Annotated in this window: 58 protein-coding genes (2 of these 58 cut by a window edge); 29 read left to right on the top strand and 29 right to left on the bottom strand. The window is 69.9% G+C overall.

Going from position 1 to position 54,584, the window contains the following annotated elements; genetic code table 11:
- Window positions 1–474: the 3' portion of a YybH family protein gene (locus MQC88_RS04770; protein ID WP_243319503.1), read on the top strand. The gene continues 108 nt to the left of window position 1, outside the view; only the last 474 of its 582 coding nucleotides appear in the window; its start codon lies beyond the left edge, outside the window; the stop codon is at window positions 472–474.
- Between the two features lie 62 nt (window positions 475–536).
- Here MQC88_RS04770 and MQC88_RS04765 read toward each other — a convergent pair whose 3' ends face one another.
- On the bottom strand, window positions 537–1,409 hold the full coding sequence (locus tag MQC88_RS04765) for a class I SAM-dependent methyltransferase (RefSeq protein WP_243319501.1): 873 nt from the start codon (window positions 1,407–1,409) through the stop codon (window positions 537–539).
- A 216-nt stretch (window positions 1,410–1,625) separates the two neighbouring features.
- Entirely contained in the window at window positions 1,626–2,657 is a 1,032-nt protein-coding gene (locus tag MQC88_RS04760; protein WP_243319499.1) for an aldo/keto reductase, read from the bottom strand.
- Between the two features lie 97 nt (window positions 2,658–2,754).
- On the opposite strand from MQC88_RS04760, the gene MQC88_RS04755 reads away from it, so the two are divergent.
- Window positions 2,755–3,663 carry a LysR family transcriptional regulator gene (locus tag MQC88_RS04755; protein ID WP_243319497.1) on the top strand — a complete coding sequence of 303 codons (909 nt, stop codon included), beginning with the start codon at window positions 2,755–2,757 and terminating at the stop codon, window positions 3,661–3,663.
- A 9-nt stretch (window positions 3,664–3,672) separates the two neighbouring features.
- On the opposite strand, the gene MQC88_RS04750 is transcribed toward MQC88_RS04755, so the two are convergent.
- Window positions 3,673–4,575, bottom strand: coding sequence for a LysR substrate-binding domain-containing protein (locus MQC88_RS04750; RefSeq protein WP_243319496.1), 903 nt, complete (start codon window positions 4,573–4,575; stop codon window positions 3,673–3,675).
- Between the two features lie 96 nt (window positions 4,576–4,671).
- Here MQC88_RS04750 and MQC88_RS04745 point away from each other — a divergent pair, with 96 nt between their 5' ends.
- The 6 genes from MQC88_RS04745 to MQC88_RS04720 all read left to right on the top strand — a co-directional run bounded on the left by MQC88_RS04745 (window position 4,672) and on the right by MQC88_RS04720 (window position 9,282).
- Entirely contained in the window at window positions 4,672–5,364 is a 693-nt protein-coding gene (locus tag MQC88_RS04745; RefSeq protein WP_243319494.1) for an FMN-dependent NADH-azoreductase, read from the top strand.
- A gap of 102 nt (window positions 5,365–5,466) precedes the next feature.
- Window positions 5,467–7,131 (top strand): urocanate hydratase, encoded by a 1,665-nt coding sequence (gene hutU / locus MQC88_RS04740; RefSeq protein ID WP_243319492.1) that lies wholly within the window; start codon window positions 5,467–5,469, stop codon window positions 7,129–7,131.
- A gap of 104 nt (window positions 7,132–7,235) precedes the next feature.
- Entirely contained in the window at window positions 7,236–7,745 is a 510-nt protein-coding gene (locus MQC88_RS04735; protein WP_243319490.1) for a hypothetical protein, read from the top strand.
- A 43-nt stretch (window positions 7,746–7,788) separates the two neighbouring features.
- Window positions 7,789–8,370, top strand: a complete 582-nt coding sequence (locus MQC88_RS04730; RefSeq protein ID WP_243319487.1) for a TMEM175 family protein — start codon at window positions 7,789–7,791, stop codon at window positions 8,368–8,370.
- A gap of 37 nt (window positions 8,371–8,407) precedes the next feature.
- Window positions 8,408–9,013 carry a DUF1294 domain-containing protein gene (locus MQC88_RS04725; protein ID WP_243319486.1) on the top strand — a complete coding sequence of 202 codons (606 nt, stop codon included), beginning with the start codon at window positions 8,408–8,410 and terminating at the stop codon, window positions 9,011–9,013.
- Between the two features lie 50 nt (window positions 9,014–9,063).
- On the top strand, window positions 9,064–9,282 hold the full coding sequence (locus MQC88_RS04720) for a polyprenyl synthetase (protein WP_243319484.1): 219 nt from the start codon (window positions 9,064–9,066) through the stop codon (window positions 9,280–9,282).
- 34 nt (window positions 9,283–9,316) lie between these two features.
- Here MQC88_RS04720 and MQC88_RS04715 read toward each other — a convergent pair whose 3' ends face one another.
- Together MQC88_RS04715 and MQC88_RS04710 are read right to left on the bottom strand one after the other, a co-directional pair.
- Window positions 9,317–9,682: a DUF1428 domain-containing protein gene (locus MQC88_RS04715; RefSeq protein ID WP_243319482.1), complete on the bottom strand. Its 366-nt coding sequence runs from the start codon at window positions 9,680–9,682 to the stop codon at window positions 9,317–9,319.
- Window positions 9,683–9,801: 119 nt separating this feature from the next.
- The gene (locus tag MQC88_RS04710; protein ID WP_243319480.1) at window positions 9,802–10,458 is read right to left on the bottom strand and encodes an NAD-dependent epimerase/dehydratase family protein; all 657 of its coding nucleotides are present in this window, start codon (window positions 10,456–10,458) and stop codon (window positions 9,802–9,804) included.
- Between the two features lie 166 nt (window positions 10,459–10,624).
- Between MQC88_RS04710 and MQC88_RS04705 the strand changes: the two genes are divergently transcribed.
- The 7 genes from MQC88_RS04705 to MQC88_RS04675 all read left to right on the top strand — a co-directional run bounded on the left by MQC88_RS04705 (window position 10,625) and on the right by MQC88_RS04675 (window position 17,373).
- Window positions 10,625–10,894, top strand: a complete 270-nt coding sequence (locus MQC88_RS04705; protein ID WP_243319478.1) for a hypothetical protein — start codon at window positions 10,625–10,627, stop codon at window positions 10,892–10,894.
- A 124-nt stretch (window positions 10,895–11,018) separates the two neighbouring features.
- Window positions 11,019–11,732, top strand: a complete 714-nt coding sequence (locus MQC88_RS04700) for a hypothetical protein (RefSeq protein ID WP_243319477.1) — start codon at window positions 11,019–11,021, stop codon at window positions 11,730–11,732.
- A gap of 122 nt (window positions 11,733–11,854) precedes the next feature.
- Entirely contained in the window at window positions 11,855–12,760 is a 906-nt protein-coding gene (locus tag MQC88_RS04695; protein WP_243319475.1) for an RNA polymerase sigma-70 factor, read from the top strand.
- Window positions 12,761–12,848: 88 nt separating this feature from the next.
- Complete coding sequence (locus tag MQC88_RS04690; protein WP_243319472.1) at window positions 12,849–13,298, top strand: carboxymuconolactone decarboxylase family protein; 450 nt, start codon at window positions 12,849–12,851, stop codon at window positions 13,296–13,298.
- A gap of 67 nt (window positions 13,299–13,365) precedes the next feature.
- Window positions 13,366–14,040, top strand: a complete 675-nt coding sequence (locus tag MQC88_RS04685) for a glutathione S-transferase family protein (protein ID WP_243319469.1) — start codon at window positions 13,366–13,368, stop codon at window positions 14,038–14,040.
- A gap of 134 nt (window positions 14,041–14,174) precedes the next feature.
- The gene (locus MQC88_RS04680; protein ID WP_243319467.1) at window positions 14,175–15,857 is read left to right on the top strand and encodes an ABC1 kinase family protein; all 1,683 of its coding nucleotides are present in this window, start codon (window positions 14,175–14,177) and stop codon (window positions 15,855–15,857) included.
- A gap of 520 nt (window positions 15,858–16,377) precedes the next feature.
- Window positions 16,378–17,373: a GGDEF domain-containing protein gene (locus tag MQC88_RS04675; RefSeq protein ID WP_243320285.1), complete on the top strand. Its 996-nt coding sequence runs from the start codon at window positions 16,378–16,380 to the stop codon at window positions 17,371–17,373.
- A gap of 99 nt (window positions 17,374–17,472) precedes the next feature.
- Here the strand turns inward: MQC88_RS04675 and MQC88_RS04670 are convergent, their stop codons facing one another.
- From MQC88_RS04670 to MQC88_RS04660, 3 genes are all read right to left on the bottom strand, one after another.
- Complete coding sequence (locus MQC88_RS04670; protein WP_243319466.1) at window positions 17,473–18,663, bottom strand: hypothetical protein; 1,191 nt, start codon at window positions 18,661–18,663, stop codon at window positions 17,473–17,475.
- 69 nt (window positions 18,664–18,732) lie between these two features.
- Entirely contained in the window at window positions 18,733–19,161 is a 429-nt protein-coding gene (locus tag MQC88_RS04665; protein WP_243319465.1) for a DUF3037 domain-containing protein, read from the bottom strand.
- Window positions 19,148–19,915, bottom strand: coding sequence for a HipA family kinase (locus tag MQC88_RS04660; protein WP_315857079.1), 768 nt, complete (start codon window positions 19,913–19,915; stop codon window positions 19,148–19,150). The genes MQC88_RS04665 and MQC88_RS04660 overlap by 14 nt, the downstream gene beginning before the upstream one ends.
- A gap of 190 nt (window positions 19,916–20,105) precedes the next feature.
- Here MQC88_RS04660 and MQC88_RS04655 point away from each other — a divergent pair, with 190 nt between their 5' ends.
- Complete coding sequence (locus MQC88_RS04655) at window positions 20,106–20,276, top strand: hypothetical protein (protein ID WP_243319460.1); 171 nt, start codon at window positions 20,106–20,108, stop codon at window positions 20,274–20,276.
- 16 nt (window positions 20,277–20,292) lie between these two features.
- Here MQC88_RS04655 and MQC88_RS04650 read toward each other — a convergent pair whose 3' ends face one another.
- Window positions 20,293–21,936 carry a hybrid sensor histidine kinase/response regulator gene (locus MQC88_RS04650; RefSeq protein ID WP_243319458.1) on the bottom strand — a complete coding sequence of 548 codons (1,644 nt, stop codon included), beginning with the start codon at window positions 21,934–21,936 and terminating at the stop codon, window positions 20,293–20,295.
- A 4-nt stretch (window positions 21,937–21,940) separates the two neighbouring features.
- Window positions 21,941–23,458: an ATPase domain-containing protein gene (locus tag MQC88_RS04645; protein WP_243319456.1), complete on the bottom strand. Its 1,518-nt coding sequence runs from the start codon at window positions 23,456–23,458 to the stop codon at window positions 21,941–21,943.
- A 399-nt stretch (window positions 23,459–23,857) separates the two neighbouring features.
- Between MQC88_RS04645 and MQC88_RS04640 the strand changes: the two genes are divergently transcribed.
- The 6 genes from MQC88_RS04640 (at window position 23,858) to MQC88_RS04615 (ending at window position 29,145) form a co-directional block, all read left to right on the top strand.
- Window positions 23,858–25,111 (top strand): sugar phosphate isomerase/epimerase family protein, encoded by a 1,254-nt coding sequence (locus tag MQC88_RS04640; protein WP_243319453.1) that lies wholly within the window; start codon window positions 23,858–23,860, stop codon window positions 25,109–25,111.
- Between the two features lie 31 nt (window positions 25,112–25,142).
- Window positions 25,143–25,625 carry an S-ribosylhomocysteine lyase gene (locus MQC88_RS04635; protein ID WP_243319451.1) on the top strand — a complete coding sequence of 161 codons (483 nt, stop codon included), beginning with the start codon at window positions 25,143–25,145 and terminating at the stop codon, window positions 25,623–25,625.
- Window positions 25,622–26,773, top strand: coding sequence for a sedoheptulose 7-phosphate cyclase (locus MQC88_RS04630; RefSeq protein ID WP_243319449.1), 1,152 nt, complete (start codon window positions 25,622–25,624; stop codon window positions 26,771–26,773). Before MQC88_RS04635 ends, MQC88_RS04630 begins: the two co-directional genes overlap by 4 nt.
- Entirely contained in the window at window positions 26,751–27,470 is a 720-nt protein-coding gene (gene ubiG / locus MQC88_RS04625) for a bifunctional 2-polyprenyl-6-hydroxyphenol methylase/3-demethylubiquinol 3-O-methyltransferase UbiG (RefSeq protein WP_243319447.1), read from the top strand. The genes MQC88_RS04630 and ubiG overlap by 23 nt, the downstream gene beginning before the upstream one ends.
- The gene (locus MQC88_RS04620) at window positions 27,467–28,363 is read left to right on the top strand and encodes a UbiA prenyltransferase family protein (protein WP_243319445.1); all 897 of its coding nucleotides are present in this window, start codon (window positions 27,467–27,469) and stop codon (window positions 28,361–28,363) included. The genes ubiG and MQC88_RS04620 overlap by 4 nt, the downstream gene beginning before the upstream one ends.
- Before the next feature lie 206 nt (window positions 28,364–28,569).
- Entirely contained in the window at window positions 28,570–29,145 is a 576-nt protein-coding gene (locus tag MQC88_RS04615) for a hypothetical protein (RefSeq protein WP_243319444.1), read from the top strand.
- A gap of 12 nt (window positions 29,146–29,157) precedes the next feature.
- Here MQC88_RS04615 and creC read toward each other — a convergent pair whose 3' ends face one another.
- The 3 genes from creC to bla all read right to left on the bottom strand — a co-directional run bounded on the left by creC (window position 29,158) and on the right by bla (window position 32,191).
- Window positions 29,158–30,588 carry a two-component system sensor histidine kinase CreC gene (creC, locus tag MQC88_RS04610; RefSeq protein ID WP_243319442.1) on the bottom strand — a complete coding sequence of 477 codons (1,431 nt, stop codon included), beginning with the start codon at window positions 30,586–30,588 and terminating at the stop codon, window positions 29,158–29,160.
- A 3-nt stretch (window positions 30,589–30,591) separates the two neighbouring features.
- Window positions 30,592–31,266 carry a two-component system response regulator CreB gene (gene creB / locus MQC88_RS04605; RefSeq protein ID WP_243319440.1) on the bottom strand — a complete coding sequence of 225 codons (675 nt, stop codon included), beginning with the start codon at window positions 31,264–31,266 and terminating at the stop codon, window positions 30,592–30,594.
- Window positions 31,267–31,333: 67 nt separating this feature from the next.
- Window positions 31,334–32,191 carry a subclass B3 metallo-beta-lactamase gene (gene bla / locus MQC88_RS04600; RefSeq protein WP_243319438.1) on the bottom strand — a complete coding sequence of 286 codons (858 nt, stop codon included), beginning with the start codon at window positions 32,189–32,191 and terminating at the stop codon, window positions 31,334–31,336.
- Between the two features lie 161 nt (window positions 32,192–32,352).
- On the opposite strand from bla, the gene MQC88_RS04595 reads away from it, so the two are divergent.
- Window positions 32,353–32,592 carry a hypothetical protein gene (locus MQC88_RS04595; RefSeq protein ID WP_243319436.1) on the top strand — a complete coding sequence of 80 codons (240 nt, stop codon included), beginning with the start codon at window positions 32,353–32,355 and terminating at the stop codon, window positions 32,590–32,592.
- Window positions 32,593–32,643: 51 nt separating this feature from the next.
- On the opposite strand, the gene MQC88_RS04590 is transcribed toward MQC88_RS04595, so the two are convergent.
- Complete coding sequence (locus MQC88_RS04590) at window positions 32,644–32,889, bottom strand: GIY-YIG nuclease family protein (RefSeq protein WP_243319434.1); 246 nt, start codon at window positions 32,887–32,889, stop codon at window positions 32,644–32,646.
- Between the two features lie 43 nt (window positions 32,890–32,932).
- On the opposite strand from MQC88_RS04590, the gene MQC88_RS04585 reads away from it, so the two are divergent.
- From MQC88_RS04585 to MQC88_RS04570, 5 genes are all read left to right on the top strand, one after another.
- A complete protein-coding gene (locus tag MQC88_RS04585) occupies window positions 32,933–33,631 on the top strand; it encodes a GNAT family N-acetyltransferase (protein WP_243319432.1) in 699 nt (232 codons plus the stop codon).
- A gap of 265 nt (window positions 33,632–33,896) precedes the next feature.
- Window positions 33,897–34,028, top strand: a complete 132-nt coding sequence (locus MQC88_RS12980) for a hypothetical protein (protein WP_256451734.1) — start codon at window positions 33,897–33,899, stop codon at window positions 34,026–34,028.
- A 132-nt stretch (window positions 34,029–34,160) separates the two neighbouring features.
- Window positions 34,161–35,378: an MFS transporter gene (locus MQC88_RS04580; protein ID WP_243319430.1), complete on the top strand. Its 1,218-nt coding sequence runs from the start codon at window positions 34,161–34,163 to the stop codon at window positions 35,376–35,378.
- Between the two features lie 147 nt (window positions 35,379–35,525).
- Window positions 35,526–36,548, top strand: coding sequence for a COG3904 family protein (locus tag MQC88_RS04575; RefSeq protein ID WP_243319428.1), 1,023 nt, complete (start codon window positions 35,526–35,528; stop codon window positions 36,546–36,548).
- Between the two features lie 183 nt (window positions 36,549–36,731).
- Entirely contained in the window at window positions 36,732–39,389 is a 2,658-nt protein-coding gene (locus MQC88_RS04570; RefSeq protein WP_243319426.1) for a M1 family metallopeptidase, read from the top strand.
- A 31-nt stretch (window positions 39,390–39,420) separates the two neighbouring features.
- On the opposite strand, the gene MQC88_RS04565 is transcribed toward MQC88_RS04570, so the two are convergent.
- The 11 genes from MQC88_RS04565 to MQC88_RS04515 form a co-directional block, all read right to left on the bottom strand.
- Entirely contained in the window at window positions 39,421–40,068 is a 648-nt protein-coding gene (locus MQC88_RS04565) for a hypothetical protein (RefSeq protein ID WP_243319424.1), read from the bottom strand.
- 23 nt (window positions 40,069–40,091) lie between these two features.
- Window positions 40,092–40,598 carry an RNA polymerase sigma factor gene (locus MQC88_RS04560; RefSeq protein ID WP_243319422.1) on the bottom strand — a complete coding sequence of 169 codons (507 nt, stop codon included), beginning with the start codon at window positions 40,596–40,598 and terminating at the stop codon, window positions 40,092–40,094.
- Between the two features lie 111 nt (window positions 40,599–40,709).
- A complete protein-coding gene (locus MQC88_RS04555; protein WP_243319420.1) occupies window positions 40,710–42,440 on the bottom strand; it encodes a DUF2207 domain-containing protein in 1,731 nt (576 codons plus the stop codon).
- Window positions 42,437–42,988, bottom strand: coding sequence for a LemA family protein (locus MQC88_RS04550; protein ID WP_243319419.1), 552 nt, complete (start codon window positions 42,986–42,988; stop codon window positions 42,437–42,439). Before MQC88_RS04550 ends, MQC88_RS04555 begins: the two co-directional genes overlap by 4 nt.
- A gap of 175 nt (window positions 42,989–43,163) precedes the next feature.
- The gene (locus MQC88_RS04545) at window positions 43,164–43,382 is read right to left on the bottom strand and encodes an RNA-binding S4 domain-containing protein (RefSeq protein WP_243319418.1); all 219 of its coding nucleotides are present in this window, start codon (window positions 43,380–43,382) and stop codon (window positions 43,164–43,166) included.
- Between the two features lie 51 nt (window positions 43,383–43,433).
- Entirely contained in the window at window positions 43,434–44,108 is a 675-nt protein-coding gene (gene msrA / locus MQC88_RS04540; RefSeq protein ID WP_243319417.1) for a peptide-methionine (S)-S-oxide reductase MsrA, read from the bottom strand.
- A gap of 24 nt (window positions 44,109–44,132) precedes the next feature.
- A complete protein-coding gene (gene msrB / locus MQC88_RS04535) occupies window positions 44,133–44,747 on the bottom strand; it encodes a peptide-methionine (R)-S-oxide reductase MsrB (protein ID WP_243319416.1) in 615 nt (204 codons plus the stop codon).
- A gap of 275 nt (window positions 44,748–45,022) precedes the next feature.
- Complete coding sequence (locus MQC88_RS04530; RefSeq protein ID WP_243319415.1) at window positions 45,023–45,418, bottom strand: DoxX family protein; 396 nt, start codon at window positions 45,416–45,418, stop codon at window positions 45,023–45,025.
- Between the two features lie 166 nt (window positions 45,419–45,584).
- A complete protein-coding gene (locus MQC88_RS04525) occupies window positions 45,585–46,295 on the bottom strand; it encodes a general secretion pathway protein GspB (RefSeq protein ID WP_243319414.1) in 711 nt (236 codons plus the stop codon).
- A gap of 3 nt (window positions 46,296–46,298) precedes the next feature.
- The gene (locus MQC88_RS04520) at window positions 46,299–47,933 is read right to left on the bottom strand and encodes an ExeA family protein (RefSeq protein WP_243319413.1); all 1,635 of its coding nucleotides are present in this window, start codon (window positions 47,931–47,933) and stop codon (window positions 46,299–46,301) included.
- Window positions 47,934–47,988: 55 nt separating this feature from the next.
- The gene (locus tag MQC88_RS04515; RefSeq protein WP_243319412.1) at window positions 47,989–48,936 is read right to left on the bottom strand and encodes a DMT family transporter; all 948 of its coding nucleotides are present in this window, start codon (window positions 48,934–48,936) and stop codon (window positions 47,989–47,991) included.
- Window positions 48,937–48,980: 44 nt separating this feature from the next.
- On the opposite strand from MQC88_RS04515, the gene MQC88_RS04510 reads away from it, so the two are divergent.
- Window positions 48,981–49,493, top strand: a complete 513-nt coding sequence (locus MQC88_RS04510) for a TfoX/Sxy family protein (protein WP_243319411.1) — start codon at window positions 48,981–48,983, stop codon at window positions 49,491–49,493.
- Here MQC88_RS04510 and MQC88_RS04505 read toward each other — a convergent pair.
- From MQC88_RS04505 to MQC88_RS04490, 4 genes are all read right to left on the bottom strand, one after another.
- Window positions 49,426–50,268, bottom strand: a complete 843-nt coding sequence (locus MQC88_RS04505; RefSeq protein WP_243319410.1) for a DUF72 domain-containing protein — start codon at window positions 50,266–50,268, stop codon at window positions 49,426–49,428. The two genes, MQC88_RS04510 and MQC88_RS04505, sit on opposite strands and share 68 nt — an antisense overlap.
- A gap of 19 nt (window positions 50,269–50,287) precedes the next feature.
- Entirely contained in the window at window positions 50,288–50,710 is a 423-nt protein-coding gene (locus MQC88_RS04500; protein ID WP_243319409.1) for a VOC family protein, read from the bottom strand.
- A 41-nt stretch (window positions 50,711–50,751) separates the two neighbouring features.
- On the bottom strand, window positions 50,752–53,757 hold the full coding sequence (locus tag MQC88_RS04495; protein ID WP_243319408.1) for an EAL domain-containing protein: 3,006 nt from the start codon (window positions 53,755–53,757) through the stop codon (window positions 50,752–50,754).
- 112 nt (window positions 53,758–53,869) lie between these two features.
- Window positions 53,870–54,584, bottom strand: partial view of a hypothetical protein gene (locus MQC88_RS04490; protein ID WP_243319407.1) — the 3' portion only. It continues 236 nt past the right edge of the window; 715 of the gene's 951 nt are visible here — the last part of the coding sequence; its start codon lies beyond the right edge, outside the window — the gene reads right to left on this strand; it ends in the stop codon at window positions 53,870–53,872.

Here is a 54,584-nt window from a genome sequence, read left to right as displayed (position 1 = left end):
ACCGTCTGGGCGCGCGAAAGCGGCTTCGCCCAGTCGGTCGCCGACCACGATCCCGCCGCCTTCGCCGGCTACCTGCATCCGGATGCGGTGTTCATCGGCGGCGACGGCACGCCTGCCCATGGCGCCGCCGCGATCGCCGCGGACTGGGCCGGCATCATCGCCGGCAAGGGCCTGGTGCTGCGCTGGTATCCCGACGCGGTCGATGTCGGCGCCGACGGCAAGCTGGCGTTGTCGCGCGGCCCGTACTGGATGGAGATCCCGGCCGCTGCCGGCGACAAGCCCGGGTCCGCGACCCGCTACCGCATCGGCCGCTTCGTCTCGACCTGGCTGCGCGGCGAGGATGGCCGGTGGCAGGTGGTGTTCGACGGCGGTGGCGGCAACGTCGCGGTCGCGGCGAGCGAGGCGGAAGTCGCCGCGCTCAAGGCGGCGGCCAAAGCCTGCACGCCGCTGCAGGGCGGGCCTTCGGCCAGATGAGGCAGTAACGGAAAAGCCCGGCATTCGCCGGGCTTTTCGTCAGTCCGCCCGCTGCGCCGGGGCTAGTCGTCCTTCGCCGGTGCGGCATCCTGCGCTTCGTCCGCGTCCTTCGCCTCTTCCATGCCGGCCATGTCGTGCATGTCGTGGGCGCCGTCCATGTCGTGTGCGTGGTCCATGTCGTCCATTGCGTGCGCATCCTGCGCGGCCATCGGCTTGCGGAACTTGTAGGCGAACTGGTCGGTGTGCCCGCGGATCGCGTCGTCGAACACCTTCAGCTTGTGGGTGTCGGCCGGATTGCGCAGCACCTCGCTTTCGCCGACGTATTCGAAGCCGGCCGCCTCCACCTGCTGCTTCACCAGCGCCGGATCGATGCGGTGCAGGGTGTCGGTGTCGCGCAGGCCGGAACCCGCCTCGGCGACGTGGTCGACGACGATGTAGGTGCCGCCGGGCTTGAGCGCGGCGAACACCGCCTTGTTGAGGATCGCCGGATCGGTCGGGCCCATGAACTTGTCGGGGTAGTCGTGGTAGTTCTGCACGGTGAACACCACGTCCACCGGCGCCGGGGCCGCCAGCGCGTCGGCGGGCTGCACCAGCACCTCGACGTTGGGGTAGCTGTCGGGCAGCGTGATCGTCTCGTCGGAGTACTTCTTCATCGGCTCGGGCACGGCGCCGTACACGCGGCCCTGCGGCCCCACGATCTTGGCGAACACGCGCGACCAGTAACCGCTGCCCGGCACCAGTTCGAGCACCTTGTCGCCGGGCTTCACCCCGGCGAAGGCCATGATCTCGCCGATGTGGCGGCGCTCGTCGGCCTTGGCGTCCTCGCCGCGCGCCGGGTCGGCGACGGCCTTGGCGACGTAGTCGGGGATGGCAGGGGTCTGCGCCGCGGCCGGCGCGAGCGCCAGTCCGAAGGCGAGGGCAAGAGTCCATTTCATGGCACCACCTCGCAGATGGAACGGGGGCGCCAATCTAGCGCGTCGCGGTGGCTTCGGACACTGCCCGGGCAGTCGGCCAGGGTGGTCTGATAGGGAGGACTGCCGGCCAGTGCGCCGTGTCGGGCATCGTGGGCGCCGCGAGGTCATCGCAAACGGAACATTCGGTCGAGGGCATGTGGGGTACCCGGAAGAGGGGCAGGCCAGGCGCAGGCAAGCTCACGCCAGCGGCGGCGTGCGCTCGCTGAACTGGCCGTTCCAGTACGGGTAGTAGGGATAGGGCGGGGTGGTCCGGCTCGCGTCGTCGAGCCGCTGCATCTGGTCTGCGTCGAGCGACCAGCCCACCGCGCCGAGGTTGTCGCGCAACTGGGTCTCGTTGCGCGCGCCGATCAGTACGGTTGCGACCGTCGGCCGCTGCAGCAGCCAGTTCAACGCGACCTGCGGAACGGACTTGCCGGTGTCGGCGGCGATCGCCTCCAGCGCGTCGACCACGCGATACAGGCGCTCCTCGTCCACCGGCGGCGCGAAGCCCGCGGTGTCGTGCAGGCGGCTGCCGGCCGGCAACGGCTGGTCGCGCCGGATCCTGCCAGTCAGCCGGCCCCAGCCGAGCGGACTCCACACCACGGCGCCGATGCCCTGGTCCGCGGCCAGCGGCATCAGCTCCCACTCGTAGTCGCGCCCGACCAGCGAGTAGTAGGCCTGGTGCGCGACGAAGCGCTCGCGCCCGTGGCGGTCGGCGACCGCCTGCGATTTCATCAGCTGCCAGCCGGAGAAGTTGGAGGCGCCGAGGTAGCGCACCTTGCCGGCGCGCACCAGTTCGTCGAGCGTCGACATCACCTGCTCGACCGGCGTGCGCGCATCGAAGTGGTGCAGCTGCAGCAGGTCGATGTAGTCCGTGCCCAACCTGGCGAGCGCGCGCTCCACGCCGCGCAGCAGGTGGTGCCGCGACGCGCCGACATCGTTGGCGCCATCGCCCGCGCGCAGCGTCAGCTTGGTGGAGAGGATGACCTGGTCGCGGCGGCCGCGGACGGCAGCGCCGAGGATGGTTTCCGACGCCCCGTCGGAGTAGACGTCGGCCGTGTCGAACAGGTTCACCCCGGCCTCGAGGCACAGGTCGACCATGCGCGTCGCCTCGGCGACGTCGCTGTTGCCCCAGGCCGAGAACAGCGGCCCCTTGCCGCCGAAGGTGCCGGCGCCGAAGCCGAGCGCCGGGACCTTGAAGCCGGATGCGCCGAGAAAGCGGGTTTCCATCTGCAGTCCTTGGATCAGGGAAGGCCCGCAGTCTCGTGCGTTGCATCCTCTGCGGAAACCGTGCAACTGTGGAAGGACTCTCAGCGGAACATTGAAAATGGACCGGATCGGCGACATCGCGCTGTTCCTGCGCGTGCTGGACCTGGGTTCGATCAGCGCCGCCGCGCGCGACCTGGACCTCTCGGTGGCCGTGGCCAGCCAGCGGCTCAAGCGGCTCGAACGCGAGCTCGGCGTCCGCCTCCTGCAGCGCACCACCCGCCAGTTGCACCCCACGCCCGAGGGCTTGCTGCTGGCCGAACAGGGGCGCGGTTTGGTGGAGGACCTGGAGGCGCTGGCCGACGGCCTGCGCCGCAGCGGCAGCGGCGTCGCCGGCACGCTGCGCGTCACCATGCCGTCCACGTTCGGCCGCCTCTACGTGTCGCCGTTGCTGCCGGAATTCCTCGACCTGCATCCGGCGGTGCGCGTCAGCGTGGACCTGAGCGACGTCCGGGTGGACCTGGTGCGCTCCGGCATCGACGTGGCCATCCGCATCGGGACGCTCGACGACTCCCGCCTGGTCGCGCGTCAGCTCGCCAGCAACCGCCACGTGCTCTGCGCCTCGCCCGCCTACCTGGCGCGACGCGGCACGCCGCGGTCGCCCGCCGACCTGGCCGCCCACGATTGCCTGCTGCTCGTCGGCGACCAGGGCCGGCAGGACACCTGGCGCTTCCATGGCGGCGGCGAGGAGACCGCCGTGCGCGTCACCGGGCGCATCGAGAGCAACCAGGGCGAACTGTTGCGCGATGCGGCGGTGGCGGGCCTCGGCATCGCCCGGCATTCGTATTGGCACGTCTGCGACGACCTTCGCGCAGGTCGCCTGCAGCGCGTGCTTCCGGGGCACCCGCTGCCGGAGAGCGGTATCCATGCGGTAATGCCGCAGCGCAGGCTGGTGCCGCCCCGGGTGCGGGCGTTCGTGGATTTCCTCACCGGCAAGCTGGGCGGGACGCCGCCCTGGGAGCGGGGCTGAGCGCGCGCGTCAGGACGCCGGCGGTGCGTTCTCCGCGGCCGCTTCCGCAAGCAGCCACGCGCGCACCACGGCGATGTCGGGATCGGCATCGCGCGCCTGCGCCCACGCCAGCTGGAACCCGTGTCCAGGCAACTCGGGCCCGAAGGGCTGGCACAGCTGGCCGGCGTCGAGCGCATCGGCCACCAGTGCCAGGTTGACCATGGCCACGCCCTGGCCGGCGATCGCCGCCTGGATGGCGTGCACTTCGTCGGCGAACTGCAACTGGCGCGGCAGCGGTGCGCAGCCGGCACGCGCGAACCACAGCGGCCAATCCGGCGTCGCCGCCTCGCGGCGGAACCAGTCGAAGCCGATCAGCGGTACCCGTGCCAGGTCCCGCGGGCCGTGCACGCCCAGCCCGGGCGCGCACACGGGGGCGAAGCGCGAAGGCAGCAGCGGTGCGCACAGCAGCCCGGCATGGTGGCCCGCTCCGTAGCGGATGGCCAGTTGCGCGACGTCGCCCTGCAGGTCCACCGGTGCGTCGCTGGTGTGCAAATGCAGCGCGATGTGCGGATGCGCCGCGGCGAAGCGCGCCAGCCGCGGCAGCAGCCAGCGGGAAGCGAAGGCCATCGTCGTGCTCAGCACGATCGCGCGCTGGCGCGATCCGGGACGCACGCGCTGCACGGCTCGCGCCATGGCGTCGAAGCCGTCGCGCAGCGCGGGGAACAGCTCGTGTCCCGCCGGGGTGAGATCCACCCGGCGGGTGCCGCGCACGAACAACCGCACGCCCAGGGCGTCCTCCAGTTGCCGGACCTGGTGGCTGATCGCGGTCGGCGTCAGCGACAGCTCGCCCGCTGCGTGCTTGAAGCTCAGGTGGCGCGCGGCCGCTTCGAAGGCGCGCAGGGCGGTGAGGGGCGGCAGTCGTCGCGTGTCCATGGATGAATCCAATGCATCCGTCGGATGCGGAATGATCGCTTTACACCCGCACTTCAGGCCGGGAACCTGTCGCTCCCGTCCGCCCACAGGTGAGCCATGATCAGGTTACTGCAGATCGATTCCAGCGCCCGCCCGGGCCGCTCAGGCGAGCAGCCGCACGGCGCGCACACGCGCCGCCTCTCGGCCCGCTTCGTGCGCCGCTGGCAGTCGTTGCGACCCCGGGATGCCGTCACCTGCCGGGATGTCGCCGCCACTCCGCCGACTCCCGTCACCGGCGCGTGGGTGCATGCCGCGTTCACTCCACCCGGGCAGCGCGAACCATGGATGCGCGACACGCTCGCGGAAAGCGACGCCCTCGTCGACGAACTGATCGCAGCCGACCTCATCGTCATCGGCGTGCCCATGTACAACTTCGGCATGCCGTCCACGCTGAAGGCATGGATCGACAACGTCGTCCGCGTCGGGCGCACGTTCGGGTTCGACCGCAGCCGCGCCGGCGAGCCGTACTGGCCGCTGCTCGCGGGGCAGGGCAAGCGCCTGGTGCTGCTGAGCGCGCGCGGCGACCACGGCTACGAGCCGGGGCAGCGGCTGGCCGCCGACAACCACGTCGAGGCGGGCGTGGCCACGCCACTGCGCTACATCGGCATCGACGCGGTCGAGCGCGTCGCAATCGAGTACGACGAATTCGCCGACGAACGCCTGCAGGCCTCCATTGCCGCCGCCGAGGCCGAGGTCGACGCACTGGTGCACCGCCTGGCCAACCTGGCCGCGGCGCGACGTGCCGCCTGAGCCTTCCCTTCTTCCCGCACGCGGGCAGAAGGTGGGTCGACCGGCCGGACGAGGGGCCGCCCCGGCATAATCAGGGCCTCACCACGCACCACGGCCCGCGAAATGCCCACCCGCAAAGATTCCACCCGCACGATCCGCGCCCCCCGCGGCCCCGAGCTCAGCTGCAAGTCCTGGCTCACCGAGGCTCCGTTCCGAATGCTCCAGAACAACTTGGACCCGGACGTTGCCGAGAACCCCGCGGAGCTGGTGGTCTACGGCGGCATTGGTCGCGCCGCGCGCAACTGGGAGTGCTACGACGCGATCATCGAATCGCTGAAGACCCTGGGCGACGACGAAACCCTGCTGGTGCAGTCCGGCAAGCCGGTCGGCATCTTCCCCACCCACGCCGACGCCCCGCGCGTGCTGATCGCCAACTCCAACCTGGTGCCGCACTGGGCCACCTGGGAGCACTTCAACGAGCTCGATGCCAAGGGCCTGATGATGTACGGGCAGATGACCGCCGGCAGCTGGATCTACATCGGCAGCCAGGGCATCGTGCAGGGCACCTACGAAACCTTCGTCGAGATGGGCCGCCAGCATCACGGCGGCAACCTCGCCGGCAAGTGGATCCTCACCGCCGGGCTCGGCGGCATGGGCGGCGCGCAGCCGCTGGCCGCCTCGCTGGCCGGCGCCTGCAGCCTCAACATCGAATGCCAGCAGTCGCGCATCGACATGCGCCTGCGCACCCGCTACGTCGACGAGCAGGCCTCCGACCTCGACGACGCGCTCGCCCGGATCGACAAGTACACGAAAGCCGGCGCGGCGAAGTCGATCGCGCTGCTCGGCAACGCCGCCGAAATCCTGCCCGAACTCGTCAGGCGCGGCGTGCGCCCCGACGCCGTCACCGACCAGACCAGCGCGCACGATCCCGTGCACGGCTACCTGCCGATCGGCTGGACGGTGGAACAATGGCTGGCCGTGCAGCAGGCCAACCCGCAGCGCGTGCGCGACGCGGCGAAGAAGTCGATGCGCGTACACGTCGAGGCCATGCTCGCGTTCCAGCAGCAGGGCATCCCGACCTTCGACTACGGCAACAACATCCGCCAGATGGCCTTCGACGAGGGCTGCACGAACGCGTTCGACTTCCCCGGCTTCGTCCCCGCCTACGTACGCCCGCTGTTCTGCAAGGGCATCGGCCCGTTCCGCTGGGTGGCGCTGTCCGGCGACCCCGAGGACATCTACAAGACCGACGCCAAGGTCAAGGAACTGATCCCCGACGACAAGCACCTGCACCACTGGCTGGACATGGCGCGCGAGCGCATCAGCTTCCAGGGCCTGCCCGCGCGCATCTGCTGGGTCGGCCTGGGTCTGCGCGACAAGCTTGGCCTGGCCTTCAACGAGATGGTGCGCAACGGCGAACTCAAGGCTCCGATCGTGATCGGCCGCGACCACCTCGACAGCGGCAGCGTTGCCAGCCCCAACCGCGAAACCGAAGCGATGCAGGACGGCAGCGACGCCATCAGCGACTGGCCGCTGCTCAATGCGATGCTCAACGTGGCCGGTGGCGCGACCTGGGTGTCGTTACACCATGGTGGGGGCGTGGGGATGGGGTATTCGCAGCACAGCGGCATCGTGATCGTGTGTGACGGCAGCGAGGCAGCCGACAAGCGCATTGCGCGCGTGCTGTGGAACGACCCAGGGACCGGCGTGATGCGGCATGCGGATGCGGGCTATGAGATCGCCAAGGCATGCGCGCGGGAGATGGGGTTGAAGTTGCCGATGGTGTGAGGCACCAACCAATGTTCTGAAATGAGAAGCCGCAGCGGGAAAAGGTGTCAGGGCTATTTGCTGACAGCGGGTTCATGCACGTATTTCGCTCGGTAGGTCCCAACATGTCGGGGAAGCTCATGCGCCGGTCAATGCTGTTTTGCTGCCTGCTGGGCGTCGGCGTGGCTTTTGCGCAGAAGTCTGCCGTGCCCGGGCCGGCGATCGGCTATCCGGACGTCGGTGCCGCGTTGCGTGACCTGCGGGCCAACCCGCAGGCGGAGGAACTCCAGCACGGAAGTGGATGGACCTGGTACTTCGTGCCGGATGCCGATGCAGGCATGGCGATCTGGACTTTCGCGCCATTCAGCGACCCCGCCTATCCGGCGGCGATCAAGCGCGTGCTGATGATGCGCGATGGCGCGCTCGTGATGGAAACGCGGACGATGTGCCAGGCCAGCCTGGCGGCCTGTGATGCCTTCTTTGCGGCCACGGAGGCAGATGGCAAGCGCCTGGGCGAATTCCTCGCGACCAACGTTATTGCCAACGCAGGAGAGTTGGAACGCGAAAGGGCGAAGCGACGCAGATTCCAGGAACAAGTCAAGGAAGCTGCCCGGACGACGTACGGACGTCCGTGATGAGGTCAGCACCGGAAAGGCTGTCGGGACCATTTACCCTGCAATGAACAAAAGCCGACTGGAAGCATTCAGCGACGGCGTCATCGCCATCATCATCACGATCATGGTGCTGGAGCTTAAGGTGCCGCACGAGGCCACGTTCGCGGCGCTGGCGCCGCTGTGGCCGGTGCTGCTCAGCTACGTGCTGAGCTTCGTGTACGTGGGCATCTACTGGAGCAACCACCACCACATGCTGGCGGCGGCGCGGCACGTGTCCGGCGGGGCGCTGTGGGCGAACCTGCACCTGCTGTTCTGGCTGTCGCTGTTCCCGTTCGCCACCGCCTGGATGGGCGAGAATCACTTCGCCGCGGCGCCCACGGCCGCATACGGCGTGGTGTTGCTGATGGCGGCGATCGCGTACTGGCTGTTGCAGCAGAAGCTCATCGCGCTCGACGGCCCCGACTCGACGCTCAGGCGCGCGATCGGCGGCGACTGGAAGGGCAAGCTGTCGCCGCTGGCCTACATCGCCGGCATCGCCGCGAGCTTCTGGCAGCCCTGGATCGCCGAGGCGCTGTATGTCGCCGTCGCCCTCGTCTGGCTGGTACCGGACCGGCGCATCGAAGGCACGCTGCACCGGGATGTCTAGGAAAAACGGGGTACGGAATCCAGGGGAATGATTCGCGATGAGATTCGTTGGCCGCATCTCCGGGTGGAACGACGACAAGGGCTACGGTTTCGTGGTGCCCAACGGCGGTGGCGATCGCGCCTTCGTGCACGTCAAGGCGTTCCAGTTCGGTTCGCGCCGGCCAGTCGACGGCGACCTGATCTCCTACACCGCGGGGCGCGACGCGCGCGGGCGCATCAATGCCACCGAGGTGCGGTTCGCCGGGCAGCGGATCGAGCACCGCAAGCCGCCGCTGCCGATCCCGCGCATGCTGCTGGGTTGCGCCGCGCTGCTGGCCATCGGGCTCGGCGCCGCGTTCGGGTGGCTGCCGTTGCTGCTGGCGGTGGCCTACGGGCTGGCCAGCCTGTTGTCGTACCTGATGTATTCGCTGGACAAGTCGGCGGCCCGCGCCGACGCCCAGCGCATCCCGGAGAACTCGCTGCACCTGGCCGACCTGCTGGGTGGCTGGCCGGGCGCGCTCATCGCGCAGCAGCGGTTCCGGCACAAGACCGTCAAGGCGTCGTTCCAGTTCGTGTTCTGGTGCAGCGTACTGGGCAACCTCGCCATCGCGGCCTGGCTGCTCGACAGCGGCGTCGCGCGTTCGCTCACGGATGCGCTGCTTTAGGCGTTCCATGGCCCACAATGCAAGAGTCTCGTAATCCACCTGGAGGGTCCATGGACGTCGAAGCGCTCATCCGCGCCGCCCTCCGCGAAGCCGGCTACGGCCCCGATGCCATCGGTTCGGCATTGCCCCGGATCATGCGCATCCTGCAGGCGGAGGACATGCGCATCGAGGTGGGCCGCAGCCTGTCCCGCAAGGAGCGCGAGTACGTGCGCCTGCAACTTGAACTCGGGCTCGGCGTGCCGGAAATCGTGGCCGCATTGCAGCGCTGACGTGCCGGCGCGGACACCGGCACGCCCGCCGCGGTCAGCCCTGCGAGCCCACTTCCACGATCGGCGCGAAGCCGCCGAAGATCATCCGCTTGCCGTCGAACGGCATCGGGTTGATCGCCGGGTCCATCCGCGGGTCTTCCATCAGCTTCTTCATGCCGGCGTCGCGGGAGGCCTTGTCGGGCCATTCGATCCACGAGAACACCACGGTCTCGTCCGCCGTGGCCTGCACGGCGCGCTGGAAGTCGGTCTGCTTGCCGGCGGGGACATCGTCGCCCCAGCACTCCAGCACGCGGGTGGCGCCGTACTCGATGAAGATCGGGTCGCCTTCGTTGGCGTGGTCGATGAACTTCTGCTTGTTGGCGGTGGGGACGGCGAGGACGAAACCATCGATGTAGGACATGGGCGCTCTCCTTGGTTGCCGGGGGTCTTGGTGCGACGAACGCGGGCGCGGGAAATCGACACGGGGGAAAAGGGGTCAGGGTCCATTTCTCTCCCTGGGTGCACAGCTCCGACCTGCTTTCAGCCACCCAGCCGGTTGATCTCCGCGTTTTCCACCACCGCGGGCGGATTTTCCTGGCGCAGCAGCGCCAGCATCGCGCGGCCGATGCGCGCGGTGGTGGTCATGGCTTGCGGCAGCAGCCGCACGCCCAGGCCCATGAACGGGCCGGTGACGGCGTACATCAACGCCAGCCCGGTGTGCGGGGAGCGCACGCCTTCGACGGGCTGGACCGCGCCGGGGCGCAGCATCACCGTGCGGAAGGGCAAGTCGGCCAGGGCGCGCTCGGCCTCGCCCTTCACGCGCAGCGGCATCAGGTGGCTGCCGGGATTGGAGGCTGCGCCCGAGATGTAGACGAAGGTCAGGGCCGGGTTGAGGCGCGCCAGGGTGCGCGCCACGTTGAGCGTCAGGTCCACGGTGACGTGGCGGTAGTCGGCCTCGGTCATGCCCAGCGGCAGCGTGCCGGCGCAGTACAGGCAGGCATCGAACGGATGCAGGCGGTCCTCGACCGCGTGCAGGTCGGCGAAGTCCCGTACCACGACGTCCTCGAGTTTCGGGTCGGCCTGGCCGCTCGGGTGCCTGCCCAGGGCCGCGACATGCGTGACGTCGGCGGCGCGCAGGCATTCGCGCAGCACGCCCTGGCCAACCAGTCCGGTGGCGCCGGTGAGGAGGATGCGCACGGCGATCTCCGGTAGCGCGACCTTGCAAGGCTACAACACGGGTGGCGGGCGCGAGTTGACGCATCTTCACAATCCGTCGACGTAAGCCAACGTCAACTGAAAAGGGGTCATGGCTCCGGCAGGAAAGCCGCTATATTTCCGGGGCCCCACACGAAGGAGGAGTGCAATGTTTCCGAACAAGCAACATCTGACGTCGGCGCGTACGCTCGCAGTGGCGATCGTCGTCGCCATGGGTCTCGCCAGTTGCGCCACCTATGACGACGATTTCGCACGCGTCAACTCGCGCCTCGACCAGCTCGACACCCAGGTGCAGAGCGCCGCCCAGAGCGCCGAATCGGCCAACCAGGCCGCCCAGCAGGCCAACCAGCGGCTGGATTCGCTGGAAGGTCGCGTCCAGCGGCTCGAAACGGCACCGGGCCGCGTGCCGCGCGGTTGATTGCGCTTGTATCTGTGGCGAGCGGTTTGAACCCGGGACCCGGTGGCCGTTGCTGGCCGCCGGTTTCCCTTCCTTGCTCGATCTGGTTCCAGGGAGCCTTCCCATCCGCACCTGCATCCATCCAATGATCCGGGCCGCTTCCTGTTGCACGCTGGTATTGACGCTGGCGTTTGCAGGCCCTGGCGTGGCCAACGCCGGGGAAGCCAGCGCGCAACCGGTGGCCGCCATGGACGCGCTTCCGCCAGGCCAGGAAGTGTCGAAGACGGTGATCGAGCTCGCGGGCTGGGTCGTCGCAGCCAGGGACAGCGAAGGCTACCCGTTCGCGATCATCGACAAGGCCGCTGCACAGATCCTCGTGTTCGGGGGGGACGGCCGGCTGCTGGGCGCCGCACCCGGGCTCTTCGGCTCGGCGGTCGGCGATCACTCGGCGCCCGGCGTTGCCGGCCTCGCGCTTCGCGAGATCCCGGGTCGGGATCGCACCACCCCTGCCGGTCGTTTCGTCGGCGGCTTCGGCCCGTCAAGGGATGCCGGGCGCGTGCTGTGGGTGGACTACGATTCCGCGGTATCGATCCACCCGACCGCGACCGGCGTCCCGTCCGAGCGACGGGTCGAACGCCTTGCATCGCCCACGCCCGACGACAACCGCATCACCCATGGCTGCATCAACGTCGCGCCCGTGTTTTACGAGCAGATCATGCGCCCGACGTTCGAGCGGGGCGGGGTGTTCTACATCCTGCCGGATGTGATGCCTCTGGCGGAGACCTTCCCGCAGTTCGTGCAGAATCGCGCGGCCGCGGAACGTGCTGACGAAAGGCAGGGGGCGGGGCGCAACCTGTAGCAGCGCATCGAAGGAACGGGGCCAGGTTGAGTCGCGGCCCGTGGGGAGAATGTGCCGCCCGGCATGATTCCCGCGCCCGTCCCTGGATGTCACGCGCCGGCGCCTTCGTCCGTCCTGGTGGCATGAACGAGCAATTTCCCGCTTCCACCGCCGGCGAAGCGCCCTTTGAGGCCCTGCGCCCGCGGCTCATGGGCCTGGCCTACCGCCTGCTCGGCAGCCGTGCCGATGCGGAGGACCTGGTGCAGGAGGCGTGGCTGCGCTGGCACCAGGCCAACCGCTCGGCGATCCGCGACCTGGAAGCCTGGCTGGTGGCGGCGACCACGCGGCTGGGCATCGACAGGCTGCGATCGGCGCGCACGGAGCGCAGCGCCTACCCGGGTCCCTGGCTGCCGGAGCCGCTGAGCATCGACGAGGCGCCCGGGCCGGAGCAGCTGGCCGACGTGTCCAGCCAGGTCTCGATCGCCTTTCTCGCCCTGCTGGAGAAGCTGGGGCCGGAGGAGCGCGCCGCCTTCCTGCTCAAGGAGGTGTTCGACTACGACTACGCGCGGATCGCGGAACTGCTGGGGCAGGGCGAGGCGAACTGCCGGCAGATGGTGCATCGCGCGCGCACGCGCCTGCAGGCCGGACGCCCGCGCTTCACGGTGACGCCGGACCGCCATCGCGCACTGCTCGAGCGTTTCATGCATGCGGTGCAGCAAGGCGACCGCGAAGGGATTGCCGGGCTGCTCGCCGCCAATGCGCGCCTGGTATCCGACGGCGGCGGCAAGGCCCTCGCCGCGCTGCGCCCCCTGCATGGCGCCGAGCGCATCGGACGCCTGTACTGGGCACTGGCGCGTCGGCTGCGGATGCTGCCGTTGCAGGTGGAGCTGCGCATCGGCTCGGTCAATGGCGAGCCGGCCATGCTGCGCTTCCACGACGGCCGGCTGCATTCGATCAGCACGATCACCATCGAGTCGGGCGCGGAAGGCGACCGCATCACCCAGGTGCTGTCGGTGGTCAACCCGGACAAGCTGCGCGCGCACAACTGAGCGCGCATCCGCGGCAGGTGTCACGAAGCAGTGCCCGGCATCGTCCTTGTCCATGAGCGCGGCCACGGTGGCCGCCATGGAGAAGACGATGAATGCCATTGCCAAGCTCGACTACACCGCCCATGCCCCCGAGGCCTTCCAGTACCTGCTGCAGCTGAGCCAGCACCTGCACAAGGGCGCGCTGGGGCCGCAGCTGATCGAACTGATGTCCCTGCGCATCTCGCAGGTCAACGGCTGCATGTTCTGCCTGGACATGCACGCCAAGCTGTTGCGGCAGATGGGCGTGGAGCAGCAGAAGCTCGACACGCTGGCGGCGTGGCGCGAGTGCCCGCTGTTCGACGCGCGCGAACGCGCGACGCTGGCCTGGGCCGAAGCGCTGAACGAGATCGGCGCCCAGCGGCTGCCGGAGGATGCGCTTGCGGCCGCGCGCGAACACTTCAACGAGCGCGAACTGGCGGAGCTCACCTTCGCGGTCGCCGCGATCCGCGCCTGGAACATGCTCAACGTCGGCCTCGGCAAGGCCTTACCCGACGCCTGAGGCCTGCTCCCTGGGTCAGCCCGGCGCTACCATTCCCGCTCCTTCCCAGCACCCTTCCAGGCGCACCATGAAGCTCTACTACCACCCCGCCTCCACCGTCAGCCGCATGGTCATGCTGTTCGCCGCGCAGGAGGGCATCGCGCTGGACTTGGTGCTGGTCGACCTGATGGCGGGCGCGCACCACGCGCCCGAGTACAAGGCGGTGAACCCCAACGCCCTGGTGCCGGTGCTGGACGACGACGGCTTCGTGCTGACCGAGAGCGGGGCGATCCTGCGCTACCTGGCAGGCAAGACCGGCTCGGACGCCTATCCGGCGGACCTGCAGGCGCGGGCGCGGGTGGACGAGGCGTTGTCCTGGTTCTACGGCAACTACTACAAGGATTTTGGCTACGGGCTGGTCTATCCGCAGTTGTTCCCGCACCACAGGCGCCGCACCGACGAGGCGCATGCCGCCACCATCGATTGGGGCTGCGCGCGCTCGAAGCGCTGGCTCGACCTGCTCGAATCGCATTTCCTCGGCCGCGGCAACGCTTTCCTCTGCGGCGACCGCATCACGCTGGCCGACTACGTGGGCGTGGAGATGGTGGTCATGGGCGAGCTGGTGGGCTGCACGTTCGCGGACTACCCGAACATCCGCGCCTGGGTCGGGCGCATGAAGGCGCTGCCGCATTGGGCCGGGGTCCACGCCGCGCACGAAGGCTTCGTGGCGTCGCTGGCCGGGAAGGAATTCGTCGCCATCTGAACGCCGCGCTGCCGCGACGCATCGCACCGCTGGCGCGTCCACGCGCGCAGCGGGGAAGCGGTCGCGAAAGGCTCGAACACGCGGCCCGGGATTGGCCCTACAGTGCACGGGTCGTCCCGGCGAGGCCACGCGCGATGCTCTGGGAAACCCTGTCCGCCACCCGCGACTTGGGTCGCTTGCACGAACTGGCGTCGGTGCTGGCGCGCTACGGCTTCGGCGAACTGATCCGGCGCCTGGGCCTGGCCCGGTTGCTGGAACGCGCCGGCAGGGTGGTGTCGCTCGAGCGCATCAACGACCTGGTGGCGCTGCCGCCACCGGAGCGCGTGCGCCGCGCCATGGAAGAGATGGGCCCGTGTTTCGTCAAGCTCGGCCAGGTGCTGGCCACGCGCGTGGACCTGTTCGCGCCGGAATGGATCGCCGAGTTCGAGAAGCTGCAGAATCGCGTGCCTGCGGTGCCGTTCGCGCAGGTCCGCGAGCAACTGAAAGCCGACCTCGGCGCGCCGCCGGAGCAGGTGTTCGCGGCGTTCGATCCCGAGCCCATTGCGGCCGCCTCGATCGCACAGGTGTACCGCGCGCAATTGCACGACGGCAGCACCGTGGCGGTGAAGGTGCGCCGGCCGGGCATCAAGCCGCTGGTCGACGCGGACATGCGCCTGCTGCAGCGGCTCGCGGCCAGCATCGAATCCGAGTCGCTGGAGCTCGCGCGCTACCAGCCGCGGGCATTGGTGCGGCAGTTGCAGTCGTCGCTGGGGCTGGAGATGGACCTAGCCGCCGAATGCCGGCATGCCGAGCGCATCGCCGCCGCGTTCGCCGACGAGCCGGCACTGGTGGTCCCCGCGGTCCACTGGCAGTGGACCGGCGAGCGCATCAACGTGCAGCAGTTCGTCGACGGGATCCCGCTGTCGGACCTGGCGGCGATCCAGGCCGCCGGCGGCAACTGCCCCGGCATCGCGCGGCTCGGTGCGCAGGTCGAGCTCAGGATGCTGTTCATCGACGGCTTCTTTCACGCCGACCCGCATCCGGGCAACGTGTTCTGGCTGCCCGGCGACCGCCTCGCGCTGATCGATTACGGCATGGTGGGACGGCTGTCGGACGTGCGTCGCGGGCAGATGGTGGAACTGCTGGATGCGCTGGTGCGCCGCGATCCCGGCCCCGTCGCCGAGGTGCTGCTGGACTGGGCGGTCGATGACCGCGTCGACGCCGATGCGCTCACCCAGCAGGTGGAGGCGTTCATCGACCGCTACCACGGCGTGCCGCTGAAGGAGCTGCACCTGGGCACGATGATTGGCGAGATCACCGGCCTGCTGCGCGAGCACCGCGTGGCGCTGCCGCCTGACCTGGCGATGATGGTGAAGGTGCTGGTCACGCTGGAAGGCATCGGCCGCAGGTTCGATCCGGACTTCGACATGGCCAGCGAGGCGGCGCCCTTCCTGCAGCGGGCAATGCTGGCCCGCTATTCGCCGCGTGCGCTCGCGCGGCGCGGCCGCCGCGCCGTCGGCGACACGCTCGGCCTGCTGTCTTCGCTGCCGACGGAACTGCGGCACCTCCTGCGCGAGGCGCGGCGCGGTCGCATGAACGTCAACCTTGACGTCGAGCGCCTGGAGAAGTTCGGGCAGCGGGTCGAGCATTCGGCCAACCGGCTGGCGATGTCCGCGCTGGTCGCAGCGTTGATCGTCGGCTCCTCGATCGTGATGACGGTGCCCGGCGGACCGACGTTCCTCGGGCTGCCGTTCTTCGGCCTGCTCGGGTTCGTCGGCGCGATGCTGGGCAGTTTCTGGCTGCTGTACTCGATCTGGCGCAGCGGCGGCGGGCGCTGACGCTACGTGGCTGCAGGCCGGGGCCTCGCGCGCCGCGCTGTGTTACAATGGATGCTGTAAATATTTGTTTTTACAGGACAAAATACCAAGGAGGCAACCAAAATCAAGGCAACCGTCATGGCCCTGTTGTTTCGCAGCCGGCGGCCAGGAAAGCTGCACCGCAAGTCCCCGGGCAAGGCCCGGCCTGAAATCCACGCTCCGGTGTCCCCTCCCGGAACCAGCCTGGTCCAACGCGCACGCGTGGTACCCATGCCGCCGGCGTCCGCCGCGCGCCGCCGCCGCCGCGACCGCAGCGGCTACAGCCAGGCCCGCGCGCGCCATGCCATGTTCCGGGTAACTTGATCGCCGCGATCCGGTCGACGCGACGGGGAGCGGGTCGTCGTACCCTGATGCGTGCAGCCGACGTTTACGGCCGGGCCGCGTGCGGGCGCTGCCCCGATGGTGGTCGTTCACGCATCGCGCGAAGGCCGTTGCGATGATCCTCGCCTGGTTGCCCCGAAGGAGCATGCGATTGGAACGGATGCGAGCGGATTTCCGGCTGGCGGTGCTGACCCTGCTGTGCGGCTCCGCCTTGCTCGGGGTGCTGCCTTTCGTCTGGTTCCGGTTTTCCCAGGGGCAAAGCGCTGCCGGGATCGTCGATCTGGGCATCAGCGTCGTGCTGCTGGGCGTGATCGTGCACGCGTGGCGCGGCGGCAACATCGATACCGCAAGCCGCGCCTGCGTGCTGGCCACCGCGGCCGGCTGCATTGCGGTGACCTGGCTCGCCGGCATGGCCGGCGTGCTGTGGACGTATCCGCTGGTGTTGGGCACCTGCGTGCTGCTCGGTCGCGGGTTGGCGATTGCGCTCGCGTCGGTGTCGATCGCGGCGATCGCGACGGTGGCGGTGCACACCGGGGTGCTGTTGCCGGGGTCGCCGGTGGTGATGTTCGTGGCGACCAGCGTGCTTGCCGGCGTGCTGTCGCTGCTGTTCGCAGAGCGCGCACGGATGCAGCACGCCAAGCTCGAGGACCTGGCGGCGCGCGATGCGCTGACGGGCGCGTTGAACCGCAGGGCGATGAACCGCGAACTGCAGCTGGCGGTCGAGGCGAACCAGCGGCACGCGACTGCATTCGGGCTGGCGATCCTGGATATCGACCATTTCAAGCGGGTCAACGACAGCCACGGCCACGAGGCCGGCGACCAGGTGCTGGTGGACCTGGTCGCCCTGCTGCAGGGTGCCGTCCGCAAGCTCGACCAGGTCTACCGCATGGGCGGCGAGGAGTTCGTGGTGCTGTTCACCGCGGTCGATGCACCGGCCCTGCCGGGGCTGTGCGAGGGCCTGCGTGCAAGGATCGAGGCGCAGCTGCACGGCGGCGACGACCCGATCACCGTGTCGATCGGCTGCGCGATGCTGCAGCGTGGCGAGGACTCCGGCAGCTGGCTGGCGCGCGCGGATGCGGCGTTGTACCGGGCAAAACGCGCCGGGCGCAACCGCGTGGAGCAGGCCACGGCAGGGGCGCCGGCGCAGCCGGCCTGACCGACCCGTTCGCGGTTCAAGGAAAGGCGCTGGCACCTGGATGCGCGCGGGCGCGCAGTTGCCAGGTTCGCCAAGCCCCGCGTGGCCCGGTCGCCTGCGTCAGAACTTGTGCGTCACCCGGACGTACAGGTCGCGGTCGACGCGTTCGCGGGTGGCGAAGGGATGCTCGAGTTCGCGGCGTTCGCGCACGCGCGCATCGAGCGAGGTCTTCGGCCGGAACTGCCACTGGTAGGCGATTTCCGCGAGCCGGTCGTTGGGGCGGAAGTCGGGCGAGAGCAGCCAGCCGGCATCGACGCGCCCGTACGCCACGCCGATGGCCTGTTTTGGCGCGAAGTCGTGCAGGCTGGCCTGCAACTGCCACGCCAGCCCGCCGGTGTCGCCGTTGCCGCCGGTGCCGGCGGCCGCGTCGATCGGGGTCTGCAGCGCGTAACCAAGCTCGACGCCGGTAATCAGCTTCGGCCCGTCGGCGCGCAGCGGCCATTCCGCGGCGACGCGCGCATCCAGCGTCATGTAGTCCGTGCGCGAGGGGTCGGCCAGGCCGCGGTCGGCGAGGCTGTCGGGCATCCACGTCAGCGACACCATGCGTTGCGTGATCGGCCCCAGCGGCTGCCTGTTTTCCAGCCCGAGGAACAGCGTGCCGCGGCTGCCGCCGTCGCTGAAGTCCAGCGGTGCATGGGCGACGCTGCCACTGCCCTTGCGGTGGCGATACTGGCCGATCACGTGGCCACGCCAGCCACCGCCCACCGGGATGTCGAGGTGCACGCCGTCGGTCCAGTTGATCTCGATATTGGGGCTGTCGTTGCGGTCCAGGCCCTTGGACGGCAGGCCGGGCAGCGCAAACGCGGTCTGGAAGCGCCCCACGCGCAGGCGCAGCCCGTCGTCGGGCGCCTGGTAACCCAGGTAGGCCTCGTCCAGGGTGACGTCGCCGAACGCGGCGCCGGTGCGGCTGGGCGCGTAGCCACGCAGGTACACGTCGGTGCCGTGCTGGCCGCTGCTGAAGCGGCCCGCCAGCCGCGTGCGCACCCGCCAGCGCTCGTTGAAGGCATGCTCGATGGCCACGCGCAGGCGCGCGTTGAAGGCCTCGTCGTCGGTTTCGACCCCATCGCGGCCGGTGCGCTCGCTGGCGAAATAGCCGCCGCGCAGGTCGCCGCTGACTTGCCAGCCCGGGGCGTCGGCCGCGCTGGCATCGGCGCCGGCCGCAAGCCCCGCGGCGGCAAGCAGCAGGCAAGCGCTGGTGGCCTTGCGGTGGGTGGTCGGCCTGGAGGGAAGGTCGGCAGGGCGGTGGGACATGGCAGCGCCTTGGCAGCGGGGAAGTGCGCGCAGGATCGGCGTGGCGCGCACCGGGCGCACTGATCCGGGTCAATCCGGCGGCAGTTGCGCGCCCGCGCTCGCCTCGTTGCGCCGGATCCGCACCATCGTCGCCATCAGGTGCTCGACGATGGCGTCCATGTCGCCGCAGCGGCCCATGTGCACCGGCGAGGTCTGGATGATCGCGCTGCGCCTGGCGGTCAACCAGTGGAAGCGCGCGCGTTGCGGCAGCAGGCCGATGGGCCCCGCGCCGGGGCCGCCGGCGCAGATGCGCTGGATGGCGTCGAGGTGGCGCCGCAATGTCTGCAGGTCCACGTCCGGGTCCAGCGCCCGCAGGCGCACTTCATCCAGTTCGACCGCGGCCTTGAGGTAGGCCGTCGCCTCGCAGGAGACGATCACGCCGACGTTGACGAATTCCCCGCGTTCCACCCGCGGCACCACGCGGATGGCGGCGTAGTCGTAGCTGTCAGGCGCGTGCACGTTCGGCCTCCTCGACGAAGGCGTGCGGCAGCGCCAGGCGCTGTTGCAGGTAGTTCGCGTACGCGGCGCGCTGTTGCGCGGGCGTGCCAAAGGCGTCGTGGCCCAGCAGCCAGGCATCTGGGATCTCGTCCACGATCGCCGCCAGCCGTTGCGGCGGCAGCAATGCGGCCAGGCGCGCGTCCGCCGCGGCCAGTTCGCTGGCCCAGCGCAGCAGCACGTGCTCGCGGATCAGCGGGAACGGCTTGCCGGCGCCGTCCGCATCACCCTGCCAGCCATGGTGGAAATACAGCGATGCGCCATGGTCGATCAGGATCAGGCGCCCGTGCCAGACCATCAGGTTGGGGTTGCGCGCGGTGCGGTCTACGTTGCTGGTGAAGGCGTCGAACCAGACGATCTCCGACGCCAGTGCCGGCGCCGGCTGCTCGGCCACCGGATCGAAATTGACCGCGCCGGGAAGGTAGTCGAGCGCCAGGTTGAGGCCCGCGCTGGCCTTGATCAGTTCCTGGATCTCCGGATCGGCCTCGGTGCGCGCCAGCCCGGGGTCGAGCTCCAGCAGCACGATTTCCGGCACCGGCAGCCCGAGCGCGCGGGCGATCCCGCCCGAGACCAGTTCCGCCACCAGCGCCCGCGGGCCCTGGCCCGCGCCGCGGAACTTGAGCACGTACATGCCGTCGTCGTCGGCCTCGACGATCGCCGGCATCGAGCCGCCTTCGCGCAACGGCGTGACATAGCGGGTGGCGGTGACGGTGCGCAACGGCATCGGGGAAGGATAGCCGCTGTGGGGAACGATGGCTGTCCGCACCGGGCCGTGCTCGCGTCCGTGCATGGCGGGCCGGTGCTGCCAGCGCCGCGGCGGGACGATCGCTGGACGTTGTCGCCACCTTGCCTGCAAAGGGCGTATGAAGGGATGGGTGCGGCCGCGCGTGGCCGCGTGGGAGGATTCGATGTCCAGGCACACCGTGCAAGAGCAGCCACCCGGCAACCCGCCCCGGCCGGATGCACAGGATCGTTCCCCGGATCCGGACGAACTGGTCGACCTGCAGGGCGACCAGAGTTTCCCCGCGAGCGATCCGCCCAGCTGGACGCTGGGGCCTGACAAGGAGCAGGGCGACTGAAGCGGGGAACGGCGGCCTAGCGCAAGGACGATGGCGACGCGGCCGGCGTAGTGGCCTTCGCAGGTGGCGACTGCTTGCGCGGGCGATCCGCAGGCGCGACCGATGCCAGCAGCTCCATCAGGGTGTCGACGTCGGCGGGCTTGCGCAGGTGGTGGTCGAAGCCGGCGGCGCGGCTGCGCACGTGGTCCTGCTCGTTGCTCCACCCGGTCAATGCGATCAGCAGCGCGTTTGCGTTGTCCGGGTTGCTGCGCAACCTGCGCGCGACTTCGTAGCCGTCCATTCCCGGCATGCCGATGTCCAGCAGCACGATGTCCGGCAGGAAGGCGTCCGCCACGGCGAGAGCGCCCGCTCCGTCGTGGACGACCCGGTGCTGGATGCCTTCGGCACCCAGCATGATCGCCAGTGCGTTGGCCGCATCCTTGTTGTCGTCGACGACCAGCACGTGGATGCCTTCGGCAACCGCCGTCTTCGCCTGCGGCAACGGCGCGGATGGTTGCTGCGCCAGGTCCGACAACGGCAGCCACACGGAGAATTCGGCGCCCAGGCCAGTGCCCCCGCTGCTGGCGCGCACCCGGCCGCCATGCAGGCCCACCAGCGAGCGGACCAGCGCCAGGCCGATCCCGAGCCCGCCCTGCGCATGGCTGGCCTCGCGCTTGCCCTGGGTGAACAGGTCGAAGACGTGCGGCAGCGTCTCGCTGTCGATGCCGATGCCGTCGTCGACCACGCGTGCCAGCGCCTCGCCGTCGCCGCTGCGATGCGCATGCAACTGGATCGTGCCGCCGCGCCGGCCGTAGCGCGCGGCATTGTTGAGCAGGTTGCTGAAGACCTGCGCGATCCTGATCGGGTCGGCGTCGATCGGCAGCGGCCCGGCGTCCACGTGCAGTTCCAGGGTGCATTCCGCCGCATCGATCTGCGTGCGGCTGAGTTCGACCGCGCGCCGCAGGGCATCCTTGAGGTCGATCGGCTCGCGCTGCAGCTCGATCTTGCCGCGCGAGAGCCGCGAGCTTTCCAGCAGGTCGTCGACCAGCCGCACCAGGTGGTCGACCTGGCGTTCCATCATTTGCCGCAGCGTCGCCCGCCGCTCGGCATCGCTGTCGTCCATCCCCAGCACGAACAGCGCGGTCCTGATCGGCGCCAGCGGGTTGCGCAGCTCGTGGGCCAGCATCGCCAGGAACTCGTCCTTCTGCTGCGCCGCCCTGGCCTCCGCGTCGCGGCCTTCCTCGAGGCCCTTCAGGTTTGCCTGGATCTGGTACTGGCGGAAGCGCGCGCGCAACGCGGTGCGCACGACGGTGACCAGGCCCGCGATGCGCAGGGGCCGCTCCAGCACGGTCACGTTGCCGAGCAGCGCGATGGCCTCGAACACGGTCACCGAATCCGCGCCCGGGCGTGCCAGCACCAGGATCGGCAGGTCCGACCATGCCGGTTGCGCGTCCAGCGCTTGCAGCAGCGCGTCGTGCGCGCCCTGGTCCAGGCATTCCTCGGCCACCAGCACGGCGCCGGCGCCGGCATCGATCTCCTGCCGCAGCTGTTGCGTGCTGGCGCATACCTGGCTGTCGAATCCATTGCCGCGCAGCAACTCGCGCGTCAACTGGCTGTCCCGCGCCGTACCCAGCAGCAGGAGTACGCGCTTCTTCACCGACGGCAGATCGGCGCCGTTCAATGCGTCACGCCCCGAGGCTGCCGGTGAAGACCGCGCCGGCGGCGGCGGGGGGATCGGCCACGTCCTGCGGCACGCCGGTAAGGACGCCACGGAAGTTGCGCAGCGGCTCGCCGATCTCGATGCCCGTGTTGCCGATGACCATCTCGCGCAGCGTGCGCTCGTGCGCCCCGGTGCGCCTCTTCATCACGGAAATGGCGGTGCGGACCGTGGCATTGGCCTCGAAATACCGCAGCAGCACGACGGTGTCGGCCAGGTAGCTGACGTCCAGGGTGCTGCTCATGCTGCCGATCATCCCCTGCTGCGCGTTGAGCAGGAACGACGACACTCCCATCTGCCCCAGGTAGCTGAGCAGTTCGTGCAGCTGGGTGACCAGGAAGCGCTCGCCCGGCATCGCGTTGAGGTAGCCATTGAGGCTGTCGATGACGACGATCCGCGCCTGCTTCTGCTCCACCGCTTCGCGCACGATATGGAAGAATTCGCCCGGCGACAGCTCGCTCGGATCCACCGACTGGATCATGACGGTGCCGTCGTCGATGCGGGCATCCAGGTCCAGCCCCAGCCCGCTCGAACGCTTGCGCATGGCATGCACGCTTTCCTCGAACAGGAACACGGCGGAGCGCTCGCCCTGTTCGGCGGCCTGCATCACGAAATGCATGGCCAATGTGGATTTGCCCGTGCCCGCCGCGCCCAGCAACAAGGTGCTCGTGCCGCGATCGATGCCGCCGCCCAGCAATGCATCCAGGGCGTCCAGCCCGCTGTGAAGCGTGCCAACCTCCGGCTCGCGACGATGGTCGGCGGCGACCAGGCGCGGGAAAACCACCACTCCGCCGGTCAGGATTTCATAGTCGTGGAAGCCGCTGTGGAACGGACGGCCTCGCATCTTCATCACCCGCAGGCGGCGGCGATCGCCGCCGAATTCCGGGCGAAGCTGGTCCAGGGAAACCACGCCGTGCACGATCGTGTGCGCATTGAGGCCCTGTTCGAGCTGGTGGCTTTCGTCGAGCAGCAGCACGGTCGCGTTGCGGCCGGCGAAGTACTGCTTGAGCGCGAGGATCTGGCGCCGGAAGCGCAGCAGCGACCCCGCCAGCAGCCGGATCTCGGACAGGGAGTCGAACACCACGCGCTGCGGCTTGAGCCGCTCGAACTCGGCGAGGATGGCCAGCGTCACCTTGCCGAGCTCGACCTCGGACGGGTGGAACATCGTGTACTGCTCATCGGGGTCGAGCTGGTCGCCCATCGGGAACAGCTCGTTGATGTGCACGCCGTCGAGCGTCCAGCCGTGCGAGGCGGCGACTTCGCGCAGTTCCGCCTCGGTTTCCGAGAGCGTCACGTACAGCACGCTTTCCCCGCGCTCGACGCCCTCGCGCAGGAACTGCAGCGCCATGGTGGTCTTGCCCGCGCCCGGCAGGCCTTCGAGCAGGTACAGCCGGTTCGCCGTCAACCCGCCCTCGAGGACGGTGTCCAGGCCGGCGATGCCGGTCGCGACGGGCGGTGGGTTGAGCGCTTCTTGGGGTGTGTCCATGGCGTGATGGCGGATACAGGCCGATGGTTGAAAAACCTATTGGACCATCGGGCGCGTGACTTCGGTTTTCACCCGGGGGACACGCGTGGTGCGCATGCAGGGCAGGTGAAGCCCCGTTCGGGCCAGGTGCGGGGCACGGGTCGGCCTGCAGGCCCGCGACAGGGGCGGGATGCAGGGTTCGGCGCCCAGCCGGACGGGCCAGCGATGCCCTCGCGACCCGGCTGTTGACCTGAATCAAGGCGCCCGCCGCACCGCTTGTCCAGACTGCGGCGACCACGTCAACGGATGAGTCATGGCACGCGCCTGCGCCGGCTACGGACGACCACGCACCGGGGATCCCTGAGGATCGACGCGGCAGCCCTGTGTGTCCCCGGCGTTCGACGAGCACGGCATCCCGGCATGATCCAACTCAGCTACAGCACCTTCGGCCTCACCGGCCTTGATTTCCTGGACGCGATCGATGCGGTCGCGGCAGCCGGATATGCCGGCGTGGAGATCGCCTTCCACCGGCGCCAGTTCAATCCCTTCGAGATCGACGGCGACGCCCTGGCCGCCGTCCGCGCGCGGCTCCACGCGACGGGCATAGCCCCGGCCTGCGTGGCCACCGCCTCGCACTTCTTCACGCCGTCGCGGCCGCACGAACCCTCGCTGATCACACTGGACCTGGCCGGACGCAAGCGCCGCATCGACCTGGTCAAGCGCGGCATCCGCGTGGCGCGGCGCCTGGGCTCGCCGCTGGTGACCTTCGGCAGCGGTTTCCTCCGCGACGAGCACGTGCGCAACGCGGCGGCGGATCCGGGCGAGCTGCTGGCGGACTCGATCCACGAGTGCCTGCGCGAAATCCGCGACGACGAGGACATCACCCTGCTGATCGAGCCGGAGCCGGGCATGTACATCGAAACCATGGCGCAGGCCCTGGCGCTGATCGACGCGGTCGGCTCGCCGCGCTTCCGGCTGCACATCGACCTGTGCCACGCCTACTGTTCCGAGCGCGACCATCTCGCCGCGCTGGGCGAAGCCGCGCCGCATGCGCGTTACCTGCACATTTCCGACGCGCGCGCTGGTTACAACCTCAGGATCGTCGCCGATGCCGAGGACCTGGCCTTCGACCTGCAGGCCGCCAGCACCCTGGTGTACTTCGCCGACACGGCCGACTACCTGCTGGTCGACCGGCGCCACCCGCTGTATTTCCGCGACCAGGCACCCGACCGGCGCCGCCGGCAACGGATCGACGCGCTGCTGGCACAGGCGGGCGTGCAGGGCGTGGTGCGCTCGATCGACTACGCCTCCCTGCCTGTCGGCGCCTCGCCGCTGGACGACGAGATCTTCACCTACCTGATCTCGGTGCCAGGCCTGTCGTTCCACGTACTGGAGCGCGCATGGCCGATCATCGCGTGGCTGCGCGGCGCGCGCGGCCCGGCGCTGGTCAATGCGATGGTGGCCAACACGCTCACCGGCATCGTGCATTTCCACGAGATCCCGGGCGAGGGCACGCTGGACCTCGAAGCCAGCTTCAAGGCGCTGACCGAGAATGGCTTCCACGGCTACGGCTCGGTCGAGCTGTACCACCATGTCGCGTCCTGGCAACAGGCGCTTGTCGACAGCTATCGCCACCTGGCGCCGCTCACCGGCGCGTCGGTGCGGCCGGCATGAACGACGCCGCGGCAACCGGCAAGGGGCGACCGTGACCGACCTGCAGGCGCTGGGCTGGGACCCGGCGACGATCGGGGAACTGGACCATCGTCGGTTGCGGGCACCCAGCATCAAGCTGCGCGCGGCGCACACGGGCGCGGCCGGCGATGTCGTCTACAGCATCGACCTGCGCCTGCGCCGGCCCAACGCCGGCGAATGCCTGGCGGTTGCGCCATTGCACTCGCTGGAACACTTCCTGCTGGAGGGGTTCCAGCGCCTGCTGCCGCGACACTTCGTTTCCGTGGGCGTGATGGGCTGCCGCACCGGCTTCTACCTGGTGCTGCTCAATGAAGGCCGCCGCGCGGTGATCGACGATGTCCTGGCGGCGACGCTGGAAGGCGTGCTGCAGTCGGAAAGCGTTCCCTATGTGCGCATCGACCAGTGCGGGCATTACCGCGACCACGACCTGGCAAGCGCCCGTGCGATCGCCGGCGAAGTGCTGGCGCGCCGCGCGCAGTGGGGAAACGTGTCGTGAGCGTGGCCGGTGGCGCCGCGTGGCGGGTCAGCCACCAGCGCCGGATCGAATACGACCTGGTCAAGGCACCGGACCTGTTCGATCCGGGCAATCCGGCGCTGCTGTCGATCGGGCGCGTGCGGGACGGGCGGCGCTTCGTGGTGGTGGACGAGCAGATCGCGCGCCACCACGGCCAGCGCATCGACGCCTACTTCGCCGCGCATGGCATCAGCGCCCGGATCGTGCGCTTCGCCGGCGGCGAGGCCAGCAAGACCGCCGATGCCTGGCTCGACCTGGTGCGCAACCTGGATGCCTTCCCGATCCACCGTCGCGACGAGCCGATCATCGCCATCGGCGGCGGTGTGCTGACCGACGTGGTCGGCTTCGTCGCGGGCAGCTATCGGCGCAGCGTGCCGCACATCAAGGTGCCGACCACGCTGATGGGCTACGTCGACGCCTCGGTCGGGATCAAGACCGGGATCAACTTCAACGACAACAAGAACAGGCTCGGCAGCTTCGAGCCACCGTGCCGGGTATTGCTAGACCACACGCTGCTGCGCACGCTGCCGCGGCGGCACCTGCTCAACGGCGTGTGCGAGATCATCAAGCTGGCGGTGATCCGCGACGTCGCGCTGTTCATGCAGTTGGAAGCCTGCGGCGCCGCCAGCGTGGCGGCGGCGTTCCAGGACGCGGCCGGCGGCGAGATCCTCGACCGCGCCATCGCCGGCATGCTGGAGGAACTGCAGCCGAACCTGTTCGAGGACGAGCTCGAGCGCCGGGTCGATTTCGGCCACACCTTCAGCTACGGGCTGGAGGCGCGCCATGGCGAGCACCTTCTGCATGGCGAGGCGGTGCTGCTGGACATCCTGGTGTCGTGCCTGGTTGCGCGCGCGCGCGGGCTGCTGTCGGCCGCGGAAACCGCGCGCATCTTCGGGCTGGTCGAGCGGCTGGGCATCGAACCGGACTTCGCGCTGCTGGACGTCGACCTGGTCTGGCACTCGCTGCTGGACCGGGTGGAACACCGCAATGGCCTGCAACGCGTGCCGCTGCCCCGCGGGCTGGGCGCCTGCGTGTTCGCCAACGACATCAACCGGCAGGAGGTCGCGTCGGCGATCACTGCGCTCAACCAGGGGATGGCTGCTGCCAATGACCGAAACGACCAACATTGACGCGGCGGAAATCGCCCATTTCAACCGGCTTGCGCAACTGTGGTGGGACCCGCACGGCAAGATGGGCCAGTTGCACGTCATCAATCCCTTGCGCACCGGCTTCATCATGGACCGCGTCACGACGCCACGCCCGCGGATGCTGGACGTGGGCTGCGGCGGCGGCATCCTGGCCGAGGCGCTGCAGCGGCGCGGCGCCCGCGTCACCGGCATCGACCTGTCGCAGATGTCGCTGGAGATCGCGCGCGAGCACGCCGCCGACAACGGCCTGGACATCGACTACCGCTACAGCCGCGTGGAAGACCTGGCGCAGCAGGAGCCCGCCGGCTTCGACGCGGTGACCTGCATGGAAATGCTGGAGCACGTGCCCGAGCCGGCCCGGGTGATCGAAGCCTGCGCGCGGCTGCTCAAGCCCGGCGGGCAGGTGTTCTTCTCCACCATCAACCGCAACCTGAAGGCGTTCGCGTTCGCGATCGTGGCCGGCGAATACATCCTCGGCCTGCTGCCGCGCGGCACCCACAGCTATCGCAAGCTGATCCGGCCCGGGGAGATGCGCGCCTGGGCCGGCGCCTGCGGGCTGCAGTTCATCGCCGTCGACAGCCTGATGTACAACCCGATCACGCGCTCTTTCCGCGTCGCCCGCGACCGCGAGGACATCAACTACATGGCCTGCTTCGCCAAGCCGGGGGCGGGCGCGTGAAGCGCTTCCTCGCGCTGTCGCGCAGCACCCACGGCGTGCTCGACATGGCGATGCCGGGCTTCGTCGCGCTGTTGTGGCTCGGCGGGTTCCCGGGCTGGCAGGTGCTGGGGTTGTGCCTGTTCACCGGCCTTGCCGGCTACACCGCCATCTACGCGCTCAACGACCTGCTCGGCGTCAACGACGACAAGGCCAAGGTGGCCGTCGCCACCACCAGGCCGGGCTACTCGGTGGAAGCGTCGCCGATGCGCTACCCCTTGGCCCGGAACCTGGTCAGCCTGCGCGGCGCGCTGGCCTGGTTCGGATTCTGGTATGCGCTGACCCTGGTCGGCGCGTGGCTGCTCAATCCCCGGCTGGTGCTGGTCGTGCTCGCCGCCACGGTGCTCGAGGCGCTGTACTGCAAGCTGCTGAAGGTGACCTGGTGGCGCACCCTGGTCAGCGGGCTGGTGAAGTCGGCCGGCCCGATCGCGGCGGTGTTCGTGGTCCGTCCCGAGCCGTCGCCGGGATTGCTGCTGCTCCTGCTGGCCTGGCTGATGCTGTGGGAGATCGGCGGGCAGAACATCCCCGCGGACTGGAACGACATCGAGGAGGACCGGCGCATCGGCGCACGCACCATCCCGCTGCTGTTCGGGACGCGCGTGGCCGGCGCGCTGGTCGTCGCCACGCTCGCGTCGACCGTATTCCTCAGCCTGTGGCTGCCGCTGATGTCGCCGCTGGCGCTCGGATGGCCGTTCCGGCTCGCCTGCCTCGGGGTTGGCGGCGTGCTGCTGCTGTGGCCGGCGTTGCGCCTGTACCGGACGCGGGACGGGCGCGACGCGGCGCGGCTGTTCGACCGCGCCAGCCTGTATCCGCTGGCGCAGCTGGCGGTCGTGCTGGGGTTCGTGCTGGTGCCGTAGCCCCGGCGCGATCACCGTCCTGCCTGCCTTGGCCTGATCGGGTGTCATCGGCGCGCCGGCCGACCGCGGCCACCTGGCTTCACACTGGCGCCATCGTGCATTCACCTGCGTGCGGCAGGCTGCTTCCTCGGCCGCAATCGGACAAGGCGCACGCTGAGGCGATCGCCGATGCCGCAAGGCCGATCCCTGGCGCACGGAGACCGGCAATGGCCGCACGCATGAACGATGGAAGTGGAGCCCGCGGCAATCGCTGGCGGCAGGTGATCTGGGGTGGCGCGGCGTGCCTGCTGTTGCTGCCGCTGCTGGCGATGCGGCTGTTTCCCGGAAGCGGCGTGGACTGGTCGCCGTCGGATTTCGCGGTGATGGGCGCGATGCTGGCGATCGCCTGCGGCGCCTATGAACTGATGGCCTGGATGTCGGGGAATACCGCCTTCCGGGCGGCCGCCGGCGTCGCGATCCTGGCCGGCTTCCTCACCGTCTGGGTGAACCTCGCGGTCGGCATGATCGGCAGCGAAGACAATCCCTACAACCTGCTGTTCGCCGGCGTTCCGGCCGTCGCGGTGCTGGGCGGCGTATTCGCGCGGATGCAGGCCCGCGGCATGGCGAGCGCGACGTGCGCGGCGGCGCTGGCGCAGGCGCTGCTCGCCGGCTTCGCGCTGGTGGCCGGATGGGACGACCGCGGCGCGGTGCTCTCGGCGGCATTTTCCTTGCCGTGGCTGCTGTCGGCGGCGCTGTTCGCAGTGGCGGCGCGCGCTTCGGATCGCACGGGCGCGAGGCGCTAGGTTCGGGCCCGCTCAGGTGATGGCGGGCAGTCGCAGCGTGGCGCATGCGCCACCGCCGGGACGGTCGTCCAGCGTTGCGCTGCCGCCGTGCAGGTCGGCGACCTGGGCGACGAAGGCCAGTCCAAGCCCGCTGCTGCGATGGCCGCCATCGGGGCGGGGCAGCGAATAGAAGCGCTCGAACACGCGGTCGCGTGCATAGTCCGGGATCCCCGGACCACGATCGCCGACCCGGACCAGGACCTGGTCGTCGTCGCTCCGCGCGTCGACTTCGATCGTGCTGCCGGCCGGTGCGAAGTCGGACGCGTTCTCGACCAGGTTGTCGAGCGCCTGTCGCAGCAGGAAGGCATCGCCGCGCACGCGCGTGGCAGGGTCCACGTCGATGGCGAGCGCCTGCGCCCGGGCTGCCAGCCGCGCACGGTTGTCCTCGGCCACCGCGGCAACCAGCTCCGCGAGCGCCACCGGCGCCGGTGCCTCGAGGCGCTGGCGGTGCTCGACCGCGGCCAATGCCAGCATCCGGTCGATCATCAGCGCCAGGCGCTCGCTCTGGCTGCGGACCGCGGCGGCGAAGCGCGCCTGGTCACCGGCCGGCAGCGGAGTTTCCAGCAACTCGGCGCTGGCCCGGATCGCGGCCAGCGGACTTTTCATTTCGTGGGTCAGGGCGTGCACGTAGCGCTCGACGTACTGCTTGCCTTCCAGTTGCGCGCGCATCGCCTCCAGCGAATGTCCCAGTTCGGCGAACTCGCCGGCCACGCGCGGCAGCGGCGCGCGCTCGCCGGCGGTGACCGCCTGTGCATAGCGGCGCAAGGCGCCGAGCTGGCGCGACAGCCATGTCGCCGCGCCCACGCCCACCAGCAGTGCCAGGGCCAGCAGCAACACGCCCCACCACAACACGGTGGCCTGGCTGCGGGCGATGAAAGGCGCGAGCGTACGGTTGGGCTTGGCGACCGTCAGCACGCCGACGATGCGGCCACCGGCGTCGCGGATCGGCGCGGCGACATGCATCACGGTGGACTCGGGATCGCCGGGGTCCTGCGCGGTCGAGCGCGCGCCGTATTGCCCGCGCAGGGTGCGATGGACGTCATTCCAGCGCGAGTAGTCACGGCCGACATCGCGGTCGCTGCTGTCGAAGACGACGATGCCGCGGGCATCGGTAACGTAGATGCGGTAGTTGGTCGTGCGCTTCGGGAAGCCCCAGATCTCGGCGCCGGGGTCGCGCGCTCGCATCTGGCGCACGCGCTGCGCGAAGCGGCCGTCGGCGATGCGACCGGCGAGCATGTCGTCGCTGGCCAGTTCCGCCAGGACGTTGGCGGTGTCGACCAGGGTGTCCTCCATCGCCTGGCGCACGCCCGGCTTGACCTGCGCCACGAACACCTGGGTGAGCAACAGCGCCGCCAGCGCAACGATGGCGAAGGTGCCCAGCAGGATCCGCAGGCCGATCCGCACCGGCTAGTCCGCCTGCAGGCAATAGCCGAGGCCGCGCTGGGTGCGGATCGGGTCGGCGCCAGGGTCGATCGCGTGCAGCTTCGCGCGCAGGGTCTTGATGTGGGTGTCGACGGTGCGGTCGCTGCTGTCGCTGTCTGTGCCCCAGACGCGATCCATCAGTTGCGCGCGCGACAGGATCGCACCCGGCCGCTGCAGCAGTGCTGCGAGCAGGCCGTACTCGTAGCGCGTGAGCTCGAGCAGTTGCCCGCGGAAGTGCACGCGGTGGCCTTCTGGATCGTGCGCGAATGCGCCGCCCGCGATCGTGGGGGGCGTGCCGCCCTGGCTGCGGCGCAGCACGGCGCGCACGCGCGCCACCAGTTCGCGCGGCGAGAACGGCTTGGAGACGTAGTCGTCGGCGCCCAGCTCCAGGCCGAGCACGCGGTCCGCCTCGGCGTCGTGCGCGGTCAGGAAGATCACCGGCAGGTCGCGCTCGCGCCGCAACTCGCGGCACAGCGCGAAGCCGCCGATGTCAGGCAGCCCCACATCGAGGATCGCCAGGTCGAACGCGCTCGTGGCCGCCAGCCGCAGCGCATCGCGGCCGGTCAGCGCGTGCGTGCTCTCGAAGCCGTCGGCGCGCAACGCGAACTCGATGGTCTGCGCGATCGCGCCTTCGTCTTCGACCAGCAGGATCCGGGCCATGCGTCCTCCGTGCCGCGAGCATAATCGACGTCGCCGCGGGATGGCGCGGGCGGCGCGGTGACGGCTGCTACCGGGCGGCTTCCAGTTGCGCCCGCAGCGCGGTTTCGGCCGCGTCGGCGTAGGCGGCGCAGGTCATCGGCCGCGCGTGCGGATGCGCGGCATCGGCGAAATCCCAGCCGCTGGCGTCGGCGTGCGGCGTCAGCAGCAGGTCGCACGGAAGCGCGCGCACGGTGGCGAAGGTGTGGGTGAAGTCCTCGACGATGCGTGGCTGGCGCGGATTGCCGAGCAGCCGGTAGCCGGGCGCGGTCAGGCTGTCGACATAGGCGATGCGCAGCGGCTTGCCGTCGCGGCTGTCGTCCCAGGTCCAGGCGATGCTGCCCGGGGTGTGGCCGGGGATGAAATGCGGGGTCAGCCGCAACCCGCCCAGGGCAACGACTTCGCCGTCGTGCAGGATGCGGTCGGTCTGCGCCGGCGGGTACAGGATGTCGTCGCCGAAATGGATGTCGTCGCTGCCGCCGCGCGCCATCAGCACCGCGGATTCGGCATTGTTGAACACCTGCGCTCCGGTCGCGCGCTTGATCGCGGCGATCGGACCGGCGTGGTCGCCATGCGCGTGGCTGGACAGGACCAGCTTCAGGTCGCCCGGAGCGACGCCCAGCGTGCGCATCTGCGCCAGCAGCATGTCGGCGGCCTGCGGCAGGCCTCCGTCGATCAGCAGCGCACCAGCGTCGGTCTTGAGCAGCAGCGCGGTGATGCCCGCGGTGCCGATCTGCCAGGCGTGGTCGCTGATGCGCACCGGCGCCACCGGTTGCCGCCATGCCTGCGGCGTTTCGTACGCCTTGCCCTGCGGCAATGCGGGCTCGGCGGCAGGTGCGATGCTGGCGGCGAACAACAACAGGCAGGCAAGCGAAAGCGCGTGGTTCATGCGTCGGCTCCATGGAATGCAAGCGGAGGGGTTGCCGATTATCGACCACCTTGCCCCGGAACCGTCGCCCTTGCCGACATTCCACGCTTCGATCACGCAGGCTCTGTTACATGCGGGTTTCATGCGCGGCGGGCGACGCGCGCAACCCGAGGAGCACGGCCATGGGCAATGACAAGGTGCAGGGCGAGGGCGACTACGAAGCCGCGCGCCGCTTCCAGGAGGATGAAACGCGGTTCGTGCAGCAACGCACGAAGGACGGCAAGCCGATCAAGGGCAATGCCGCCGCCGCGACCGACGAGCCGACCGCCGCCGAGCGCGAGGGCCTGGCGCGGGCAAAAGGCGGTGGCCAGGACACACGCGACGCCGACCGCATGCGCAAGCTGGAGGAACAGGGCGACTGAGCGCGCACGCGGGTGGCCCGTTGTCAGGCTGGAGTGGAGGTGGGCCCTGGTTCAGTCCGCGCACAATGCGCGCTTGCGCGCCGGCGTCAAGCGCTTGATCGCATGTTCGGCGCGGCTCGCGGTGGACCGGTCGGGGTATTCGAAGCGTGCCAGCAGCCTGAGCGGCGGGTGCGCGCGGGTATAGCGCGCGCCCTTGCCGGCGGCGTGTTCGGCGTAGCGTCGCTCGACATCGGTGGCGATGCCCGTGTACAGGCTGCCGTCGCGGCATTCGAGCAGGTAGACGTACCAGTGGGGCATGCGGCGAGTGTAGCGGTGCACGGTGGATTACGATGCGCTCGCCATGCCTGCCACCGATCCCCAGCTCGACAATCCGTTCTGGTCCTCGCTGCGCAGCCGCCATCGCGCGCTGGCGCTGGTGGCGGGCGAGGTTGCGCGTTACCCGCCGCAGTTCGCGCCTTTCCTCGGGATTGCCGATGCCGACGTCGACGTGGCCGACGCCCTGGCGACGCTGGTGGCACCGGGCGAGACGGTGCTGCTGCTCGGGATCGCGCCCAGGCGGCTGCCCCCGGGCTGGCAGCTGGCGCTGCTCGAGAACCTGCCCCAGATGACCTGCCCGCAGCGGATCCCGGTGCCCGACGGGCCGGAGATCGTCGAGCTGTCCACGGCACATCGTGGCGACGTGCTGGCGCTCACGGCGCTGGTGTATCCGCATTATTTCCGCGAGCGCACGATGGAGCTGGGACGCTATTTCGGCATCTACCAGGGTGAGCGGCTGGCGGCGATGATCGGCGAGCGGCTGGCCACCGCCACGCACCAGGAGATGAGCGCGATCTGCACCCATCCCGACTACGGCGGGCGCGGCCATGCACGACGCCTGACCGCTTTCCTGGGCAACGACAACCTCGACCGCGGCCGCATGCCGTTCCTGCACGTCAGTCGCGCGAACCTGCGCGCCAGGCGCATGTACGAGCAACTGGGCTACCGGCTGCGGCGCGACATCCCGTTCTGGTCGCTGCGGCGCGAGTCCGTCGCGGCTTGAGCTTGCCCGGCCGGCGCGCCATAGGAGCTGCGGGCCAGCACGGCAACCGATGCACCTGGGGAACGCAGGAATGCCGGCGCTGCACCGCGTGCGCCCGGCGTCCAGCCGGCGACGGAAAGGCGGAGCCGCATGTCGGTGGTGTCGCCCGCGCCGCGATCCGGCGTACCGTTCATCGGTCTTCACCGGGCTTTCGTGACCGGCATCGCAGACTTGCGGCGGCTACCCGGGTTTCATGGGGCGCAGGGGGGACACCATGAGCACGAACGTGAACAACGGTTCGGACCGTGTCGAGAGGGCGACCGGGACGATATTGACGCTGGCACTGGTGGTCGGCGTCATCTGGGCGCTGGTCCAGGGCGAAAGCGTACCGTTCGGCCTCGACAGGCTGCTGGGCTGACGCATCGGCCGGGGTGCCGGTGGCATGCGCCGGTGATCCCGGCGCGCGCGGCCGACTTCTCGCCGGCCGCTTGACGCCGATCGGCTTCACCTCGGCCTGAGAGCTGCCTTCGATCCGGTTTAGGATCGGCCGATGGATGCCTCCCAGGCCGCGCCGACGCGCACCCGCCCGGCGATCCCGCGCACGATCTGGGCGCTGGGGTTCGTCAGCCTGTTCACCGACATGGGCTCGGAGATGGTGCACAGCCTGCTGCCGGTGCTGCTGTCCACCACGCTGGGCGCCAGCGCGCTGACCATCGGCCTGATCGAGGGCGCGGCCGAGGCGATGGTGCTGGTCACCAAGGTGTTCTCCGGCTGGGCCAGTGACGCGCTGGGCAAGCGCAAGCCGCTGGTGCTGCTGGGCTATGGCCTGGCGACGGTGGTGAAGCCCCTGTTCCCGATGGCCGACTCGGTGGCGGCGGTGACCACCGCGCGGCTGCTGGACCGCTTCGGCAAGGGCATCCGCGGGGCGCCGCGCGACGCGCTGGTCGGCGACCTCGCGCCACCGGAAATCCGCGGCGCGGCATTCGGCCTGCGACAGTCGATGGACACCGTCGGCGCGGTGCTGGGCCCATTGCTGGCCGTTGCCCTGCTGTGGCTGCTGGCCGACGACATCCGCGCGGTGCTGTGGGTGGCGGTGGTACCGGGCGTGATCGCGGTGCTGCTGCTGGCCACGACCGTGCGCGAGCCGCCGGATGTCGCCCGGCGCGCGGCGCGCCTGCCGATCACGCGCGAGGGATTGTCGCGGCTCGGCGCGCCGTTCTGGCGGCTGGTGGCTCTGGGTGCGGTGATCGCGCTGGCGCGTTTCAGCGAAGCCTTCCTGGTACTGCGCGCAACCGATCGGGGCCTGTCGCTGACCTGGGTACCGATGGTGCTGGTGGTGATGAGCGTGGTGTACGCGCTGAGCGCGTATCCCGCCGGCAAGCTGTCCGACCGGATGCCGCGGCAACGCGTGCTGGCGCTGGGGATGGCGATGCTGGTGCTGGCCGACGTCGCCCTGGCGCTCGCCCGCGGCGAACTGCTGCTTTTCATCGGCATCGCGTTGTGGGGCCTGCACATGGGGCTGAGCCAGGGGATCCTGGCGACCCTGATCGCCGACCGCGTCCCGGCCGCTTACCGCGCCACCGCGTTCGGCATGTTCAACCTGGTATCGGGCCTCGCCTTGCTGCTGGCGAGTGGCGCGGCCGGCATGTTGTGGGAACGCTACGATCCGGCAGCCGCCTTCTGGGCTGGCGCGCTGGTGGCGGCGGTCGCGGCGCTGCTGTGCCTGCCGACCCGCGGCGCGCTGCCGGCGCGCGCAGCGGGCGGTTGATCGGCGTTCGCGGGGTTCCCGGCCAGCCGCAACATTCATCGCCGGTTGGGGCCGCCCGTGGCGCCAACGCCTAGACTAGGCGATCCGCCGTGCCGCGCCGTCGTGCCCCGCGCGCGCCGCGGCACGTCCCCGACCATCGCGTGGAACATGTCCAAAACCTGGTCAATCGTGGTCCTGTGCCTTGCCCTGGCGGCATGCGACCGGCAGCCGCCGGCGGGCGAATCCGTGGTTGCGCCGGTGACCGTGACCAGCGCCGACAACGGCGGCGCGATCAGTTCGCCCGCGGTTGCCAGCAAGCCGCTGACCGCCGACGTGCTCGAGGGCACCAAATGGCCGCCGGCCAGGGTGACATCCGGCGAGGCCACGATCAGCTGCGACACCGACTACGCCACCGCAGGCGACGGCGTGCCGCTGGTCAACCTGGAATATTTCAGCGTGCTCGACGCCATGGATGGCTGTCGCGAAAGCGGCGTGGTGCGGCTGCGCTACGCGGGCAAGATCTCCGCCGACTTCGCCGACCTGGTGCAGCGCGTGGCGGCGATGGCCAAGCGCATGGACATCGATAACCGCATCCTCGACCTCGATTCCACCGGCGGCCAGGTCGAGGACGGCATTCGCGCCGGCGACTCCATCGGCGCCACCCACTGGACCATCTGGGTGCGCGAGGGCAGCGTCTGCCACAGCGCCTGCGTGTTCATCCTCGCCGCGGGGGACAACCGCCTGGTTTCGGGCCAGGTCGGCATCCATCGCATCATCCGCCTGCATTCCGACGCCACCACGCGCGCCGAACTCGAGCAGGAACTGCGTTCGGTGCACGACCAGATCAAGGACTACTTCGCGCGCAACGGCGTCGACATCGCCGTGGCCGACATGATGATGAGCGTGCCGAGCCGCGACCTGCGCTTGCTGACGTCCGACGAGATGCGCCTGTACGGCCTGTCCGGCAGCAACCCGGTGCAGGACGACCTGGAGCGGATCGGCCTGGCACGCAAGTGCGGCGAGGACTTCGTGCATCGCAAGGAAGCCTTCGCGCATGCCTTCGAGCGCAAGTGCGCGGCTTCCGGCGACGACGTCGGCAAAATGAGCGATTGCGGCGTGGAACTGCGCCAGCGCTATGGCTTCCCGGACCGCAAGTGCCCGGGGGAGAGTCCGCTGTCGGAATACGATTGAACGCCGGCTGCGGTGGTGCGTTTCGCGCGGGATGACACGCGAGCGGGGCTTGTGCCGACGCCCCCTGCATGACTTCCGGGGGTGTCTGCCCATGCCCGCGACCAGCACTATCGATGCCTGACGCCCGCACGTGCTGCCTTCGCGCCGGCTTGCGGCCCTTTGCTCGATGATCCGGGGAATGACATGCGCCGAATCCTGGTTTCCGCCATCGCGCTGGCAATTGCCGGCACCGCCTTGAACGCCCCGGCGCAAGCACCTGTCGCCACCGCTGCGGTCGTGGCCGACGCCACCACCCAGCTGCCGCGCGACGTGCGTCCGACCCATTACGACATTGCCGTGGTGCCGCACGCGGACACGCTGGCCTTCGACGGCAAGGCGACGATCACGCTCGACGTGCTGCAACCGACCGATCGCATCGTCCTCAATGCGATCGACATGGCGTTCCCGTCGGCGACGCTGACGCCGGTGTCCGGCGCTGCGGCGCTGCCGGCGCCGAAGGTGGCGATCGACGCCGCCGCGCAGACCGCGACCTTCAGCTTCGACCGGCCACTGGCCGTGGGTAGTTACCGCCTGGCGCTGGACTACAGCGGCAGGATCGGCACCCAGGCCAACGGCCTGTTCGCGATCGACTACGACACTGCGTCCGGCAAGAGGCGCGCGCTTTACACCCAGTTCGAGAACTCCGACGCGCGCCGCTTCATCCCGTCCTGGGACGAGCCCAACCACAAGGCCACCTTCACCCTGACCGCCACCGTGCCGGCCGCGCAGATGGCGGTCAGCAACATGCCGGTGGCCGACACCACCGACCTCGGCAACGGCCTCAAGCGCGTGCGCTTCGCGCGGTCGCCGAAGATGTCGACCTACCTGCTGTTCTTCGGCCTCGGCGATTTCGACCGCACCACCACCATGGCTGATGGCGTCGAGGTCGGCGTGGTGACCCAGAAGGGCAAGGCCGGGCAGTCGCAGTTCGCGCTCGACTCGGCGGCGGCGGTGCTGAAGGAATACAACGACTACTTCGGCGTGCCGTATCCGCTGCCAAAGCTCGACAACATCGCCTCGCCGGGGCGCAGCCAGTTCTTCAGCGCGATGGAGAACTGGGGCGCGATCTATACCTTCGAGTACGCGCAACTGCTCGATCCGAGCATTTCCACCCAGCGCGACATGCAGAACGTGTTCACCACCGCGGCGCACGAGATCGCGCACCAGTGGTTCGGCGACCTGGTGACGATGAGCTGGTGGGACGACCTGTGGCTCAACGAGGGGTTCGCCTCGTGGCTGGAAGGCCGTACCACCGAGAAACTGCACCCGGAATGGAATACCGCGCTGTCGGCGGTGGGCGTGCGCGAAGCGGCGATGGGCCTGGACGCCGTCGCCACCACCCATCCGGTGGTGCAGCACGTGGAAACCGTCGAGCAGGCCAGCCAGGCGTTCGACTCGATCACCTATTCCAAGGGCGAGGCGGTGATCCGCATGCTCGAGGGCTACGTCGGCAGCGACGCCTGGCGCGATGGCGTGCGCAGCTACATCAAGGCGCATGCCTACGGCAATACCGTGTCCGATGACCTGTGGAACGCGATCGAGGCGGCGGCGCGCAAGCCGATCACGAAGATCGCGCACGACTTCACCCTGCAACCGGGCGTGCCGATGATCCGGGTCGAATCCGCGCAGTGCAGCGGCGGCAACACCACCCTGCAACTGGTGCAGGGCGAATTCACCCGCGACCGGCCCGACAAGGCGCCACTGTCATGGCAGGTGCCGGTCATCGCACAGGCACTTGGCGGCGTGCCGGCGCGGACGCTGGTGGCCGGCGGCAAGGCAACGCTGCAGGTGCCCGGCTGCGACCCGGTGGTGGTCAATGCCGGCCAGAGCGGTTACTACCGCACCCTGTATGCGCCTGCGCAGTTCCAGTCGCTCAGGGCCGCCTTCGCCCGCCTCGCGCCGATCGACCAGCTCGGCCTGATGAACGACGCCTGGGCGCTGGGCATGGCCGGACTGCAACCGGCGTCGGATTACCTGGACCTGGCCAGCGTGGTGCCCGCCGGTGCCGATCCGCAGATCTGGGGCGACGTCGCCGACAGCCTCGGCGGCCTCGACGACTATTACCGCGGCGATGACGCGCGCCAGTCGCGGTTCCGCAAGTTCGCGATCGCGACGCTCGCGCCGGTGTTCGCCCGCGTGGGCTGGGAAGCCATGGCTGGCGAGGCCGACCCGATCAAGAACCTGCGCGTCAACCTGATCGGCACGCTGGGCGGGTTGGGCGACGCCGACATCATCGCCGAGGCGCGACGTCGCTACGCCGCCAGTGCGTCCGATGCCGCGGCGATGCCGCCTGCATTGAAGCGCACGATCCTGGCGGTGGTTGCCCGGCATGCCGATGCAGCCACCTGGGACAAGCTGCATGCCGCCGCGCGCGCCGAAACCACGCCGCTGGTCAAGGACCAGCTGTACGCGCTGCTGGCCACCCCCGAGGATGCGGCGCTGGCCCAGCGTGCACTCGACCTTGCGCTGACCGAGGAGCCCGGGGCAACCAACAGCGCCGGCATGCTCTCGATCGTGTCGGGCGGGCATCCCGACCTGGCGTTCGACTTCGCGGTCGCGCACAAGGCGGAGGTGGACCGTCGCGTCGATTCGACTTCGCGCAGCCGCTATTACCCGGGCCTGGGCAGCCGGTCTCGCGATCCGGCGATGATCGCCAAGCTGGATGCCTTCGCCGACGCCCACATCGCCAAGGGCTCGCGCCGCGCCACCGACACCGCGATCGCCAGCATCCAGTACCGCCGCATGGTGATCGAGAAGCGCTTGCCACAGGTCACCGCATGGCTTGCGAGGCAGTCCCGGTAGGGCAGGGACCCGACCCTGGGAGGGCGCGGCTTCACTCCCGCTCGAAACCTTCCAGGTCGTCAAGCATCCGCAGGCTGCGGCGGATGCCGTCGGCACCGTCGTCCACCCGGGCATTCGCGGGGCGCGGCTTGCCGGCCGCGCGTACCGACCAGGCCCAGGTCGCGACCATGCCGACAATCCCCAGGGCCAGGCTGACCCAGATCCACGCGGGCGTCGGGCCGACGGGCCGCTGCGGATCCAAGCCGGCGAAACCCACCACCACCAGCACCCACAGGATCCACCACGGCAGCCCGCACGCATTCGAGTTGAAGACCTGCACGCGCAACAGCAGGCGCAACCGCTTCTGGATCGCCAGTACCGGCGCGGCATAGTCCACGGTAGTCGCCAGCCCGGCCACGAGGCCCGCCAAGGCCACGTGGGCGATCCCGGCGACGTGCAACACGATGCCGGTCAGCAACAGGCCGGGCGTGTGCAGGTTGGCCCGCCAGCACGCCACGCCCAGCACGATCAGGCCGACGCCCAGCATTGCCTGCAGCAGCATGCCCACCAGCAACATGCGCAGGTTTCCGCGCGCCTTTCCCAGCTTGCGCTCGCGCAGGTCATGCAGCCGCAGCGCGTTGTCCAGTTGCAGCCGGCGATCCAGCGCTTGCCAGGCGGATTTCAGGTCGTCGAGATCCATTGTGTCGGTTCCTTCGCCGGGGGTCAGCCGAGTTCGGTGCGGATGCGTTGCTTGAGGCGCGCGATCTTGGTGGCGACATTGGTCTCGCTGATCCCGAGGATCTCAGAGATTTCACGCTGGCTGCGCTCTTCCAGGTACAGCAGCACCAGTGCGCGGTCCAGCGGCGCCAGGCGTGCAATGACCTGCTGCAGCATCCGGACCTGCGCCGCAGCCTCGTGTCCGTCGTCGACGCCCGCATCATGGGTCTCGTCCATCGGCACAAGGTGGCGATCGCGGAGGCTGCGTATCCGCAACTGCGAGATCGCCACGTTCAGCGCGACCCGGTACATCCAGGTGGTGAGCGGGCGCGCGCGGTCGTAGGCCGGCCACGCGCGCCACAGCTGTGCCGCGATCTCCTGCGCGAGGTCGGCGCGATCCACGGGGTCGCGCGCGTAGCTGTTGGCGACCTTGAAGAGGATTCCGCGATGAAGCTCGAGCAGGGTGGCGAATTCGCGCCGCGCCTCGGTAGTCATGGTGACGGCAAGTTCCATCGCGTGCCCTGTGCGATCCGGGTTTCGTGAACATGATTCGCGGCAGGGCGGGAAATATCACGCGCGAGCCCGAAAGCCGCCGGCCACCGGCGTGGAACCGTTGGCGCCGCCTCAGCGGCCGCCGCCACCCCCGCCGCCGCCACCACCGCCGGAGGAGCCACCCCCGCCCGAGGAACTGCCGGGCGGGCTCGACGAGGACGCGATCTGCGAGCTCAGGCTGCTGCCGATCGAACTGGCGAAACCGCCGAGGTCGCCGGCACGACCGCCGCTGTACCAGGCCATCGTCGCCGTGGTCGCGGCGGCCGCCGCTGCGCCGACGGCGAGCGTGAACTGCTTCGTCCACGCCTCTTCGACCTCCAGCGCGACGGCATGCGGCAGCAGCCGCTGGTAGCGTTCGGCATCCAGTGGCGGCGGCGCGTCGGGGCCGGGCAGGCGGGCCAGTTCGTCGCGCTCGGCCACGCCGAGGTAGAGCTTCAAGCCCTCGATCTCGTCCAGCAGCTTGCGCCCGGCGTCGGTCGGTGCCTTCACCAGCACCGCGAACACGATCACGATCGCGGTCATCAGCACGGCGCAGGTGATGATGACCACCACGCCGGCACCGCCGCTGGTCAGCAACGCCAGCGCAGTGGCGACCGCGGCGATCGCCATCGCGACCAGGGTGCTGCCAGCGTTGCCCTTGAACATCGCCGGCTGGTAGCGCGCCTTCAGCGCTGCGCCATGGGCAGCCTGCGCCGACTGCATGGTGGAGGCGTTGGTGTTGCGCAGTTCGAGCGTGGACTTGCCGGCGGGGAACAGCTTGTGCAGCAACGCACGCTGCGCATCGTCGATATCGTCGGCGTCCGCAGGCAGTCGTTCCAGCGACCATGCGTCCTTGAGCAGCTTGTCTTGGCGATGGATGCGGACGTCGCCGGCGACGGCCAGCGCCAGCAGGTCGGAGGAGAAGCAGCGGGTGTCATAACCCATGCGCCGCAGGTAACGCAGCCCGGCGGGCGAATGTCCGGTCGGCGGCTCGTAGCGGGCGATGATGATGCCGGGGCGCGGGTCGCGGCCGACCTTGCGCCAGCGTTGCGCGCAATAGCCCGACAATGCGAGCAGGCCCAGCAGCGCGACCAGCGCGCCGCGGTTGTCCTCGAAGAACCACAGCACGCGCTGCGCCCGCGTCGGCGCCGGAACCAATCCCTTGGGGAACGACAGCACGATGGTCAGGCCCTGCCGTGGCGGCAGCGGTTGCGTCAGTCGCCATCTGGCGTTGCCAGGAGCGGTCAGGCGCGCGGAAAAATCGTGGCCCGTCGCGCCCTGTGCGCCGGTGAAGCCGCCGGCCTGCATGTCCGCGACCGGCACCGCTTGCGGCAACCGCACTTCGACGCTGCCGCTTTCGATCGGGAACGCCCAGCCGGTACCGATCGCATTCCAGTACAGCTCGTCGTGGTCGGCGAAGAAGCCGAGCTGGCGGGTGGTGCGGTAGTGCAGGGTGTAAGTGTAGTTGGCCGGAACCTGCAGGAAATCGTCGTTGCCGGTGTTGATTCGCACGCCGTTGGCCCGACTTTCGGTGAACCAGGGTTCGGGCCGGCCGTCGCGGGTGACGCCCAGCATCTCGAAGTCGACCACCACGCGGTTGCCGTAGCGGTCCTTGTAGCGGGTCGGGAAATCACGATAGATGCCGCGCCTGATCTGGTTGCCTTCGGCGCGCACGGTCATGCGCTCGGTGACGTCGAGGCTGCCGTCGGCCGCGATCGCGACCCGGCTGTCGTAGGCGAGGATCCGTTCCTGCGCGGCGAGCGGCGACGGCGCGGCCCACGCCAGCGACAGCAGCAATGCCGCCAGCCATGCGCGCGGGGTCATCGATCCATCTCCACCGGGACCGGGTTGCGTCCGTCCTCGACGGCCTGGAAGAATTCGGCACCGGCGAAGCCGAAGCCGCGCGCAACCAGCGCATCGGGAAAACGCTGGGTCGCGTCGTTGAAGTCGCGCACCGCGCCGTTGTAGAAACGGCGCGCGTACTGCAGTTGTTCCTCGACAGCCACCAGGTCGCGTTGCAGCTGCAGGAAGTTGCTGCTGGCCTTGAGGTCGGGATAGGCCTCCTTGAGCGCGACCAGGCGGCCCAGCCCCAGTTGCAGCGCGCTCTCCAGCTCCCCCAGCCGGGCCGGCGCGGCCTGGGTCAACGCCTGCGCACGCAGGGCGGTGACCGCTTCCAGCAGCGCGTGTTCGTGCCCGGCGTACGCCTGCACGGTGGAGACCAACTGCGGCACCAGGTCGTGGCGCCGTTGCAGCTGCACGTCGATGTCGGCCCAGGCCGTGCGCACCTGGTTGCGCAGCCGCACCAGCCCGTTGAAGACCAGCAGCGCCCAGGCGCCCAACGCCAGCGCCAGCGCCAGCACGACCAGCGTCATCGTCATCTTGTCGCCCCCCACCGCGGCATCCCGGTGCCGGCATTATTGCGCGACGGATCAACGCGTGTCGCCGCTGCCGATTACCGACAGGGCTGCCGCCGCTGTACGTATCGAAGCGACGGAAGCGGGAGGCCGCGGGGCGTGGCCTGGTTGCCGCGAGGCCGCATGGACGATGTCAGGCCGCGCCGACGTGGATCTCGGCGTCGCCCACGGATACCACCTGGCCCGCGCGGATCTTGCAGGTCTTGCGCAGCTCCGGTGCGCCATCGACGCGTACCGCGCCAGTGGCGACCAAGGCCTTGCCGGCGCCGCCGCTGTCGGCAAGGCCGGCCAGCTTCAGCAACTGGTTGAGTTCGACGAAGTCGCGGTCGAGCTGGAAGTCGATGCGTTGCATGCGCGGCTCCGGTGGGGGTCGCGGACTGGGCCGACAAAGGCAGTCGCCGCTTCAGCCGCCACGATACAGCGCAGGGAACAGCTGCTTCAGGTGCACCAGCTTGGGCGCGTCGTTGTAGACGATGTACGGCTCGTCGGGATGCATGCGCAGGTAATCCTGGTGGTAGGCCTCGGCCGGGTAGAACTTCTGCAGCGGGCCGACCCTGGTGGCGATGGGCTTGGCGAAGACCCTGGCCGCCGTCAGCTGGGCGATGTAGGCGTCGGCGATCTTCTTCTGCGACGCGCTCGTGGTGAAGATCTCGGAGCGGTATTGCGGGCCGACGTCCGGCGACTGCCGGTTGAGTTGGGTCGGATCGTGCGCGACGGAGAAGTACACCTTCAGCAGTTGTCCGTAGCTGACCCGGGCCGAGTCGTACACCACCCGCACCGATTCGGCATGGCCGGTACGGCCGCTGCCGACGATCGGATAACGCGCGGTCAGCGCGCTGCCGCCGGCGTAACCAGACACCGCATCCTTGACGCCCTTGACGTGCTCGAATACCGCTTCCACGCCCCAGAAGCAGCCACCGGCGAACACCGCGACCTGGTCGCCGGCAGCGGCGCTGCGCGGCGCGTCGAGTTTCGGGTCGGGCAGCTGCACCGGCTTGCTGCGGGCGCCGGCGAAGTTGCAGGCGGCCAGCAGCGCCAACGTGCCGATGGCAAACAGGCTGGAGCGGATCGGGGCCATGGCGGATCTCCGTGGGACCGGGGGTCAGGCGGCGGCGAAGCGCAGCGCCGCCGAATTCATGCAATAGCGCAATCCGGTCGGCTTCGGGCCGTCATCGAAGACATGGCCCAAGTGCGCATCGCACCGCGCGCATGAGATCGCGGTGCGCAGCATGCCGAAGCTGCGGTCGCGCTCCTCGACCACGTTCTCGCGCGCGATCGGCCGCCAGAAGCTGGGCCAGCCGGTGCCGGATTCGAACTTGGTCGCCGAGTCGTACAGCGCGGTGTCGCAGCAGATGCAGCGGAACACGCCCTTGCGGTGCTCGGTGAGCAACGGGCCGGTGAAGGCGCGCTCGGTACCCGCCTTGCGGGTGACGCCATAGGCCAGTGGCGACAGCTGCCTGCGCCATGCGGCGTCGGTTTTCACAACCCTGGGAACGCGCACGGCCTGCAGGCGCTTGCCGGCATTGCTGAACTCGACGATCGAAACCGTGGCCGGCCGGGTGCCCGCGTCCGCGGCCGCGATGGCGGCCTCGCTGCGGCGCGTGCAACCCAGCGCAAGCGCCGCCAACGCGAGGGTGGACGAGGCGAGGAAACCGCGGCGCTCCGGCAGGCGGGGCGCTTCGGCGGACATGCCGTGGATTGCGAGGGTGCGGGACATGCTCATGCGATGGGTACGCAGTAGGGGGCGGGGCGGATGCATCCAACGGGGCAGGGAAAGGCCAGCCAAGGTTTAGACCCCGCCATGGCGCATCGGTTCCGCCGGCGTATCGCGGCGGGAACCCAGCCTGCGCCCACCAGCGTGAACTCAGCCATGCCGCCTTGGGCCCCGCTCGGGAGCCCGCGATGAGGGGCAGCAGGCTCCGGGCCTGCAATGCCGGTGCCTGGGCAATGTGGCGCGACGCGGCTCGCCGGGTCGCGCCACGCGGTGGGCGGTCAGCGCCCGTTGACGCCGTAGCGGCCGGGACCCAGCAGCGCGATCGCGAGCCCGGTGCCGAGGAACATCCCCTGCAGTTCCAGCGCCCAGCCGCCCTGCTGGTTGAGCATGCCGAACTGCGACAGGTGGGCGAGGCCGAATGCGAACAGCATGTTGACCACGACCAGCAAGGCGCCGAGGCGGGCATGGAAGCCGGCAATCAGCATCAGCGGCGCCAGCACTTCGCCAACCAGTGCGCCGTAGGCAAGGAACGTCGGCAGGCCGTGCGCTGCCAGCATGCCCTCGATTCCAGACAGCCCACCGCTGAGCTTGGCGATGCCGTGGAGCAGGATCAGCACGCCCAGCACCAGCCGCAGGACCAGCTTGCCGAGATCGGATTGCGCGTTCTGGTTCATCGATTCCTTCTCCCCGTAGAGTCGAATGGGGCCGCCCACGGCGGCCCGCCCGCAGCATAGAGGGGACGACCTGTGCTGTCGCGTGGCCGGGGCGCGCTTCCACCAGCAGCGACGTCATTGCAGTCCCGTCGTGGAAGCGCGCGCGGGCGATGCGTCGCGCAATGGATCAGCGGATCGGCACCTGCAGTCGGCGGCCATTCCAGTCCAGTTCCACGCCGTTGGTGGTGATCGCGGCGACCACCGCATCGCCGATGCGGTCGCCCTCGCCGATGCGGTTGCCATCGAGGATGACGAAGCGCCTGGCCGGATCGGGATTCCACATGTGCATGCTGAGCTTCAACGGCGGCAGCGACTTGCGTTCCTCGGCCGACAGGTCGGACAGGCGCAACACGGTGTTGGCGGGCGTCGACGGCGCTGGGCTGACGGGCGCCGGAGTGGCAGGGGCGGGCGCAGGCGCGGGGGGCGCGGCTGCGGAGTCGGGCGCGATCGGCGCAGGGACTGGCGGCAACTGCGGCGATTTTCGCACCATGCCGGCGTCGGCTCGCGCTGCCGCCGAGGGCGCGGGCGTCGCCTCGGGGGTCTTGGCGGGCGCCCGCTCGAAACGTGGCTGCGGAGCCGGCAGGTGCGCAGGCGGCTTTGCCGCCGCCGTGGTGGTGGCAGAAGCAGGCGTTGCGACGGCTGGGTGTTGCGGCAGCAGGCCGCGCGCGTACCACGCCACGGCGAAAAGCAACACGCCGCCCAACAGCCACCATGCCCAGGCCGGCAGCACCGCGGCTCGCGACGCATGCGCCGGTGGCAACTCGACATGCAGGCCCGGGGCCTGGCCGCGCCGGCGTTCGGCTTCGGACTTGCGCAGGGCTTCCAGGATCAGCGACATGGCTCAGTCCAGCGCCGGGAGCAGATGCGGGCCGGGATCTCGCGCGGCAAGCGCGAACAGGGTTTCCGGCCCGACCACCCCGTCGCTGGCGAGCCCTTGTGCGGCCTGGAAAGCCCGCACGGCCTGGCCCAGGTCGCTGGCGGCGCTGTCGTCGGGCGCGGCAGTGGCGACCGATGCTGCTGCCAGGCGTGCGCGCACCCACGCCGTGGCCGGGCCGGCGTCGCGCAGCGGGACCGGCGCGGCCACCTCCGGCGGGGTGCGCCACAGCGCGGCGTACTCACCGGTCCAGGCGCGCGGCAACGCGACCCGCGGCGCGTCGACGAGCGCATCGCCCAGCCGCAGCCGCACGCGCCGGGCATCGGCGCCGAGCAGCAGCGCCCAGCCGTCGCGGTCGGGCCCGCGCAGGCGCAGCAGTACCGGGCGGCCGATCGCCGCCAGCGTGTCCAGGTCGGCGCGTGCGCGCAGGCAATGCACGCCCGGCGCCAGCACCGGCGCGCATTGCGCGGCGATGGCGACGTCGGCGGCGGCGGTCGGCAGGTCCCACAGCGACAGCAGTGCCTGCCACGCGGCAAGCGGCGTGGCCACGGCGGTGGCGATGCGCTGCGCCAACGCATCGGCATCGGGGGCAATGGCGACAGGCCGCGGCACAGGCGCTGCCGCCGCTGCAGCGGCAGCGGGCGCCACCTTGGCGAACGGCGCCGGCGCCGGCGGCTCGCGTCGCAGCAACACGAACGCGGCGACCAGCAACATCGCCGCCAGCAGGGCCAGCGCGAGGTGGATCGGCCTTGCCTTCCCCGTCCGCGGTCGCGCGGGGGGCAGTGCCTCGGCGGCGGCGAGGTCGACCAGCCTTGTGCCGACGATGGCTTCGTCGCGCGCATAGCCGGCCAGCAGGCTGCGTTCGGCGAGGACGTTGAGCAACCGCGGCACGCCGCCCGCGTGCCGGTGCAGGCGCGCGATCGCGGCCTTGTCGAACGGCAGGCGCACGCCGCCGGCGACGGCGTGGCGATGGCGCAGGTAGCGTTCGGTTTCCGCGGCGTCCAGCGGCGTGAGGTGGAAGCGGGCGGTGATGCGTTGCGCCAGCTGGCGCAGGTCGCCGCGGGCCAGCAGCGTGCGCAGCTCGGGCTGGCCGAGCAGGATCACCTGCAGCAGCTTCTGGGTGTCGGTTTCCAGGTTGGTCAGCAGCCTCACCTGTTCCAGCGCTTCGATCGACAGGTCCTGGGCTTCGTCCACGATCAGCACCACGCGCAGGCCTTGCGCGTAGGCCTCCAGCAGGTAGGCGTTGAGCGCGTCGACCAGCGCCTTGGCGCTGCCACGCTTGCCGCGGCCGTCGCCGGAGTCCAGGTCGAGGTGCAGCTCTTCGCAGATGGTTTCCAGCAGTTCCAGCGGTGTCTGCCGCGGGTTCAGCACCAGCGCGACCCGGGTGTTGTCCGGCAGTTGTTCCAGCAGCAGCCGGCACAGCGTGGTCTTGCCGGTGCCGACCTCGCCCGTGAGCTGCACGAAACCGCCGCCGCCGCCCTTGTCGATGCCGAACAGCAGGTGCGCGAGCGCGTCCCGGTGGCGCTCGCTGAGGAACACGAAGCGCGGATCGGGGGTGATCGAGAACGGCGGCTCCTTGAGGCCGTAGTACTCGAGGTACATGCGCGGACCGATGGCGGCGGGGCACCTAGCCTGCCACGAAACGCCGGGGCGCGAGCTATTCGGTGATGTCCCTGGCCTCGGCGGTGCCGAGCATCTCCACGTGCTGCAGCCGCCGCGGGCGCGCCACCAGCGGATAGGCGAGCACCGCGCCAAGGATGATCGCGACGCCGCCATAGAACGCCGGGGTCAGCTCGTGCTGTTCCCCCAGCAGCAGGATCGCCAGCACGATGGCGTACACCGGCTCCAGGTTCACTGCCAGTTGCGCCGCGAACGCGCTCATGTGCCGCAGCGCCGCCAGCGACAGCGCAAACGGCAGCAGCGTACAGGCCAGCGCCAGCGCCAGCAGGTACAGCGCGTCGTGCTGGCCGGGCAGCACGAACAGCTCGCCGGCGAAGGCGGGGAACAGGTGCGGCATCAGCGGCGCCAGCGCGGTCATCGCCAAGGTGCCGGCGCCGAGTTCCAGCGCGGTCACGGTGAGCGGATCGGCGTGCTCGACCAGGCGCTTGTTGAGCGAACCGAACAACGCCACGAACAGCGCCGACAGCGTCCCGACCGCGATCCCCAGGCGCATCCCGTGCGGAACGCCGCCGACCACCAGCGCCACGCCGGGCAGCACCGCGAGGCCGAGCGCCAGTTCGCGGGTGGAGAACCTGCGTCCGGCGAGCCTGGGCTCGACCAATGCGGTGAACACCGTCGCCAGCGCCATGCAGGTCGCGCCGACCGAGGCGTTGGCCAGCTTGATCGCGCCGTAGAAGGTCAGCCAGTGCAGCGACACGAGCACGCCGATTCCCGCATAGGCCAGCAGCAGCCGCCCCGGCATTGCCTGCAGGCCGCGCCAGACCCTCGGCACGCAGGACAGGGCCGCGACCACCAGCAGCATCCGCCACCACACCAGCGGCAGCGCCGGCAGCGTGATCAGTTTGCCGAGGATCGCGGTGAAGCCCCACAGCAGCACGCAGAAGTGGATCTGCAGGAACGCCTTGCGCGAGTCGGTCATCGGCATGGCGCGCATTGTAGAGTGCCGGCAACCCCCGCCAGCGGTGGCCCGTGGCCGATCCCTTCCTCGAGTACCTGCACGACCTGTTCGCCGATTTCGGGCCGATCCGCACCCGCGCGATGTTCGGCGGGCACGGCGTCTATGCCGTGGTCGATGGCGGCGCCGACGTGATCATCGGCGTGGTGATCGACGAGGGCCTGTACCTGAAGGCCGATGCGCTGACCGTCGGCCATTTCCGCGACGCCGGCTGCGCGCCGTTCGTGTACGAGGCCCGGGGCAGGTTGCTGCCGATGAGCTACTGGTCGCTGCCGGATGCGGCGATGGACTCGCCGCAGGCGATGCTGCCGTGGGGCGGCTGGCTTGGGAAGCGGCGCTGCGCAAGCCGCTGGCGAAGCCGCGCAAGCCGAAACGCGCGCCACCGTCTTCGCGGTAACCCCGCGTGGCCTGCCCCGCAGCGCAGGGCTTCGCCGGGGCATGCGACCCGCCGCGCGCCGCTCAGCCCGCGCCAAGCAACCGTAGCAGCGCCATCGCCGCGGCCGGGTTCCGCTCCTTTGCGGCGCTGATGAAATACACGAACACGTCGCGGGATCCTGCCGCCGGTGGCGCCATGGGCTCGATCCGCGGCAGGTCGTCGGGCTCGCCGCCCGAGCCCCAGATGCGCGCGCGTTGCGCCCACCGTTGCAGCTCCGCCTCCGGATAGCCGGTGGCGATCGCGCTCTGCGTCCTCATCAGCCGTGCGTAGACGAAATCCGAGGTCACATCCGCGAACGACGGATGCTCCCGCGAATCGGTGAACACGGTCGCCATGCCATGGCGCCGGGCCAGGGCGAGGTAGTCGGCATCGACGAAGCCCGGGTCGCGCACGTCGAGCACATGGCGCAGCCGATGGTTGCCGACGCTGGTCGGCAGCAGTTCCAGGAAGGCGGCGAAATCATCGTGGTCGATCGGCGGCCCCGGATCGAACTGCCACAGCAGCGGCCCGAGCCTGGGGCCAAGTTCGGCGATGCCAGCGACGAAATCGTCGACCTGCGGCCCGGTCTTCGCCAGCACGCGCGACTGCATGATGCGCCGCGGTGCCTTGGCCGAGAACACGAAGTCCCCGGGCGCCTCGTCGCGCCATTTCGCGTAGGTCGCCGGCTTCTGGCTGCGGTAGTAGGTGCCGTTGATCTCGATCGCGCTGACGTGGCGGCTGGCGTATTCCAGTTCGCGTCGCTGCACCAGGCCGCGGGGATAGAAGTTGTCGCGCCATGGTGCATAGGTCCAGCCACCGATGCCGACGCGGATGCCGTCGATGGCGGCCGGAGGCTGCGCGGGCATCTCGCTCGGCGACGAGCGCATGCGCGCGGCCCGGCCTGGCTCAGGCGTCCTGCCAGGGGTCATGGCTGCCGAACCACCACAGGTGCCCCTCCGGGTCGCGGCAGCCGTAGCCGCGGCCGCCATATTCCTGGTCGGCGATGTCGATCACGATGGTGGCGCCGGCGGCCTTGGCGCGGGCATGGTGCGCAGCGACGTCGGCCACGATCACGCAGGGGCTCTGTGTCTCGCGCAGTCCGGTTTCATCCGGTTGCGCCATCAGCGCGTTCCACGCGCCGTCGTTGCCGGCGGAGCTGAGCATCACCATGCCGTTGCCGAAGACCAGCTGCGCGTGCAACACGATGTCGCCGTCGACGTACACCGCACGCCTTTCGAAACCGAAAGCGCGGCACAGCCATTCGATCGCCGCGGGCGCGTCCCGGTAGCGCAGGGCAGGGACGATGCTGGAGCCGTTGCCTGAAGCCATCCGGTGTCCTCCTGTCGTTGCGTACGCCGCGACCGCCGCCGTTACGTCCTCGGCTCGGCCGGATCCGGCCCCGCTTGCGGGCGCGGTTCATCGCGGGGCCGCGCCGATTGTCCGGCGGCCTCGTGCAGCCAGTGCGCTGCCGGCTGCGGCCGGCCGAACAGGTAGCCCTGGCCGTGCAGGCACCCCATCCGGCGCAAGGCCTGGTGCTGCGCTTCGGTCTCGATGCCTTCGGCGACCACTTCCAGCCCCAGCGATTGCGCCAGCGCCAGGATCGCGCCGACCACCGCGCAACTGCGCGAAGCGTCGCCGGGGCCCAGGTCCTCGATGAAGGTGCGGTCGATCTTCAGCATCTTCAGCGGGAAGCGGTGCACGTAGCCCAGCGACGAATAGCCGGTGCCGAAGTCGTCCAGCGCCGCGTCGATACGCGCCTCGCGCAGGCGATGCAGCACCCTGGCGACCGCATCCGGATTCTCCAGCAGGGTGCCTTCGGTTACCTCGATCCGCAGCCGCGCCGGGTCGAAGGCCGTTTCCGCGGTCATCGCCAGCATCCGCGCGTCCAGGTCCTCGTTGCGGAAGTGCCTGGGCGAGACGTTGATGGTGATGAACATGTCGTCGCGCAGCAGCTTCTTTCCCTCGATGCAGCTGGAGTGGTACATCTGCCAGTCGATCGCTTCGATCAGCCCGCATTCCTCGGCGACCACCATGAAATCACCGGGGGCAAGCACGCCACGGACGGGGTGGTTCCAGCGCACCAGCGCCTCGTAGCCGACCCTGGCGCCGTCCGAAAGCCGGATCAGGGGCTGGAAATAGGGCTCGAATTCGCGCGCGGCCAGGCCCCTGCGCAATTCCTGTTCCATGCCGAGCACGTCCATCGCCGCGCGCTGCAGCGAGTCGTCGAACAGCACGAAGCGGTTGCGGCCCGCCGCCTTGGCCCGGTACAGGGCGGTGTCGGCGTCCTGCAGCAGCGCGTCCACGCTCTGGTGGCGCGGATGGCTGATTGCGATTCCGATGCTGGCGGAGCTGTTGAGTTCGCGACCTTCGACCTGCATGCCTCCCTGCAGCGTTTCCAGGATGCGCTGCGCCACCCTGGTGGCGGTCTGCGGCTGCGGCACCTCTTCCAGCAGGACAGCGAACTCGTCGCCCGACAGTCGCGCCACCACGTCCGGCTCGCGCACGCAGTGCAGCAGCCGGGCGGAGACTTCCTGCAGCACGCCGTCGCCGGCCAGGTGCCCGAGGCTGTCGTTGATCACCTTGAAACGGTCGACGTCCAGGTACAGCAGGGCGAAACGGCGTTCCGGGTGGCGCTTCATTCCCGCGATCGCCCGTTCGATGCGGTCGCGCATGTACAGGCGGTTGGGCAGCCCCGTCAGCGGGTCGTGCATGACCTGGTGCTTGAGCTGGGTCTCGACCCCCTTTCGGACCGCGATCTGCTCGCTCAGCTCGCGGGTGCGGTCCTGCACGCGCTGTTCCAGGTCGGCATTGAGCTGCTGCAGGGCTTCGGCGCTGCGGCGGCGTTGCAGGCTGCTGGCGATCTGGTGGGCGACGAAGGTCAGCAGTTCGGCGTCGCCCTCGTCGTAGGTCCGGTCCTCGCGGTAGCTCTGCACGGCCACGGCGCCCAGCACCTTGTCGGACTCCAGCAGGGGCGCGCCGAGCCAGCAGATCGTCTTGGGCCCCTCCAGAGAGGGACCGATCGCCAAGCCCGGCTCGATCTCGCCGCGACTGACGAGCGACTGGAAGGTCGGCGCATCGACGAGCGCGGGCGCGCGCTGGCGCATGACGTATTCGGTCAGGCCACGTCCCGGCTTGCGCGGCGGGTTGGCCTGCAGGCCGGCGGCCCGGTAGTAGGGGAACACCAGCTCCTGCCTGTCCTCGTCGAGCAGCGCGATGTAGAAGTTCTCCGCGTACAGCAGGCCGCCGACGACATCGTGCACCTGGCGGTAGAACGCCTCGCTCCCCTCCTCGGAGTTGGCCAGCGCGGCGATCTGGTAGAGGCTGGCCTGCAGGTGCTCGGCGCGCTCGACCTCTGCGATCTGGTCGCGCAGCATGACGTTGGTTTCGGCCAGCTGTTCAGTGCGCTCCTCGACCCAGCGCTCCAGTTCCCGCTGCCCGCGCTTGCGTTCCAGCGCGGTGAGGATGTGCTCGGCGACGAATGCCAGCAGCGCGCGGTCCTCGTTGGTGTAGCGCACGCCCTCGACGTAACTCTGCACCACCAGCCCGCCATGGACGCGGCCATTGCGTTGCATCGGCACGCCGAGCCAGTCGATGCTGTCGGCACCGGCGATCCGCAAGGGGCCAGAAACCTGTGCGCGCAACTCCTCGGTCGTGCCCATCAGCGGCCGCGCGTCGCGGATCAGATAACCGGTGAGCCTGCGTTCGAAGTCGGCCATCGGGAAATCGCGATCCACGGCCGGCGCCTCGGTGTCCTCCGAATCCACGTAATAGATGAAGCGCAGGCTGTCGCGCGCTTCGTCGTACAGCACGATGTAGAAGTTTTCCGCGTACATCAGGCCGGCGACGATCTTGTGCAGGCCGCGCAGCATGGTCGGCTTGTCCAGGTCGGAGCCGGCGATGTCGGCGATGGCGAACAACGCGCGTTGCAGGCGCTCGGCCTTTTGCAAGTGCGCGACCGCCGCCTGCAGCCGTTCCAGGGACAGGACTTCGGCCATGCGCGCGCCGGCGTCCCGGCACAGGCGCTGCGCCGAGGGCGTGTCCGGGAGCGGGGATTCCAGCCGCAGCAACGCCGCCCCGCCGCCAGGGTCGTCGCACAGCAACACATGCCTGTTGTCCGAGCGGACGGCATTTCCGGCGCGGCGCGCGGAAACCTCGCGCACGGCACGCGCAACGGCGCTGTCGTTCCCGGCGCCGGCGGGTTCGCTGGCGACGGCTTCGGGCCAGCGGGGGGACCAGTAGGCGGCGTCCAGGCGCCGCCCCAGCGCCTGGAGCAGTACGGCGATGACCTGCCGCGGGGTCGTTGCCGCCAGCAACCCGGCATGGAAGGAGGCGACACCCGGGCTGGCGGACGGTTCGGGGCGCGGATCTGGCTGCATGCGGTCTCCCTATGCGCCCAGACTAGCGCCGCGAGGTGGCCCGCAACGTGATGCCCGCGTCAGATTCGCCCGCGGACTGGCGCCCCGGGCGCCAGTCCGATTCGGAGCAAAGTCAGGCCGGCAACGGTTCGGCCGCGGCGGCGGGGCTGGCGACCGACGCGGCGGGTGCCGCCGTGGCCTTCCGCGCCATGCGGTCGGCGGCAAGATCGGCCATGCCATGCAGGCGCGCGATCCGGCCCCAGGCCAGCATGGCGACGATCGCCTGGCCGAGCAGGAACGACAGCACGAACGCGCCCACGCCGGCGCCATCCACGCGTACCCGCAGCCACGCGAACAGCAACGCCAGGCCGTAGCCGACGATGCTGGCCACCAGGTACACCAGCAGCGTCGCCAACGGGCGCTTGATCAGCAGCTTGCAGCCACGCCACCAGGCCTTGATCACCGAACGCAGCCCGGCGTCCGCGCCGAGCCAGCCACGCCCGGCTTCCACCGTGGCGTGCGCGAGCACGAACACGACGGCAAGGACGGCCATGCCAAGGCGCGAGGCGTTGTCGACTTCCGATGCCAGGATCGCCTGCTCGGTGCCCTTGTCCAGTGCGCCGATCACACCGCCGCCGATCGCCGCGGCGATGCCGAGCGGAATCAGCGACCACAGCAGCATCCGCAGCATCCGCCAATACTCGGACACCCCGCCATGGACAAGCCCGCCGAAGCCGAGCCGGCGGCCGGCGCGCAGCGACGCCACCACCATGCCGGTCAGCCACGGCGACAGCAGCAGCATCAGCACCGAGCTCGCGCCGAGGCTGGCGCCGAGCCAGCCCATGTGC

Source organism: Cognatiluteimonas sedimenti (assembly GCF_022808325.1).
Classification (GTDB): Bacteria; Pseudomonadota; Gammaproteobacteria; order Xanthomonadales; family Xanthomonadaceae; genus Cognatiluteimonas; species Cognatiluteimonas sedimenti.
This window is presented reverse-complemented; position numbering and strand designations above follow the sequence as displayed.

Coding starts and splice junctions, on each gene's coding strand:
- MQC88_RS04735 (WP_243319490.1), top strand. CDS start 7,236: ATGTCGGGGAAGCTCATGCGCCGGTCAATGCTGTTTTGCTGCCTGCTG.
- MQC88_RS04760 (WP_243319499.1), bottom strand. CDS start 2,657: ATGGAAACCCGCTTTCTCGGCGCATCCGGCTTCAAGGTCCCGGCGCTC.
- MQC88_RS04690 (WP_243319472.1), top strand. CDS start 12,849: ATGAATGCCATTGCCAAGCTCGACTACACCGCCCATGCCCCCGAGGCC.
- MQC88_RS04645 (WP_243319456.1), bottom strand. CDS start 23,458: ATGGACACACCCCAAGAAGCGCTCAACCCACCGCCCGTCGCGACCGGC.
- MQC88_RS04555 (WP_243319420.1), bottom strand. CDS start 42,440: ATGACCCCGCGCGCATGGCTGGCGGCATTGCTGCTGTCGCTGGCGTGG.
- MQC88_RS04675 (WP_243320285.1), top strand. CDS start 16,378: ATGCGAGCGGATTTCCGGCTGGCGGTGCTGACCCTGCTGTGCGGCTCC.
- hutU (WP_243319492.1), top strand. CDS start 5,467: ATGCCCACCCGCAAAGATTCCACCCGCACGATCCGCGCCCCCCGCGGC.
- MQC88_RS04570 (WP_243319426.1), top strand. CDS start 36,732: ATGCGCCGAATCCTGGTTTCCGCCATCGCGCTGGCAATTGCCGGCACC.
- MQC88_RS04705 (WP_243319478.1), top strand. CDS start 10,625: ATGTTTCCGAACAAGCAACATCTGACGTCGGCGCGTACGCTCGCAGTG.
- MQC88_RS04530 (WP_243319415.1), bottom strand. CDS start 45,418: ATGAACCAGAACGCGCAATCCGATCTCGGCAAGCTGGTCCTGCGGCTG.
- MQC88_RS04505 (WP_243319410.1), bottom strand. CDS start 50,268: ATGCGCTCGTCGCCGAGCGAGATGCCCGCGCAGCCTCCGGCCGCCATC.
- MQC88_RS04560 (WP_243319422.1), bottom strand. CDS start 40,598: ATGGAACTTGCCGTCACCATGACTACCGAGGCGCGGCGCGAATTCGCC.
- MQC88_RS04730 (WP_243319487.1), top strand. CDS start 7,789: ATGAACAAAAGCCGACTGGAAGCATTCAGCGACGGCGTCATCGCCATC.
- MQC88_RS04520 (WP_243319413.1), bottom strand. CDS start 47,933: ATGTACCTCGAGTACTACGGCCTCAAGGAGCCGCCGTTCTCGATCACC.
- MQC88_RS04615 (WP_243319444.1), top strand. CDS start 28,570: ATGGCCGCACGCATGAACGATGGAAGTGGAGCCCGCGGCAATCGCTGG.
- MQC88_RS04700 (WP_243319477.1), top strand. CDS start 11,019: ATGATCCGGGCCGCTTCCTGTTGCACGCTGGTATTGACGCTGGCGTTT.
- MQC88_RS04755 (WP_243319497.1), top strand. CDS start 2,755: ATGGACCGGATCGGCGACATCGCGCTGTTCCTGCGCGTGCTGGACCTG.
- bla (WP_243319438.1), bottom strand. CDS start 32,191: ATGAACCACGCGCTTTCGCTTGCCTGCCTGTTGTTGTTCGCCGCCAGC.
- ubiG (WP_243319447.1), top strand. CDS start 26,751: ATGACCGAAACGACCAACATTGACGCGGCGGAAATCGCCCATTTCAAC.
- MQC88_RS04565 (WP_243319424.1), bottom strand. CDS start 40,068: ATGGATCTCGACGACCTGAAATCCGCCTGGCAAGCGCTGGATCGCCGG.
- MQC88_RS04670 (WP_243319466.1), bottom strand. CDS start 18,663: ATGTCCCACCGCCCTGCCGACCTTCCCTCCAGGCCGACCACCCACCGC.
- MQC88_RS04545 (WP_243319418.1), bottom strand. CDS start 43,382: ATGCAACGCATCGACTTCCAGCTCGACCGCGACTTCGTCGAACTCAAC.
- MQC88_RS04695 (WP_243319475.1), top strand. CDS start 11,855: ATGAACGAGCAATTTCCCGCTTCCACCGCCGGCGAAGCGCCCTTTGAG.
- MQC88_RS04525 (WP_243319414.1), bottom strand. CDS start 46,295: ATGTCGCTGATCCTGGAAGCCCTGCGCAAGTCCGAAGCCGAACGCCGG.
- MQC88_RS04500 (WP_243319409.1), bottom strand. CDS start 50,710: ATGGCTTCAGGCAACGGCTCCAGCATCGTCCCTGCCCTGCGCTACCGG.
- MQC88_RS04685 (WP_243319469.1), top strand. CDS start 13,366: ATGAAGCTCTACTACCACCCCGCCTCCACCGTCAGCCGCATGGTCATG.
- MQC88_RS04720 (WP_243319484.1), top strand. CDS start 9,064: ATGGACGTCGAAGCGCTCATCCGCGCCGCCCTCCGCGAAGCCGGCTAC.
- MQC88_RS04715 (WP_243319482.1), bottom strand. CDS start 9,682: ATGTCCTACATCGATGGTTTCGTCCTCGCCGTCCCCACCGCCAACAAG.
- msrA (WP_243319417.1), bottom strand. CDS start 44,108: ATGGCCCCGATCCGCTCCAGCCTGTTTGCCATCGGCACGTTGGCGCTG.
- MQC88_RS04725 (WP_243319486.1), top strand. CDS start 8,408: ATGAGATTCGTTGGCCGCATCTCCGGGTGGAACGACGACAAGGGCTAC.
- MQC88_RS04590 (WP_243319434.1), bottom strand. CDS start 32,889: ATGCCCCACTGGTACGTCTACCTGCTCGAATGCCGCGACGGCAGCCTG.
- MQC88_RS04640 (WP_243319453.1), top strand. CDS start 23,858: ATGATCCAACTCAGCTACAGCACCTTCGGCCTCACCGGCCTTGATTTC.
- MQC88_RS04595 (WP_243319436.1), top strand. CDS start 32,353: ATGGGCAATGACAAGGTGCAGGGCGAGGGCGACTACGAAGCCGCGCGC.
- MQC88_RS04585 (WP_243319432.1), top strand. CDS start 32,933: ATGCCTGCCACCGATCCCCAGCTCGACAATCCGTTCTGGTCCTCGCTG.
- MQC88_RS04495 (WP_243319408.1), bottom strand. CDS start 53,757: ATGCAGCCAGATCCGCGCCCCGAACCGTCCGCCAGCCCGGGTGTCGCC.
- MQC88_RS04680 (WP_243319467.1), top strand. CDS start 14,175: ATGCTCTGGGAAACCCTGTCCGCCACCCGCGACTTGGGTCGCTTGCAC.
- MQC88_RS04655 (WP_243319460.1), top strand. CDS start 20,106: ATGTCCAGGCACACCGTGCAAGAGCAGCCACCCGGCAACCCGCCCCGG.
- MQC88_RS04745 (WP_243319494.1), top strand. CDS start 4,672: ATGATCAGGTTACTGCAGATCGATTCCAGCGCCCGCCCGGGCCGCTCA.
- MQC88_RS04765 (WP_243319501.1), bottom strand. CDS start 1,409: ATGAAATGGACTCTTGCCCTCGCCTTCGGACTGGCGCTCGCGCCGGCC.
- MQC88_RS04575 (WP_243319428.1), top strand. CDS start 35,526: ATGTCCAAAACCTGGTCAATCGTGGTCCTGTGCCTTGCCCTGGCGGCA.
- MQC88_RS04550 (WP_243319419.1), bottom strand. CDS start 42,988: ATGACGCTGGTCGTGCTGGCGCTGGCGCTGGCGTTGGGCGCCTGGGCG.
- MQC88_RS04750 (WP_243319496.1), bottom strand. CDS start 4,575: ATGGACACGCGACGACTGCCGCCCCTCACCGCCCTGCGCGCCTTCGAA.
- msrB (WP_243319416.1), bottom strand. CDS start 44,747: ATGTCCCGCACCCTCGCAATCCACGGCATGTCCGCCGAAGCGCCCCGC.
- MQC88_RS04580 (WP_243319430.1), top strand. CDS start 34,161: ATGGATGCCTCCCAGGCCGCGCCGACGCGCACCCGCCCGGCGATCCCG.
- MQC88_RS04515 (WP_243319412.1), bottom strand. CDS start 48,936: ATGCCGATGACCGACTCGCGCAAGGCGTTCCTGCAGATCCACTTCTGC.
- creB (WP_243319440.1), bottom strand. CDS start 31,266: ATGGCCCGGATCCTGCTGGTCGAAGACGAAGGCGCGATCGCGCAGACC.